The 55,405-nt window shown below is 41.0% G+C and carries 65 protein-coding genes and 1 tRNA gene (2 of these 66 cut by a window edge); 32 read left to right on the top strand and 34 right to left on the bottom strand.

The genetic code is table 11. The features are described from left to right. From ACN20O_RS01110 to ACN20O_RS01135, 6 genes are all read left to right on the top strand, one after another. Nucleotides 1–345, top strand: partial view of a hypothetical protein gene (locus tag ACN20O_RS01110; RefSeq protein ID WP_491636352.1) — the 3' portion only. Its footprint begins 219 nt before the window's first position; only the last 345 of its 564 coding nucleotides appear in the window; its start codon lies off the left edge, out of view; its stop codon occupies nt 343–345. Continuing rightward, nucleotides 345–749 carry a FixH family protein gene (locus ACN20O_RS01115; protein ID WP_491636354.1) on the top strand — a complete coding sequence of 135 codons (405 nt, stop codon included), beginning with the start codon at nt 345–347 and terminating at the stop codon, nt 747–749. The genes ACN20O_RS01110 and ACN20O_RS01115 overlap by 1 nt, the downstream gene beginning before the upstream one ends. Then, on the top strand, nt 750–2,045 hold the full coding sequence (locus tag ACN20O_RS01120) for a 4Fe-4S binding protein (protein WP_491636356.1): 1,296 nt from the start codon (nt 750–752) through the stop codon (nt 2,043–2,045). A gap of 7 nt (nt 2,046–2,052) precedes the next feature. Next, complete coding sequence (locus ACN20O_RS01125) at nt 2,053–2,562, top strand: hypothetical protein (RefSeq protein ID WP_491636358.1); 510 nt, start codon at nt 2,053–2,055, stop codon at nt 2,560–2,562. Nucleotides 2,563–2,654: 92 nt separating this feature from the next. After that, a complete protein-coding gene (ald, locus tag ACN20O_RS01130; RefSeq protein WP_491636360.1) occupies nt 2,655–3,761 on the top strand; it encodes an alanine dehydrogenase in 1,107 nt (368 codons plus the stop codon). Nucleotides 3,762–3,882: 121 nt separating this feature from the next. Further along, complete coding sequence (locus ACN20O_RS01135; protein WP_491636362.1) at nt 3,883–4,365, top strand: flagellar basal body-associated FliL family protein; 483 nt, start codon at nt 3,883–3,885, stop codon at nt 4,363–4,365. Between the two features lie 105 nt (nt 4,366–4,470). On the opposite strand, the gene ACN20O_RS01140 is transcribed toward ACN20O_RS01135, so the two are convergent. The 7 genes from ACN20O_RS01140 to ACN20O_RS01170 form a co-directional block, all read right to left on the bottom strand. Next, a complete protein-coding gene (locus ACN20O_RS01140) occupies nt 4,471–4,644 on the bottom strand; it encodes a hypothetical protein (RefSeq protein WP_491636364.1) in 174 nt (57 codons plus the stop codon). Between the two features lie 62 nt (nt 4,645–4,706). Continuing rightward, nucleotides 4,707–5,447: a rhomboid family intramembrane serine protease gene (locus tag ACN20O_RS01145; RefSeq protein WP_491636366.1), complete on the bottom strand. Its 741-nt coding sequence runs from the start codon at nt 5,445–5,447 to the stop codon at nt 4,707–4,709. A gap of 12 nt (nt 5,448–5,459) precedes the next feature. Beyond that, the gene (mce, locus tag ACN20O_RS01150) at nt 5,460–5,876 is read right to left on the bottom strand and encodes a methylmalonyl-CoA epimerase (protein ID WP_491636368.1); all 417 of its coding nucleotides are present in this window, start codon (nt 5,874–5,876) and stop codon (nt 5,460–5,462) included. A 51-nt stretch (nt 5,877–5,927) separates the two neighbouring features. Beyond that, entirely contained in the window at nt 5,928–7,763 is a 1,836-nt protein-coding gene (locus ACN20O_RS01155; protein ID WP_491636370.1) for a hypothetical protein, read from the bottom strand. Nucleotides 7,764–7,930: 167 nt separating this feature from the next. After that, entirely contained in the window at nt 7,931–8,638 is a 708-nt protein-coding gene (locus ACN20O_RS01160; RefSeq protein WP_491636372.1) for a hypothetical protein, read from the bottom strand. A 54-nt stretch (nt 8,639–8,692) separates the two neighbouring features. Then, nucleotides 8,693–9,412 (bottom strand): hypothetical protein, encoded by a 720-nt coding sequence (locus ACN20O_RS01165; protein WP_491636374.1) that lies wholly within the window; start codon nt 9,410–9,412, stop codon nt 8,693–8,695. 11 nt (nt 9,413–9,423) lie between these two features. Then, a complete protein-coding gene (locus ACN20O_RS01170; protein WP_491636376.1) occupies nt 9,424–9,960 on the bottom strand; it encodes an asparaginase domain-containing protein in 537 nt (178 codons plus the stop codon). A gap of 74 nt (nt 9,961–10,034) precedes the next feature. Here ACN20O_RS01170 and htpG point away from each other — a divergent pair, with 74 nt between their 5' ends. The 4 genes from htpG (at nt 10,035) to ACN20O_RS01190 (ending at nt 14,791) form a co-directional block, all read left to right on the top strand. Next, nucleotides 10,035–11,945: a molecular chaperone HtpG gene (gene htpG / locus ACN20O_RS01175; RefSeq protein WP_491636378.1), complete on the top strand. Its 1,911-nt coding sequence runs from the start codon at nt 10,035–10,037 to the stop codon at nt 11,943–11,945. A gap of 172 nt (nt 11,946–12,117) precedes the next feature. After that, nucleotides 12,118–13,707, top strand: coding sequence for a hypothetical protein (locus tag ACN20O_RS01180; protein WP_491636380.1), 1,590 nt, complete (start codon nt 12,118–12,120; stop codon nt 13,705–13,707). 22 nt (nt 13,708–13,729) lie between these two features. Further along, on the top strand, nt 13,730–13,876 hold the full coding sequence (locus ACN20O_RS01185; protein WP_491636382.1) for a hypothetical protein: 147 nt from the start codon (nt 13,730–13,732) through the stop codon (nt 13,874–13,876). Nucleotides 13,877–13,975: 99 nt separating this feature from the next. Then, nucleotides 13,976–14,791, top strand: a complete 816-nt coding sequence (locus ACN20O_RS01190; protein WP_491636384.1) for a hypothetical protein — start codon at nt 13,976–13,978, stop codon at nt 14,789–14,791. Here ACN20O_RS01190 and ACN20O_RS01195 read toward each other — a convergent pair. The 3 genes from ACN20O_RS01195 to ACN20O_RS01205 all read right to left on the bottom strand — a co-directional run bounded on the left by ACN20O_RS01195 (nt 14,788) and on the right by ACN20O_RS01205 (nt 16,442). Beyond that, nucleotides 14,788–15,138: an FHA domain-containing protein gene (locus ACN20O_RS01195; RefSeq protein WP_491636386.1), complete on the bottom strand. Its 351-nt coding sequence runs from the start codon at nt 15,136–15,138 to the stop codon at nt 14,788–14,790. The two genes, ACN20O_RS01190 and ACN20O_RS01195, sit on opposite strands and share 4 nt — an antisense overlap. 204 nt (nt 15,139–15,342) lie before the next feature. Further along, entirely contained in the window at nt 15,343–15,795 is a 453-nt protein-coding gene (locus ACN20O_RS01200) for a TraR/DksA family transcriptional regulator (protein WP_102244043.1), read from the bottom strand. 197 nt (nt 15,796–15,992) lie between these two features. After that, a complete protein-coding gene (locus ACN20O_RS01205) occupies nt 15,993–16,442 on the bottom strand; it encodes a hypothetical protein (RefSeq protein ID WP_491636388.1) in 450 nt (149 codons plus the stop codon). A 637-nt stretch (nt 16,443–17,079) separates the two neighbouring features. On the opposite strand from ACN20O_RS01205, the gene ACN20O_RS01210 reads away from it, so the two are divergent. Further along, nucleotides 17,080–17,751, top strand: coding sequence for a hypothetical protein (locus ACN20O_RS01210; RefSeq protein WP_491636390.1), 672 nt, complete (start codon nt 17,080–17,082; stop codon nt 17,749–17,751). Between the two features lie 39 nt (nt 17,752–17,790). Here the strand turns inward: ACN20O_RS01210 and ACN20O_RS01215 are convergent, their stop codons facing one another. The 4 genes from ACN20O_RS01215 to tatC are packed head-to-tail and all read right to left on the bottom strand — an operon-like array spanning nt 17,791 to nt 20,441. Beyond that, nucleotides 17,791–18,222: a FliG C-terminal domain-containing protein gene (locus tag ACN20O_RS01215; protein ID WP_491636392.1), complete on the bottom strand. Its 432-nt coding sequence runs from the start codon at nt 18,220–18,222 to the stop codon at nt 17,791–17,793. Nucleotides 18,223–18,232: 10 nt separating this feature from the next. After that, on the bottom strand, nt 18,233–19,210 hold the full coding sequence (gene rfaD, locus ACN20O_RS01220) for an ADP-glyceromanno-heptose 6-epimerase (RefSeq protein WP_491636394.1): 978 nt from the start codon (nt 19,208–19,210) through the stop codon (nt 18,233–18,235). Next, entirely contained in the window at nt 19,207–19,704 is a 498-nt protein-coding gene (locus tag ACN20O_RS01225) for a hypothetical protein (protein WP_102244048.1), read from the bottom strand. The genes rfaD and ACN20O_RS01225 overlap by 4 nt, the downstream gene beginning before the upstream one ends. After that, nucleotides 19,701–20,441 (bottom strand): twin-arginine translocase subunit TatC, encoded by a 741-nt coding sequence (tatC, locus tag ACN20O_RS01230; protein WP_491636396.1) that lies wholly within the window; start codon nt 20,439–20,441, stop codon nt 19,701–19,703. Before tatC ends, ACN20O_RS01225 begins: the two co-directional genes overlap by 4 nt. A gap of 173 nt (nt 20,442–20,614) precedes the next feature. Here tatC and ACN20O_RS01235 point away from each other — a divergent pair, with 173 nt between their 5' ends. After that, a complete protein-coding gene (locus ACN20O_RS01235; protein WP_491636398.1) occupies nt 20,615–21,184 on the top strand; it encodes a hypothetical protein in 570 nt (189 codons plus the stop codon). On the opposite strand, the gene ACN20O_RS01240 is transcribed toward ACN20O_RS01235, so the two are convergent. Together ACN20O_RS01240 and map are read right to left on the bottom strand one after the other, a co-directional pair. Then, the gene (locus ACN20O_RS01240; RefSeq protein WP_491636400.1) at nt 21,146–21,943 is read right to left on the bottom strand and encodes a (2Fe-2S)-binding protein; all 798 of its coding nucleotides are present in this window, start codon (nt 21,941–21,943) and stop codon (nt 21,146–21,148) included. The genes ACN20O_RS01235 and ACN20O_RS01240 overlap by 39 nt on opposite strands. Next, nucleotides 21,940–22,719, bottom strand: coding sequence for a type I methionyl aminopeptidase (gene map, locus ACN20O_RS01245; RefSeq protein ID WP_491639250.1), 780 nt, complete (start codon nt 22,717–22,719; stop codon nt 21,940–21,942). Before map ends, ACN20O_RS01240 begins: the two co-directional genes overlap by 4 nt. 118 nt (nt 22,720–22,837) lie before the next feature. On the opposite strand from map, the gene ACN20O_RS01250 reads away from it, so the two are divergent. The 6 genes from ACN20O_RS01250 to ACN20O_RS01275 all read left to right on the top strand — a co-directional run bounded on the left by ACN20O_RS01250 (nt 22,838) and on the right by ACN20O_RS01275 (nt 29,419). Further along, nucleotides 22,838–24,619: a YiiX/YebB-like N1pC/P60 family cysteine hydrolase gene (locus ACN20O_RS01250; RefSeq protein ID WP_491636402.1), complete on the top strand. Its 1,782-nt coding sequence runs from the start codon at nt 22,838–22,840 to the stop codon at nt 24,617–24,619. Next, nucleotides 24,600–25,547 carry an NAD(P)-dependent oxidoreductase gene (locus ACN20O_RS01255; protein ID WP_491636404.1) on the top strand — a complete coding sequence of 316 codons (948 nt, stop codon included), beginning with the start codon at nt 24,600–24,602 and terminating at the stop codon, nt 25,545–25,547. The genes ACN20O_RS01250 and ACN20O_RS01255 overlap by 20 nt, the downstream gene beginning before the upstream one ends. Then, nucleotides 25,544–26,668, top strand: coding sequence for an arginase family protein (locus ACN20O_RS01260; protein ID WP_491636406.1), 1,125 nt, complete (start codon nt 25,544–25,546; stop codon nt 26,666–26,668). Before ACN20O_RS01255 ends, ACN20O_RS01260 begins: the two co-directional genes overlap by 4 nt. A gap of 2 nt (nt 26,669–26,670) precedes the next feature. After that, nucleotides 26,671–27,309: a leucyl/phenylalanyl-tRNA--protein transferase gene (gene aat, locus ACN20O_RS01265; protein ID WP_491636408.1), complete on the top strand. Its 639-nt coding sequence runs from the start codon at nt 26,671–26,673 to the stop codon at nt 27,307–27,309. Between the two features lie 97 nt (nt 27,310–27,406). After that, complete coding sequence (locus tag ACN20O_RS01270; protein WP_491636411.1) at nt 27,407–28,822, top strand: YiiX/YebB-like N1pC/P60 family cysteine hydrolase; 1,416 nt, start codon at nt 27,407–27,409, stop codon at nt 28,820–28,822. 87 nt (nt 28,823–28,909) lie between these two features. Beyond that, on the top strand, nt 28,910–29,419 hold the full coding sequence (locus tag ACN20O_RS01275; RefSeq protein ID WP_491636414.1) for a hypothetical protein: 510 nt from the start codon (nt 28,910–28,912) through the stop codon (nt 29,417–29,419). A 48-nt stretch (nt 29,420–29,467) separates the two neighbouring features. Here ACN20O_RS01275 and ACN20O_RS01280 read toward each other — a convergent pair whose 3' ends face one another. The 7 genes from ACN20O_RS01280 to ACN20O_RS01310 form a co-directional block, all read right to left on the bottom strand. Then, on the bottom strand, nt 29,468–29,995 hold the full coding sequence (locus ACN20O_RS01280) for a NuoI/complex I 23 kDa subunit family protein (protein WP_491636417.1): 528 nt from the start codon (nt 29,993–29,995) through the stop codon (nt 29,468–29,470). Next, nucleotides 29,992–31,425, bottom strand: coding sequence for an NADH-quinone oxidoreductase subunit G (locus ACN20O_RS01285; protein WP_491636419.1), 1,434 nt, complete (start codon nt 31,423–31,425; stop codon nt 29,992–29,994). The genes ACN20O_RS01280 and ACN20O_RS01285 overlap by 4 nt, the downstream gene beginning before the upstream one ends. Before the next feature lie 2 nt (nt 31,426–31,427). Further along, complete coding sequence (gene nuoF, locus ACN20O_RS01290; protein WP_491636421.1) at nt 31,428–32,729, bottom strand: NADH-quinone oxidoreductase subunit NuoF; 1,302 nt, start codon at nt 32,727–32,729, stop codon at nt 31,428–31,430. Next, complete coding sequence (locus tag ACN20O_RS01295; RefSeq protein WP_491636423.1) at nt 32,729–33,241, bottom strand: NADH-quinone oxidoreductase subunit NuoE family protein; 513 nt, start codon at nt 33,239–33,241, stop codon at nt 32,729–32,731. Before ACN20O_RS01295 ends, nuoF begins: the two co-directional genes overlap by 1 nt. Continuing rightward, the gene (gene nuoD / locus ACN20O_RS01300) at nt 33,238–34,944 is read right to left on the bottom strand and encodes an NADH dehydrogenase (quinone) subunit D (RefSeq protein WP_142409310.1); all 1,707 of its coding nucleotides are present in this window, start codon (nt 34,942–34,944) and stop codon (nt 33,238–33,240) included. The genes ACN20O_RS01295 and nuoD overlap by 4 nt, the downstream gene beginning before the upstream one ends. A gap of 18 nt (nt 34,945–34,962) precedes the next feature. Then, nucleotides 34,963–35,550, bottom strand: a complete 588-nt coding sequence (locus tag ACN20O_RS01305) for an NADH-quinone oxidoreductase subunit B (protein WP_102244063.1) — start codon at nt 35,548–35,550, stop codon at nt 34,963–34,965. Nucleotides 35,551–35,666: 116 nt separating this feature from the next. Further along, nucleotides 35,667–37,061, bottom strand: a complete 1,395-nt coding sequence (locus ACN20O_RS01310) for a hypothetical protein (protein ID WP_491636431.1) — start codon at nt 37,059–37,061, stop codon at nt 35,667–35,669. Nucleotides 37,062–37,163: 102 nt separating this feature from the next. Between ACN20O_RS01310 and ACN20O_RS01315 the strand changes: the two genes are divergently transcribed. Further along, a tRNA-Leu gene (locus ACN20O_RS01315) sits at nt 37,164–37,252 on the top strand. 587 nt (nt 37,253–37,839) lie between these two features. Here the strand turns inward: ACN20O_RS01315 and ACN20O_RS01320 are convergent. Then, nucleotides 37,840–38,229: a hypothetical protein gene (locus ACN20O_RS01320; protein WP_491636434.1), complete on the bottom strand. Its 390-nt coding sequence runs from the start codon at nt 38,227–38,229 to the stop codon at nt 37,840–37,842. A 636-nt stretch (nt 38,230–38,865) separates the two neighbouring features. Continuing rightward, nucleotides 38,866–39,786, bottom strand: coding sequence for a ribosome biogenesis GTPase YlqF (ylqF, locus tag ACN20O_RS01325; RefSeq protein ID WP_491636436.1), 921 nt, complete (start codon nt 39,784–39,786; stop codon nt 38,866–38,868). Between the two features lie 57 nt (nt 39,787–39,843). Between ylqF and ACN20O_RS01330 the strand changes: the two genes are divergently transcribed. After that, the gene (locus ACN20O_RS01330) at nt 39,844–40,494 is read left to right on the top strand and encodes a hypothetical protein (protein WP_491636439.1); all 651 of its coding nucleotides are present in this window, start codon (nt 39,844–39,846) and stop codon (nt 40,492–40,494) included. Between the two features lie 205 nt (nt 40,495–40,699). Here ACN20O_RS01330 and ACN20O_RS01335 read toward each other — a convergent pair whose 3' ends face one another. Together ACN20O_RS01335 and ACN20O_RS01340 are read right to left on the bottom strand one after the other, a co-directional pair. Continuing rightward, nucleotides 40,700–40,999 (bottom strand): TIGR03643 family protein, encoded by a 300-nt coding sequence (locus ACN20O_RS01335; RefSeq protein WP_491636441.1) that lies wholly within the window; start codon nt 40,997–40,999, stop codon nt 40,700–40,702. Continuing rightward, nucleotides 40,989–41,945, bottom strand: a complete 957-nt coding sequence (locus tag ACN20O_RS01340) for an NAD(P)/FAD-dependent oxidoreductase (RefSeq protein WP_491636443.1) — start codon at nt 41,943–41,945, stop codon at nt 40,989–40,991. Before ACN20O_RS01340 ends, ACN20O_RS01335 begins: the two co-directional genes overlap by 11 nt. Nucleotides 41,946–42,065: 120 nt before the next feature. Between ACN20O_RS01340 and ACN20O_RS01345 the strand changes: the two genes are divergently transcribed. Both ACN20O_RS01345 and ACN20O_RS01350 read left to right on the top strand, forming a co-directional pair. Next, nucleotides 42,066–42,299, top strand: a complete 234-nt coding sequence (locus ACN20O_RS01345; protein ID WP_491636444.1) for a hypothetical protein — start codon at nt 42,066–42,068, stop codon at nt 42,297–42,299. 7 nt (nt 42,300–42,306) lie between these two features. Next, nucleotides 42,307–42,612, top strand: coding sequence for a helix-turn-helix domain-containing protein (locus ACN20O_RS01350; protein ID WP_491636446.1), 306 nt, complete (start codon nt 42,307–42,309; stop codon nt 42,610–42,612). Here the strand turns inward: ACN20O_RS01350 and ACN20O_RS01355 are convergent, their stop codons facing one another. Next, on the bottom strand, nt 42,613–43,494 hold the full coding sequence (locus tag ACN20O_RS01355; RefSeq protein ID WP_491636449.1) for a phospholipase A: 882 nt from the start codon (nt 43,492–43,494) through the stop codon (nt 42,613–42,615). Between the two features lie 188 nt (nt 43,495–43,682). Between ACN20O_RS01355 and ACN20O_RS01360 the strand changes: the two genes are divergently transcribed. Then, entirely contained in the window at nt 43,683–44,288 is a 606-nt protein-coding gene (locus ACN20O_RS01360; RefSeq protein WP_491636451.1) for a flavodoxin family protein, read from the top strand. A gap of 31 nt (nt 44,289–44,319) precedes the next feature. Beyond that, the gene (locus ACN20O_RS01365) at nt 44,320–44,679 is read left to right on the top strand and encodes a lipocalin-like domain-containing protein (protein WP_491636454.1); all 360 of its coding nucleotides are present in this window, start codon (nt 44,320–44,322) and stop codon (nt 44,677–44,679) included. A gap of 2 nt (nt 44,680–44,681) precedes the next feature. On the opposite strand, the gene ACN20O_RS01370 is transcribed toward ACN20O_RS01365, so the two are convergent. The 3 genes from ACN20O_RS01370 to ACN20O_RS01380 all read right to left on the bottom strand — a co-directional run bounded on the left by ACN20O_RS01370 (nt 44,682) and on the right by ACN20O_RS01380 (nt 47,092). Beyond that, a complete protein-coding gene (locus ACN20O_RS01370; protein WP_491636457.1) occupies nt 44,682–45,839 on the bottom strand; it encodes a DnaA/Hda family protein in 1,158 nt (385 codons plus the stop codon). 143 nt (nt 45,840–45,982) lie between these two features. Continuing rightward, the gene (locus ACN20O_RS01375) at nt 45,983–46,384 is read right to left on the bottom strand and encodes a hypothetical protein (RefSeq protein ID WP_491636459.1); all 402 of its coding nucleotides are present in this window, start codon (nt 46,382–46,384) and stop codon (nt 45,983–45,985) included. Between the two features lie 9 nt (nt 46,385–46,393). Beyond that, complete coding sequence (locus tag ACN20O_RS01380; RefSeq protein WP_491636461.1) at nt 46,394–47,092, bottom strand: pirin family protein; 699 nt, start codon at nt 47,090–47,092, stop codon at nt 46,394–46,396. 127 nt (nt 47,093–47,219) lie between these two features. Here ACN20O_RS01380 and ACN20O_RS01385 point away from each other — a divergent pair, with 127 nt between their 5' ends. The 4 genes from ACN20O_RS01385 (at nt 47,220) to ACN20O_RS01400 (ending at nt 50,662) form a co-directional block, all read left to right on the top strand. Then, complete coding sequence (locus tag ACN20O_RS01385) at nt 47,220–48,110, top strand: LysR family transcriptional regulator (RefSeq protein ID WP_491636463.1); 891 nt, start codon at nt 47,220–47,222, stop codon at nt 48,108–48,110. A 111-nt stretch (nt 48,111–48,221) separates the two neighbouring features. Further along, nucleotides 48,222–48,770, top strand: a complete 549-nt coding sequence (locus ACN20O_RS01390) for a hypothetical protein (protein WP_491636465.1) — start codon at nt 48,222–48,224, stop codon at nt 48,768–48,770. Nucleotides 48,771–48,825: 55 nt separating this feature from the next. Then, nucleotides 48,826–49,728, top strand: a complete 903-nt coding sequence (locus ACN20O_RS01395; protein ID WP_491636467.1) for an MGMT family protein — start codon at nt 48,826–48,828, stop codon at nt 49,726–49,728. A 67-nt stretch (nt 49,729–49,795) separates the two neighbouring features. Beyond that, complete coding sequence (locus ACN20O_RS01400) at nt 49,796–50,662, top strand: hypothetical protein (protein WP_491636469.1); 867 nt, start codon at nt 49,796–49,798, stop codon at nt 50,660–50,662. Here ACN20O_RS01400 and ACN20O_RS01405 read toward each other — a convergent pair whose 3' ends face one another. Further along, nucleotides 50,663–51,496: a hypothetical protein gene (locus tag ACN20O_RS01405; RefSeq protein ID WP_491636471.1), complete on the bottom strand. Its 834-nt coding sequence runs from the start codon at nt 51,494–51,496 to the stop codon at nt 50,663–50,665. Between the two features lie 35 nt (nt 51,497–51,531). Further along, on the bottom strand, nt 51,532–51,744 hold the full coding sequence (locus ACN20O_RS01410) for a hypothetical protein (RefSeq protein WP_491636473.1): 213 nt from the start codon (nt 51,742–51,744) through the stop codon (nt 51,532–51,534). A 66-nt stretch (nt 51,745–51,810) separates the two neighbouring features. On the opposite strand from ACN20O_RS01410, the gene ACN20O_RS01415 reads away from it, so the two are divergent. Both ACN20O_RS01415 and ACN20O_RS01420 read left to right on the top strand, forming a co-directional pair. Continuing rightward, nucleotides 51,811–52,110, top strand: coding sequence for a hypothetical protein (locus tag ACN20O_RS01415; protein WP_491636475.1), 300 nt, complete (start codon nt 51,811–51,813; stop codon nt 52,108–52,110). Between the two features lie 102 nt (nt 52,111–52,212). After that, nucleotides 52,213–53,109, top strand: coding sequence for a S1 family peptidase (locus ACN20O_RS01420; RefSeq protein WP_491636477.1), 897 nt, complete (start codon nt 52,213–52,215; stop codon nt 53,107–53,109). On the opposite strand, the gene ACN20O_RS01425 is transcribed toward ACN20O_RS01420, so the two are convergent. Further along, nucleotides 53,102–54,058 carry a hypothetical protein gene (locus tag ACN20O_RS01425; protein WP_491636479.1) on the bottom strand — a complete coding sequence of 319 codons (957 nt, stop codon included), beginning with the start codon at nt 54,056–54,058 and terminating at the stop codon, nt 53,102–53,104. The two genes, ACN20O_RS01420 and ACN20O_RS01425, sit on opposite strands and share 8 nt — an antisense overlap. Nucleotides 54,059–54,417: 359 nt before the next feature. Between ACN20O_RS01425 and ACN20O_RS01430 the strand changes: the two genes are divergently transcribed. After that, nucleotides 54,418–54,660, top strand: coding sequence for a hypothetical protein (locus ACN20O_RS01430; RefSeq protein WP_491636481.1), 243 nt, complete (start codon nt 54,418–54,420; stop codon nt 54,658–54,660). 35 nt (nt 54,661–54,695) lie between these two features. After that, nucleotides 54,696–55,405, top strand: partial view of a class I SAM-dependent methyltransferase gene (locus tag ACN20O_RS01435; protein ID WP_491636483.1) — the 5' portion only. 142 nt of this gene lie beyond the right edge of the window; 710 of the gene's 852 nt are visible here — the first part of the coding sequence; its start codon is at nt 54,696–54,698; the stop codon falls past the right edge of the window.

A 55,405-nucleotide genomic window follows, 5' to 3' on the forward strand; every position in this document is an offset into this window, starting at 1 on the left:
TCAGAACTGATGCATTATCTCTATGCTCTTTTTATGCTGGTGGGATTGTGGATTTTAAGAAAAGGATTTGTGGGAAGAAGTTATAAGTGGTGGATGGCCTCTTTTGCCATTCAGTTCTGGCACCACATCGAACACTTTTTACTCCAGTTGCAGGCCATCTTACACACAAACTTCTGGGGCTCACCGGTTCCAGTTAGTATTCTGCAACTTTTCTACCCTCGTGTAGAATTGCATCTTTTTTACAATACGATCGTTTTTATTCCGATGGCCGTCGCGATGTATATGCACCTTTTTCCAACAAAAGAAGAAGAGGCCCATCAACAGTGCACATGCGCAGTTAAATAATGAAAAAAATCGCCGTCGTCTTTTTATTCCTGGCCGTTGCTCTTGGACTTTTCTTTTTAAAAGAAAATTTCAACCTGAAATCAAAAACAGAAGCTAAAAAGGCCGACGTTGTTTTAACCTGGGATTATAACCCTAAGAGTATCGATCTGCAGACCCCGGTTAACTTCACTTTTACACTCAAAGATAAAGATGGAAAAAATATCGAAAACGCTAAAATAGATATTGAGGCCACGATGAATCACGGTGGAATGATTCCTATTTTCACTGAAGCTGTCTATATCAAAGAGGCCGTTTATAGCACCCGTTTCAAGCTCACGATGATGGGCGAATGGATTATTTTCTTAACCATCACTCTTCCCGACGGTTCGGTGGCGAGCAAAGAAATCGTGCTGCAAACCAATTAAATGAAATCCCAGAGAAAAATCCTTTTAACGACAAAAACCATTTTTCAGTTTCTTCTGCTTGTGGCCACTGTGCTCTTAATTGCTGAAGGGCTTTGGGGAAATCCTTTTGCACCCAAAAACCTGGCGACTCAATTTGTCTGGGTTCACTACCGCGGTATTTTGGTTTTTATCCTTCTTCTCTTGGGCAATTATTTTTGCATGAGCTGCCCGTTTATTTTCGTCCGCAATGCTTTGCGAGTTTTTCACTCTCCCAAAAGACTGTGGCCTAAAAAATTACAAAATAAGTGGTTGGGGACTTTCCTTCTGGTGGCCTTTCTTTTTGCTTACGAGTATTTCCATCTCTGGTCGAGCCCCGCGCTTACGGCCTGGATTATTATTATCTATTTTTTAGTGGCGGTGTTTGTCGACCTCACTTTTAAAAAAGCAAGCTTTTGCAAATACCTCTGCCCAATCGGCCAGTTTAATTTCATCTCAAGCACGATGAGTCCAGCAACAGTGAAAGCAAAAAATCTATCTGTCTGCGAGAGCTGTACGACCTATGAATGTTTAAAAGGTGTCGAAAAAGACGGCGAGATTTTAAAGCGCGGATGCGAAACCTTTTTATTTATCCCCAAAAAAAATGGAAACCTCGACTGCACTTTCTGTATGGATTGTGTGGCCGCTTGCCCTTATGACAACGTTAAAGTTGAAATGGTGATTAACGGAGAAGAACTTCAAGAAGACTCTCCCCGTGCCGGAATTGGCTCCTTAACAAAACGTTTGGATTTTCTCCTACTCATTGTTGTTTTTACTTTTGGGGCCCTCTTAAATGCCTTTGCCATGACTGGCCCAGCCTACGATTTAACGACGACTCTCTCTGATGTGACCGGCATCCAGAATAATTTCTTCCTGCTTTTGTTACTCTTTGTAACTGTTTTAATTTTTCTTCCTCTCTTGCTTATTTCTAAAAAAGATTACAAATTGATCCCGACACTTTTACCCATTGGTTTTTTTATCTGGGTCTCTCACTACAGTTTCCATTTACTCACCGGACTTTTTGCCTTCGTTCCCCTTTTATTTAAAATCCAGTTGTCTAATTCCATGATGGGAGTGCCTACTCATATCGTGACACCTATACAATACGGCTTTTTACTTTTAGGATTTCTAGGATCAATGACTTTGGTCTGGATGGGAAAAAATGAAAAACGCGCGCAGCTTAAGTGGAGTGCTACTCACCTGGCGATTTTTCTCTTCGCCCTTTGGGTCATGTCACTTCCGATGGAGATGCGCGGGACTTTTGTAGGTATTGCCCCGTAAAAGACTTATGAAATATTTTTTTATCCTGTTTTTTTCTTTTTTCACTTCGACTCTTTTTGCCCACGAAGGCCCCCCCTTTCCCATTTTAGTCGATCATAAATTTGGCGAGTACAAACTCTCTGTCTGGGCAGACCCGGATACAGAAAACGGAACTTTTACTTTTTATCCAGAAGGGGAAAATCTTAAAAAAGACGATCTCTACTTTGAAATCAAGGCCCATCCTCAAGGGCACCCTGAACCCATTTTAAAGAGCACGGCCCTGATTCCGACCGAGGATAAGGGCAGATATTCTTATACTGCGACACTTCCTTTTCCCACCAATGAAGTATGGGACATTATTGTCGTCGTCAAAAATAAACAAAATGGTGATACTCTAACCAGTACGACTATCCCTGTAGAGGTCACTCCTCCGGGCCCAAATAAGACCGAATTTGTGGTTTATACGCTGCCTTTTCTCCTGGTCGCCTTCATCTGGGTCAGAGTGATGATCCACAAGCGCCGAAAAAAGACCCCCTGAAACCATTACCACCCCCTTCCTTTTCTCCTCATTTTGTGGAATTCTCATGGGATATTTTTACAAGACCTTAAAAACCTATGAAGGAGATAACTATGATTATCGGAGTACCTAAGGAAATTAAAAACAATGAAAACCGTGTTGGTATGGTTCCAGGTGGAGTTCGCGCTCTAGTTGCTGACGGCCACACTGTATACGTTCAAAAAAATGCTGGTGTTGGTATCGGCATCGAAGACGCAGAATTCGTAAAAGCTGGAGCAAAGATCCTGGATACAGCTGCTGAAGTTTTCGAAAAATCAACAATGATCATTAAAGTAAAAGAGCCTCAAGCAGTAGAGATCGCCATGCTTAAGCCTCACCACATCCTATACACATACCTTCACCTTGCACCAGATCCAGAGCAAACAAAAGGTCTGATGAAATCAGGATGTACAGCAATCGCATATGAGACAATTCAAAACCTGGATGGATCACTTCCTCTTCTAGTTCCTATGTCAGAAGTTGCCGGCCGTATGTCAGTTCAAATCGGAGCTGCTTACCTTCAACTAGATAAAGGCGGAAAAGGTGTTCTACTTGGTGGTGTTCCAGGTGTTAAACGTGGAAAAGTAACTGTTATCGGAGCTGGGATTGCTGGAACAAACGCAATTCAAATGGCAATGGGAATGGGAGCATCTGTAACGGCTATCGATCTTTCAACTAAGAGATTAGCTGAACTAGACGGTCTATACGGATCACACATCACAACTCTTTACTCTAACCCAGACAACATTGAAAAAGCTGTTCTTGAATCAGACCTTGTTATCGGTGCTGTTCTAGTTCCAGGTGCTAAAGCTCCTAAGCTAGTAACTCGCGAGATGATCTCTAAAATGCAAAAAGGATCTGTAGTTGTAGATATCGCTGTTGACCAAGGTGGATGTATTGAAACTTGTAAGCCAACAACTCACGAAAATCCAACTTTCGTAGTAGACGGTGTAGTTCACTACTGTGTAGCGAACATGCCAGGTGCTGTAGCTCGTACATCAACATTCGCACTTACAAACGTAACTCTCAAGTACGCTAGAATGATTGCAAACATGGGTGTTGAAGAAGCTGCTCAGAAAGATAAAACTTTCCGTCCAGGGATCAACATTTACAAAGGGACTCTTGCTTACGAACAAGTAGCAACTGACCTAGGACTTCCTTACACAAAACTTCCTTTCTAGTAAGTTTAAAATAAAGGGGTCGCCTCGTGCGGCCCTTTTTTTTGCCCATTTTCCGATCAAGACACTCCAGTTTCTTTTTCCATGTTTTTATTTTTTCCAAACGTGTTAAAATCATTTGTATATGACCGGTAAAAAATTAGTCGACATGATTCTTTTGGGCGTAATGGTTCTGGCAACTCTCGCTGTTGTTGGTCTCTTCTATTACACCGAGAAAGTCTACAAGAAGCCACCCATTGATGAAGCTGCGATGAAAGCGGAAATGCTACACACTGTGGACTCTAAAGCGATTCCAACCTTCTTTAAAGTCGACAAGATGACCATCAGTCTGATTCCTAAAAACGAAGCTGCTAACTCGCGCATGAGATGGTTAGAAGTGGAAATGCATTTAGTTCTTTTTGAAGCAAAAGATTTAGATGAAGTAAAAGCTTACCTACCAATGGTTCAAGACCGCATTATCGACATCACTTCAAAAATGGGAGCTGATGAACTCAACTCTCTGACAGGAAAAATTCTTTTGGAAGACAGGCTGAAGAAAGAAATTAACAAGTCGATGAAGAGACCTGTTGTCAAAAACATATTCTTTGCAAGTTTCATTGTTCAGTAGATTGAAAAACTGATGAGACTTACACCTTCTTCAAGAGTTTGAGCTAAAGGAAATAAAAAAGGCCCTCTTTCGAGGGCCTTCTTATATATAATTTTTTATTAAAAATTACTCTTCGTCGTTAGCTGAATCTTCTTCAGTCCAAGTAGCGTTCTTAGCATCGTCTGCCATTCCATCAAGATATTTCTTAACTTCTTCTTTCGTTACTTTACCTTCAGCAATTAGTTTATCTCTTAAACGAACGTCCATTAATTTTTCTTGTAATGCTCTACTTAATCTCATGTATGCCTCATTTATGGTCTTATAAAAATTTTTTAGTTTACAGAAGGTAGCATCAAATCGGCCTATTGCCAATACTTAGGCGGCTTCTCAGAATCATCTTTCACAATTGTGAGCTTTGCCTTGCTCTTAGGCCTAGATCTCACCTGCGTCATTTGGCTCATTTTATCTGAAAGGGTTCTGAAATTGCGATGAGAGATCACAATCATAAACACATAGGCCGAAGCAATCGCCCCTAATTGACCCCATGCTCCAACGCCCGTCGGGCTGGCGATTCCTTGATAAAGAGAGATCACAACCAGGATCATGCAGAAGTATTTAGCTTTAACCGGGATGAGCATAAGGAAAGAAAAAATGCGATCCGGGTAAATTACAGCGTAGGCCAAACACAGGGCCCCTACGATTCCTGAAAGACCTGTCAGTGGGAAAGAAAAAATCACACTGCTTTGGAAAAAGATTCCAACGACTAAAAGATAAAGAAGAGCTCCACCTAAAATCGTTGTTAAAATAAAACTTAAATAGCGTTTTGTTCCCCAGTTGGATTCAAACTCTGAACCCATTAACCAAAGCATCAAGCAATTTAAAATCACTTCGATGATTGAGTTAGACAAAAAAGGATATGTCAAAAGGCTATAGATGTGTCCGTGAAAAACTCTTTCAGCTGAAAGACCAAGCATACTTCCTAGTCCAATTCCACCTGCTCTTGCCAGGATAAAATCCAGGATGAAAAGCACACTTGATAAAATGATCAAGGCCTTATTGACCAGAGAAAGTTTGGGAAGATAGATTTGAGACTGCATATTCATAAATCAAAAATCCTAAGATTGTTTTGTGGCAATTTCAATTAAAACGCCACCAGTTGATTTCGGGTGAATAAAATTCACCAGGCAATTATTGGCCCCTGGAACTGGTTTTTCATAAATCATTTTGTATCCGTTAGCTATCATCTCTTCGGTTTTTTTCGCGACATCAGGAACCATAAAACTCATATGGTGAATTCCTTCCCCATTTTTTTCGATGAATTTCTGAATTGGTCCTTCGCCGTTAATCGGACACACCAACTCGATATGAGCGTGTTCGTCGACGTGAGCAAACGCAGTTGTCACTTGCTGAGAAGGAACTTCTTCTCTGACAGGATTGAAAGTAAGGCCCAGGTCTTCCCACACTTTTTGAGCGCGGTCTAAATTAGAGACAGCAATGGCCACGTGATCTAGATAACAGTCTTTATTAAACATTTTTTATGCCTTTTCATTGTTTACGACTGCTCTATTTTAGAGAGTGAATCCCTATGGGTCAACTGCTTGTGAACAGTCGGTAGGGTCAAAGGCCGGAATCGCCGGAACTGCAGGCGGAATACAGTAACCCGCAGTACACTCACCGTATGTTTCCACTGCTGGACAACGAAGTGTACAGGCCTGTGTTCCATCGGCATTTGTTCCGTTCTTCACGATTTTACAAGTTGCAACATACTCAGGTTTACAAAACTCGCGAGACACGCAACGCTGACCTGCTGTTTTGCTACAAAGAACCGGAGTTGTTCCGTTTGGATTGTGAGGCTGGCAAGAACCAGTTGATTGGTTACAACATAAACTTGAACACTCAAAGTCAGACGAACATACATCACCCACTGGACGGTTTCCGTTAACCGGAGTCTGGTCCACACATTGAGTGACAAGTTCTTTAGACCAACAACGAGAGTTGAAACAACACTCATCAGATCCACATGTTGAAGAAGATTCACAACGCTTGAAGTTTGAAGTTAAAACTTCTTTTCCTTCGCTATCAACTGTTGAAGCTTTTACTAGCTGAAGCTTGATTGTTCTATCCGTTGTAATATTAACTTCCGCTCCATCTTTCATATAAAAGACTTCAATTGACCCGTTAACATTACAAGAGCCAACGTTCTCAGCAGTTGTCACATCATATTGCATAACACGAAGGTTACACCCGTCGACATACTTTGATGTCCCCGTTGAATCGGCCACTGATGTACTTCTTAAACCAAAACGAGATGATGATCCAAAATAACGAACATCCTGATTGAGTTTAACTTTCCCGGCGCGCGGGAATAATAAAGACCTGAATCCGGTGTATGGATCAAGTGTAGAGTTTGCCGTTTCAAAGAGACCTTTTGAGCTGTTGAAAATCGCGTTCCCGGTAATCTTCCATGCCGATGGGTTGATTGCGCGGTATGGACCTCTATATCTCATTCCTAAAATAAGGTCATTGTAGTTAAGACCTGTCAGCGTTTGAGCAAAAAGATCATTGAATCCAAGGTAGTCTTCATAATCTGGAAGACACATTGATTTTGCAGAAGTCGCTAGTGTCGGGCTTCTTGTCCCACTTCCCACTGTCCAGATTTGCGGACGAGTTGGAATGGTTGTCAGTCCAGTTGAAGAGTCATACATCGTTGCATCTGTCACTTTGGCATAAGCGTATAGACACTTATCACCTGCTTGTGAACATGTTGCGTTTGTCGATGTTGATGAATCAAATGTCGGGTCATCTTCCAGAGTCAGACCACGGCAGTACAGACCGCCATCGCGGTTATTTTGAACGACTTCCTTTTCAGTTCCATCACTATTGAGAACTGTGTAATCGTTGTAGTCAAACAGGTCATAACCCAAACGCATTTTACTAAACGGTTTTGAGTTCATATCAACAACTAGAACTTGAATGTCTGTTTGTGGGACGATCCCCGGCGCACGCGCAATCGTGGCATCAAGAACGACAGATTGTTTATCAAGACCAAAGTTGAAGCGCACCTTTACCAGTTTATTTTGAAGGGCCCCGACGTTTAGTCCGGCCAGGTAAAGATTCCCTTTATAGTTTTTTGGGATTGTTAGTTTCTTTTTGTATGTACCTTCAAATGGGTCAACTAAGTGTGAGAGCTCAACCTTCACTGATTGCAGAGTTGTATCACTAGATCCAACACCTGATCCGTTTGGCAGAGAGCCTGAACCACTTCCCGATCCCCCTGTCCCAGTCAGACCTGAGCCTGTAAGAGTTTTTTTGGCCCTTACACCAGAGTTTTCAATACATGATGTAAGCAGGAGCCCCCCTAACATCACGAGGAGTGGAAAACGTTTAATTAAATTGTGAGAGAAAGTCTTAGTTCCCATACTTAACTTCTCGGTTCTAGATACTAATATTTTAATTTTAAACGACTCCGTATTGGAGGTTTTGACCGACAAGTTCACTCAAGAAGTGATATTTCCAAAGCTTAGCTTAAATTATGGAAAATTGTGGAAAGGACCTCTAGGCAAAAAAGTGCAACTGATAGTGGGCACTAAACATATTCTTCACTGGCAACCATTGCGGCCAACTGCTCTTCTCGCAAATATTGGTAGAGATTGATCATCAAAAAAGAAGAGAAAATGATGTTGAGTGGAAAAAAAATCGCCTTAAAAACTCCAATGAAAAATGTGAGATAAAGATTTTCAGAATACTGGATACTCGCCGGGATCAGCTGAATCAGCGATAAAAATATAAGACCTCCAAAGACCATCAGGAATTTCTCTCTTCCAATTAAGTCAATGCTTCGGCGAATCGGGTACCAGCCCTCACCTTCTTCATAAACGGCAATAAAAGGGGCCATGGAAAGAATCACAAAAAGCACGATTCCCGGCAAAACCAAAAACAATGAACCAAGCCCGGCAAGGAGCATAGTCACAATTGATGTCAGCATAAACGTCAATGTGTTATTGAAGAGATTTTCTTTCGGCACGCTGAGATCACGCGACTTTCTAACCAGTATAATGTCAGCGATGACCATAGAAGAAAAAGGCAGAAGCAACAAAGAAGAGCTGATTTCAAAAATCACTTTCTGCGCATTCGTGGCCATGGGAAAAAATTTAATGCGAGTGATATCAATAATGAAATACATCGCTAAAAGAAAATAGAACGAGAAATCCGCAGGAGAAAAATACTCCCGGAAATCGGCGAATGAGCGCCCGATAATGCTCTTTAAGTGATGAAAACTTGTCATTACTTTCATTCTACTTTGAATAAACAAAATTGATTGCGGTTTTTTTACGCTCCAGTAAATCTTTTACTGGCTTTGATCATTGAGCTGATGCTTTAGGTAATAGAAGATTCTCACAGAAGTCACAGTCAGAGCGATCATGGCAGCGGCATCAAAAAAAGCATACAGCAGGTTAAAGCTTACCACAAAACGCCAGTCAGGTATTTGGTCAAATGCAAACGACGGCAACTCCACCAGAAGAGAAAGAACCCCAAAACAAATGATTAAGAGCATATCCTGGCGGGCCATGCGGTAACTTAGTTTAAAATAATTTATACTGTCATTGTCGATTAACACCGACGCCAGCGCCACCATTGCCACAAAAATGGCAACTATTAGACCCACTAAAACCGCAAGTCCTAAAATCACTGACTGAGGAAGATGAATCATTCCTCCAATTAAAAGAACTAAACCCGGCCCGATAAGAATCGTCAACACTGAATACAGTGAGTAAACCAGATAAGTTGGGACTGAATAAAGAAGCTGCTCTTTTTCACGGTGCTTATAGCGGGATTTTTCAATCAAGATCACGTTGACAATAATCACCAGACTGGCAATTCCCACACAAAGTGAAAAAACAATTTCCGGCGCACTCTGTTCCGGGAATCCAAAGGCCTGCCACGGAATTGAGGCCATCACATCGACAAAGAAAAAAGCAATGTAGCTCGCGAGGTAGACGCGAAAATTTTTTAAAACCAGCTGCCATGACTCTTTAAGAAATTTAAAAAAGCGCGCAATTGATCCCATGATCCTCTTCCCTATTTTTCTTCAAATGTTCTTTTTTCTTTATTCTTTTGCACGTAAGGCACTTTAAAAATCTGGTTGTGAAAAGAAATATAAAAGCCAGGCGATAAAAGTCTCGCCGCAAGTAATGCTTCAGTTACATTTTGAGTGGCATCTGTATCGTCAAACCCCATCGGAATCATCGCTCCGGTAAATACCACAGGAACAGAGAGATTCTTGATTCTTTCAAAACAATACTCTGCCGTCAGCGCCATCGTATCCGTCCCATGAAGAACAACGATCGGAGCTTCTTTTTTTAGGTCTTCCTGAATGGTTTCACAGATCAGCTTTCTGTCAGCATCATCCATATAAAGAGAATCTTTTGATAACAGCGGGTGAACTAAAATATTTGTGTACGGTAAACGCAGCTTGGAAAGGATGCGGTTTTTAATAGAGGTCCCTCTATTTTCTAGGGATCCGTCGAATTCATCATATGTTTTCTCAATAGTGCCGCCCGTTGTAATAAGCAGAACATCTTTAGGAGCATTTTTTTCATTATTTTTTTGTGGCATAACCTTGACTCGTGTTCATTCAAAACCATATTGTAATCAAAACATTTTAAGGATACTTACAGGAGATTGCAATCATGACATCACGCAAAGGAACGATTAGCGTTAACACAAACGACATTTTTCCTATCATTAAAAAGTGGCTTTACTCTGAACACGATATTTTCCTAAGAGAGCTAGTGGCCAACGCGACTGACGCAATTACCAAAAGAGGCACTCTGGCGCGCACTCAAAACCAAGAGATCCCAACAGGCAAGATCACGGTTAGCGTTGATAAGGCCGCTAAAACAATTTCAATTGAAGACAACGGTCTGGGAATGACCGAAGCTGAAGTTGAAAAATACATCGCTCAACTGGCCTTTTCAGGCGCAGAAGAGTTCGTTCAAAAAATGAAGTCGGAAGGAAACACTCCTGGAAACGACATTATCGGAAAATTTGGTCTGGGCTTCTACTCTGCTTTCATGGTTTCAAATCGTGTTGAGGTAGAATCTCTGTCGATGAACGCTGGCAGCACTCCGACGAAATGGGTTTGTGAAGGTGAAACAGATTATACTTTCGAATCAAGCACAAAATCTGAAGTTGGGACAAAAATCACTCTGCACATCAATGCAGAATCGGAAGAGTTCCTCAATGCATGGAAAGTTTCTTCAACGCTAAAAAAATTCTGTGATTTCATGCCTTATGAAATCTTCGTTAAAGACGCAGAAGCAAAAGAAGAGTCTGCTCATCCTGGAGTGGTTAACGAAACTCAGCCAATCTGGAAAAAGGACCCGAGCACTTTAAAAGATGAAGACTACAAAGAGTTCTATCGCAAGCAATTCCCAATGGACGGAGAGCCTCTGTTTTGGATTCACTTAAAAGTGGATCACCCGTTCACATTAGACGGAGTTCTTTTCTTCCCTAAGCTAAACCCAAATAAGCCTTTCAACGAATCAAACATCAAGCTTTATAACAAGCAGGTGTTCGTTTCTAACAACGTTAAAGACATCGTTCCTGAATTCCTTTCTCTTCTAAAGGGATCAATTGATTCAAGCGACATCCCACTTAACGTTTCTCGCTCATCTCTTCAAGGTGACCCGAACATTAAAAAGATTTCAAACTACGTGATTAAAAAAGTTGCTGAGAGCTTAAAGAAACTCTTTAACAATGATCGCGCGCGCTTTGAAACAATCTGGGAAGACATTCAACTCTTCATTAAGTACGGAGCGATCTCTGATAATAAGTTTGATGAAATGATGAGAGACTTCGTTATCTTCAAAAACTCTGAAGATAAATACGTCACTCTAAAAGAGTACACAGCTTCAATTCCTGAGGCCTATAAGACAAAGATGGAAGGAAAAGTCCTTTACTTTGAAAAAGGAAAATCTGACCACGCCCTAAGACGCGAACTTCTAGCTCAAGGTCTTCAGGCCCTTGAAACAGAATCTCATATCGATCCACACTTCACTCAGCACGTAGAGTTCACAAAACTAGGCGACGCTGCTTATAAGTTCGTTTCAGTTGATTCTGAAATCGCTTCTCTTCTTGAGCAGGATGCAACAACTGATTCAGACATTAAAGTGAAAGACCTTTTCACTGATATCCTGATCGGTAAAACAGATAATAAAACAGAAGAGGAAGAAGACCTGGATTCACTTAACCACGGTGGGTTAAAAGATATTGAGATCGTTAAAATTAAAAACTCAAAGGCCCCTGCTTTCTTTAAAGTTGATGAGCAAATGAAGCGCATGAACCAGATGGCAAAACAAATGGGTAACGATTCAATGTTCCCGGTAAAGAAAACTCTGGTTATCAACCCGGGAAGCCCGTTAATCCAGAACGCACTAAAGCTGCATGAAAAAGGCAACGATGCTCTGGTTAAAAAAATCGCCCACCACGTAGAAGACCTTGCTCATATTTCAAGTGAAGGTCTAAAACATGAAGACCGCGAAGCCTTCGTTAACCGCACTCAAGAGTTAATGCAGGAACTGACTAATCTGGCGCTTTAAAAATAAAAATTCTCTTATCTACGATCCCTTTTCATGGCCCGAAATCTTTCGGGCCTTCTTTTATCAGCCTCTTGTCCTGTCTAAAAATCAGACACTAAAATTGAATTAAATATTTGAGAGTTTTAATCCGACAAGACCTGTGGACTATTCCCTATCCCAACGAGGTTATGCCGTGAGATCAATGTCATTTCTTTTAATCCTGGCGTTTTTTGTTTCGTCGTGTTCGACGTATTTTCCTGAAACCCAGGCCGACAGGTACATCGCTAATGATGTCAATCCACCATTAAACGCTGATCAGCTCTTTACAATTAAGAGTACAACTCAGACCAAAAATGGACAGGACTTTGTCAAGGCCATCAAAGGCTCATTTTCCTATCAAGGTGTTGAAGTCAATTTCATTGAAGATGCTAAAATGGCAAGCTCAGACGCTTATAAGATTGTTCCCACTGTTGAAGGACAGGCCTATAAGTTGCAAATCTTCTACTCTGCTCAGGCAAAGATCGACCAGGATGCGGCCAATGAATTAAAGGCCGTCATGGATCAGATCATGAATAAAAAATTCATCAGCCAGTTTTCGGTCTTTGAACTTTATTACAATGCAAAAGTTCAAGACTTCCAGACTCTGCAAGTTATGGCAAAGATTAGACAAGCTGCACTAGTTGAAGATTCATATGGCGTAGATGCTAATTACAAAGCGCGCTCTCAAGAGCGCGCGGAATACTGGAAACAAATCAACGAAAAATTTAATTCTGAAGAGCGCGTTTACAACAAACAAGTCAAAGCTCAAGACAATGCCAGAAGAGCAGTCATGGATGCTTTAGATAAAGCTTCTGATGACCAGCAATTCAGAGCGCTGATTGCTAAAAACGACCGCAAAGGTGCTACTGAACTTTTAAGAAAGTACCTTCCATGGGAGCAGATGCCTCCATTTGAAAAGCTATTCTGGGAAAACCATCTCTCTATTATGGCGGACCCTCTTCCTTACGAAGACCGCGTGCTTGTCTACCGCGGGATCAACGACGATATCGTTCAGGTCGCTGAGGTCGGTGGAAAAGAGCTCGCACGTGCTGAGGCAATCAAAGATCAAAAAATCTTTTTAATGTCGACGATGATGACAAAAAACCAGGGAACGTGGAACAGACGCTTGCGTTCACTGACGGCCATGTATGAAAAATTTATGGGAACTGATAACAATGGTTCCAGCGAATATACGAGGTCCACTCGTATCACGACAATGTTTGTAAAACATTCAAAAGAGCCAAAAGGAAGTCCATACCTTTCTTACACTCCAAAATTTTCAGTAGCGAGCTCCTTTGGTAACAAAAGAAACACTGCTTATTTCATCGATCCTCGCATGATGTATTTTAACTACGCTTCTAAGTACGCTCACGAGATTGAATTTCTTCTTCCTATCATGAGTTTCCCGGATGACCTGGCCGCTGTATGGGACATGGAGCTTCACCCGGAAGGAAATGGAAACGTTGAGAAATTTTTAAAACAAAAGGCGATCGAAAAACTCGACCATGAAATGGGTGCTGGAAAAGGTGCCGCCACTTTTGACAGAATTGTGTTAAACTCAGAGAAATACTTTAAACCAGTACTAGGTGGGAAAACAGGTGCAGTTGTAGCACCAAAGCCGGATGGAAAGTTTATTGCTTTTTTTAAGAATCTTTTTGGAATGCCGACCAAGAAAGCGGCCGAAGAGATTACTGAGAAAAGTGATATGGCCTGTCTGGATTTAATCCAGCTATTCTGGAAATAATTAACCGAAGGAAAAAATAACTATGATCTCGAAGTCACTCGTTTTAACTTTATTAACTTTACTACTAGTGGCTTCGTGCTCATTTAACGACTTCAACTCATACCCCTACTCGCAAACGAAACAATCTTCTCAAGAAGACTCTCCTCGCACTCCTGCCAGCGACAAGTAAGTTTTTAATAGCTTTTTAGCTCCTAAGCTCAGGAAATCAGGGCTCTCCTGACCCAATCTTAATTTGACGGTGTCTTCACCTTTTTGGCATTCTTTTGCCATGAAGACTTTTGCCCTTTTTTGCGCCTTATTCACTCTCTCTTTTTCTGCCATGGCCGCAGTGACTCCCGCTCCAATTAAGGGCGAAATTAAGCGCGAGGTTGAGCTTAAAATTAACCTCACTAAAGAAGGCTTTCGCAATTTAGAAACTCAATTCTTAAAAGACTTCAAAGGCGAGCGCACCAAAAGAAGCGACTACTACTTTGAAATCTTCGATGAAGGCCAGTACCTGCTTAAAAAATCTGAACCGGCCATCAAGCTGCGCTTTATGTGGGATGGCCTGGATTTAAAATGGCAGACTCAGCAGATAGAAAAAAGCTGGGCCCACTCTATCTTCACTTTCAAAGAAACCCTGGCCGAATCGACAGTGGTAAAAGCTGATCATCTCCTCAAAGACATCGAACACTACCATGAGCTTTTGGCAAAGCTTGAACCTAAAGCTTTAGAAGAGGCCCACGATATCCAGAAAGAACTGGAAGACAATGGCATCATCGCTTCTCTTCCTGCCCTATGCTCTCTATGCACAGGTGAAAAAAAATTCTTCTCCTCGCACATGAACCAAAAGGTGCGCACTAAAATTAAGCTCATTGTTGATGGTGACCAGTTCACTCTCCAGGTTGGAGAAACGGCCAATAATGGAGTGACAACTTATGAACTGGAAGCTGAAGTAAAAAAAAGCACAGACCTGAAGCTCTCAGCTGAACGTTTACAAAAGTGGCTGGCAAAAAAAGGATTTGTGGTCGCCCATATCGAAACGCAGGAATCAGTAGACCCTGCCCGCACCAGCGAAGCCTTGCTGCAAAAACTCATCTATTAAACGAATTCTTCGTATTCAGTGCTGATGATCGCCAGCTCTTCAGGTGTGAGTTTGGTTGGATCTATCTTCAAAACAAAAGGTCCGATCTTTAACGTATCATCGAGCTTTAGGGCCGAGCGCTTTAAGCGCAGTTGATTGAGGTGCACTTCTTTTTTCAAGTCCAAGTTTTTAGCAACAATGTGTCCCGTCTTCACCGGAAGGATTTCACACTGCATGCTTGCAATCGTTTTATCTTCAAGCACGACATCACAGTAAAGAGAATTCCCCAGGACAAGTTTTCTGTCCACTGTGATTTCTTTTTTTACTTCCGGCATGTCCGGGCGTGAGATGACAAGAATGAAGGCCATGGTTTCTACCTACTAAAAAAGAGCTTGGCTCACAAACAATTATAGTAAAAGATAAGGCAAAGGGCCGAAAGTTCCTACTCTTAAAGTATATCCACGACTTAGATAAAATCAAAAAAAAGACTGATGAAAAAAGTGCCAATTTAGCTTGTGGGAAATAAAAAATGCAGTCCTAAGACTGCATTTTTATTTATGATGTTTTTATGTTTAGAACTCTGAGTTGCCTGCTAAAACAGTCTCTAAATCCTGAGCGTGAGAGCGCATTTGAATCACGTTTCCACCAAGAGTTTTTCCATGAGTGTGAGAACGTTTTTCATAAAGCATCTGACCTTCGTTTCTTTCTTCCTCTTCCTTACAAGCAATACATTGAGTTGCTACTGGACGGGCACGAAGTCTATTCATTTCAATTTCACCGTCACACTCTTCACAAATTCCAAATGTGCCGTTTTTAATTTTAAATAAAGCATTGTCGATTTTTTTAAGCATGAAGTTTTGTCTTCCTAGAAGTTTTAGTTCTAGTGCTCTTTGACGATCCTCTGAAGAAAGATCCACTTCATCACCTTTTTCAAGGACAGGATCGATCATTTTCATTTCATTAAGTGTGTTCTTCTTAAGTTCAATGAAAAGGTTTTCAAATTGTTTCATCATTTCAGCGTTCATAAAAACTCCTTATAAAGACAATTTTTTTCAATCCCTGAGAACGTTACGAAAATTCCTCTCTCGTAAAACCACTCTTCCTGAGCGATTCGCAATTTAATAGTGCACTGTTTGTGCCAACTTTTATGTGAGGGTAAAAACGAAAAAAGGGCCCAAAGTGGCCCTTTATTAGAAAAACTTATGGATGATTGTAGTCAAAATTACTCTGCCGTAAGGAGCACATTGTCCACACGTAAATGAATCTTATCGCTTGCATCTACATAATATGTGCTAAGCACTTTTGATTGTGCATTCTTTTTTTCAAACTTACACTTCTTGAATTTTGCGTGGTCTAGATAATCTTCAAGATCAACGATGGCCTGCTCAAAAGGAACGTCCTCATCTGGGTAGTAACGAAGAACCTTCTTAATAGATGATTCAACATCATCAAGAACAGCGTCCGCATCAACCGTTGTACACTTTGAGAAGTCTTTAATATTAATTTTTTTATCCGTTAGTTTATATGACGAAGGCATGTCCTCAGAAACGTCGTACATGAACTGTGCGATTCCTGTGATGGCGTCTGAGTCTCTGAATGAATTGATGGTACGTGCAGAAGCTAGAGAGCTTAACGAGAAAACTGCGATAAATGCAAAAAGGGCGTACTTCATAACCACTCCAAAAAAAGATGGTTATTAGTACGCCCTGGTGTTCAAAAGGTTAAATAATATTTTTTCATAGCAGGTATCTAATATTTAGATGGCCATGAGAGTTATTATTTTCTGAGTTCTTTTCTCTGTACCGCGACTCTGACGGGAACTCGCTCTAAGCGCCTGAGTGGCGGGTTTAAGTTGATGAGCATTTCATTGAGCCAATTGGTAATTGTAGAGAGTGTGAAAAATCCTTTTTTACCCATGTGATTGTCTCCTACTAACAAAAGGGTTTAGATCCACTTTTTTAGCCATCCATGCTTTTGTAACCATCCCCTCCATCCTAGAAGAGACCAATTGATAAAAAACCCATCCTAGATTTCCCATCTTTCTTAATATTTACTAAAGCTAGGATCGTGCCAAAAGTCCGCATAAGTGGTCCTACGGAATATCTGCTACTTGGTCCTATGGAGTAAACTAAACAACGCGAGGAAAGATGTGAAATGACACTGCCAAATTGTCTCCACCACTATTTTCAGGGCTTAGATGACACTGTCAGTTTTTTAACACCCCCCTTGTAATAATTTCTAAAGGCCGAGCTCTCGCCTCATTCACTGCTACCATCGAGAAAATTTGTTATCTCACACAGGAGCATATTATGAAGAAGACACTTCTACTTTCTCTAATGACTATTTCTTTCATATCACAAGTACAAGCTAAGGCGTTTTTTGGACGCGTAGAAAAATACATCATCCCAGCAACTAGTCAGATTATTGAAATCGCTTCTAATGAGATTGAAGATGATGGTCAGACAGCAGAATTTTATGACTATAGAGATGGGAAAAGAAAAAATATCGATATGAGCACAGTTTCTAAATCAACAAGAGAAGAAATCGCTGGAGTAAAAGCTGGTGAAGCTATTCTAGTAACAACCCAAGCTGGTAACGATAAAACAAAAACTGTAAGCCGTTACTGTGCAGTCTTCAACGTATTTGAAAATAAACAAGCGTTCGTTGGATGTAACACAACTGTAGAAGCAGACAGTATCCCAGGATACACCCTTCCAACTCGTATGGATTTTATTGTGAACAACGTAGAAAACGTAATCGCTCAAGTTGAGAGCCTCGATGGAGTTAAAAAAGGCGACATCATGGAATTGAGAATCAATACAGCTAACGCTAAGGCCGGAAGAAACATGAGAGTCCTGGCGGTATTTGCTAACGGTGAAGTCCTGGTAGAAAAAGCAGGTCTTGGATTCCTTGATACAAACAGCATCGTTTATAGAGGTGGTGTTGATAGAGTGACGACTTCTGATTTAAGCAAACTATAAGATAAAAAACAAAGGCCCGGGAAACCGGGCCTTTGTTTTTTAAACTAATGTCTCTGACGAATCCTTATTAATGATCAATTGTCCCTTATCAATCTTCTCGCGGACAATCGCCATAATTCTCTCCTGGGCCTCTTCCACTTTACTTGTCAGCTGTGGCGGCCCCATCAGGATTTCCTCAATTTCTTGTCTCATCACTCGCGGGGTATTCTTTAAAACGTGATCTTTAAGTTCAGGAGCTGCAATCCTCAGCGCTAATCCCATATCCGCCACTTTAACTGAACGAAGAAGTTCAATTAGCATCATCGGCGTGAGGTACTGAAGATCATCAAAAGTGTACATGCTTTTATGAAGAGCTTCGGCCATCTGCGGGTCTTTTTTAGAAATCGTTTCTAAAACTTTTTCTCTCGCGGCCTTAGAAAGACCTGCCAGCATTTTAGCAGCAGCTTTGATTCCACCTTGAAACATTGCCATCCTTCTCTCCTTAGCAGTGAGGATTTGCCTTCATCAGATAATTTTGAACGTAATCGCGCACTCCATCTTCAAGCGAAGTGAACTGGAATTCCGGAATGGCCTTCATCAGTTTGCTCACGTCTGCTTGAGTGTAGTACTGGTATTGATGGCGGATTGACTCAGGCATATCAATAAACTCGATATTCACCGGAACACTCATCGCTGAGAAAGTAGCTTTCACCAAATCGTGGAAGCTTCTCGCCTTCCCTGCTCCCAGGTTATAAATTCCTGAGAACTCGGCCTTATCCGGGTCTGCTAGTTCAATCATCGCACGGACAACATCTTTAACGTAAATGAAGTCTCTTAGTTGTTCCCCGTCTTTGAAATCCGGACGGTGAGACTTAAAGAGTTTTACTTTTCCATTGGACTTAATTTGTTCGTGGGCCTTGCACACTAACGATTTCATATCGTCTTTATGATACTCGTTTGGCCCATAGACGTTAAAAAACTTTAGACCAAACCAGTGATCTGGTTTTTGTTCTTCTTTTAAAACCCACTCGTCCACTAATTGTTTTGAGTAACCGTATGGGTTTAGTGGCATAAGTTTTGGAATCATGCCATGGTCATCACTGTAACCTAATTCTCCTTCACCATAAGTCGCAGCAGAGCTCGCGTAGATGAAAGGAATATTTTTAGTAGCAGCAAAACGCCACAGGGCCTGAGTGTAGGCCACATTGTTTTTCATCAGGAAGTCCATGTTCTTTTCAGTTGTCGCTGAACAGGCCCCCATGTGGAAAATCAAATCTGTCTCGGCGATTAAATCGTCATAGTCGCCACCAAAGAGTTCATCGGCATGGATGTACTCAAGGTATTTGATCCCACGAAGGTTTTTCCATTTAATGCTGTCTTCAAGTTTATCGACGATCACAAGGTCTGTGTGACCCAGTTGATTTAATTGTTTTGCCAGCACACTTCCAATGAAGCCTGCGCCTCCGGTAATTAAAATCATGCGATCTCCTTATTGTTTCTCACGCGATCGACAAGGACAGCTCCTCCTAGACCCAAGAGAAGAAGTAATTTTACGTATTCAAGTTTTCTATATGAGTTGTGATAGAAAGCATGCTTTTCCTGAAGAACAGCGTACTGAGGATCACTGGTTTGCGTCTGATGAATTTCATACGTTGTATTAGTAATCATCGGAGTCATATAGAATTTGTAAATCAGTGAAAGCGCCACAAGTGGAATCGCTAGAAACATCCAGATCTTGTGTTTTAAGTCTCTGTATTTAACCCACGCTCCAGAAATCACAACGAGAGCGAAGATGATTTCAAAAATATTGAAGCGTCCAAAAACCGTCATCCCGATTTTTCCGGCATCGACGATACTTGATGAGTTTCTAAAGACTGTCGGGATGGTGATGATGTCGACTAAAACCGACATAAAAAACCAGGCGAAAACAACAGGTAGAACTAACTCGAGTCTTACTTTTTTAAACGTGCTCATTTGTAATCCTTCATGTGGTGGCGGTGTAAATATGGATGGACAACCCACGCCACTAAAAGCACTCCGATTTCAAACAAAGCACAACATGGAATCCATACGGCAAGCATTGAGATAACATCTGGCGGAGAAGCGATCGCTGCAAATACAGCTAGCCCTACGTAGATATAGCGGCGAAGCGCGCGCAGAGATTGTTTGGTTACAATCCCCATAAATCCTAAAATAAGAAGAATGTTTGGAACCTGGAAGATAAATCCTAAGAACACCAGGATCTGGCTTGATGTCGAAACATAATCGCGCAGGTTGATGTTGGCCTGAATGTCTCCGACTCCAACACTTGATAAGAAATTAAAAACGGCCGGGAAAGCAACGTAATAACCAAAGGCCATCCCGCAAACAAAGAGAATCCATCCGATAATCATAAAAGGCTTAACGGCGCGGACTTCGTGCTCATGTAGACCTGGTCTAATAAAACTCCAGACTTGGTAAAACCAAAACGGAGAAGAAAACATAATGGCCCACCAGATAGCTACGTCTACCTGTACCCACGCTTTCTCAAAAATGCTGTGATAAACCAGAGTTCCCGAGTGGGTTTCTGCCAGAGAGTGACGAATTGGTTTTAAAAGCCACTCGGTGATATCGTCGACAAAATAAGTCGTGACAACGAACGATGCCACTAAAATATAAACAATCCGCATAATAACTTTGCGGAGCTCTTCCACGTGTTCCCAAAAACTCATTTCTTTCAAAGTAATCTCACCAGTGTTTCTTGCAATCTATTGATAGAACTATATACTTAGAGAGGATAATTGTAAAAAAATGGTTGGGACTATCTATGATCAGACATTCGTTTATGGCACTACTTTTGACCTTATTTGCAGGCCATACTGCGGAGGTTTATGCTGCCCCAAATATGCTTTTACAATGCCTAGCAAAAGAAGAAGAACGCCTTCACAAAAAAGAGCAACAAAACGCCCTATTTCGCCTGAATCAGGAGTTCGTCAACGAACTAGCGAGCTCCAACGACATCAATCTTAAAAAGAATTATGTGGATCAGATTTGTTCTTCAAGGGACTTCACACCTTCGGTCGGTCTTTTGCGCCTGCTTTTAATTAAAGAACACGAACTCTATGATTTAAGTTTAAGCGGGGTCGACGCCAGTATGCGACCTTTTAAGATGGGCTATATTAACGAATTCCAAAAACAAGTCCCGCGCATATTTATCCAGTACCTGGCCGGATTGCAAAGTGAGCTGGCGACTCCTGACTGTTTGGAAAAGGCCATCCCTGAGCTTTCTGGCTTCAGCGAAAAAATCAAATACCTGGAAGAGGAACTCTCTACTCACCAGTTGATCACACAGAAAAATAAAATTGAGACGGTTTTTAATAAACTTAAGAATTTTGATTCGATCAAAAAGAACTGCGCGATCATCGCTAAAAAAAGATTAAACGCTCTGAAGAAAAAACAAAATTCCCAACTTTGATTTCCAAAAGTCAGTTAGTGCAGTCAGAAGCCCACTGACTGTTTTTTCATTGGTAGAATTGATTTTCACACTGACATGAAAACCCTCGATGTTGACGAGCTCAATGCTGAATTGATCTACGATCCCCTCGCGCTTCATCCATTCATCTTTTAGCTCATCCAGCTTAATTAAAAGTGGCCCCGGATAGTGGCCTGCAATTTTAATCCATTTGCCGTCTTTATCAAAACGAGACCTCGAGTGATCGAGACCTTTGATCATCCCATGGGCATTTCTGGTTTCTTCAATCAACGACAGAATCGGCCCTCTACAACTGCCACAAGCACTCGTGGCCATCGTTTCTTGTAATAGAGTTTTTAACTCAAAGTCGCGGTTGTTAAGAACTTTCTGAACGATGTCTCTTTTAGTGACAGAAAAGCATAGGCATAAAAGATCGCGGTCTTCCTTAAAGAAGCGCGACTCTCCCATATAAGAAGCAATGGCCTCACGTAAAAGCCATAGCCCTGTAGAAGTCACGGCCCTATGGTCATTATTCAACCTGGTCTCAAACATAAGCGACGCACGATTAATATCTTTGGCCTCTTCCAGGGTTTTTCCTAAGACGAGTGCCTTGAGCTCTTCCATTTCTGCTTTATATAAAGAAGCGCGAGGTCCATCGAAATGGAACTCTTTGATGATATCGCGTTTAGAATCGATATCTAAAAAAAGGGTAATGTCTTTAGTGGTGGCCTTCGCATTAAAGAAAGCCGTCGATTCCATCATGGCCAGTTTTTCGGCTCATCAGATCTGAGAGTCAGAATCTCAAATCCGTCTGGTGTCACCAGAATTGTATGTTCAAACTGTGCTGACCATTTTTTATCTCTAGTCACAACAGTCCACCCATCTTTTAGTACGCGACCTTCTTTTTTCCCGAGATTGATCATGGGTTCAATGGTGAAAGTCATCCCCGGTTTCATTTCCGGACCTGTTCCTTTTTTACCAACGTGAACAACTTGAGGAGCCTCGTGGAAGTCGCGACCGATTCCATGCCCACAGTAGTCTTCAACCACTGAGTAGCCGTGGGAGTGAGCGATCTCTTGGATAACCGCTCCAATATCACCGATGCGTCCGCCTGGGCGAACGGTCTTGATCCCTTCTCTCGTACACTCATAAGTCACGTCGACTAGCTTTTTAACTTCCGGAGAAACATTTCCAACTAAGAACGTCTTGTTCGTGTCCCCGTGAAATTTATTAAGGTAAGTTGTGACGTCGATATTTAAGATGTCCCCATCTTTAAGGATTTCGTCTTTTCTCGGAATTCCGTGACAGATCACTTCATTGATTGAAGTACAAACGGACTTAGGAAAGCCATGGTAGTTAAGGCAAGATGGGTAGGCCCCATTATTAACGATAAAATCATGACAAAGCTTATCTAATTCCTCGGTGCTGACCCCTGGAACCACGAATGGCCTAATATACTCAAGGGTTTGTGCCGCTAAGCGACCAGTGGCCCTCATTAGTTCAATTTCTCGTGAAGATTTAATAGTAATCATAGCAATATCCAAAAAAATAAGCTTACATAGTAAAGAGTCTAAAGAATTTACACTCTCACCTGTTTTGCATTGTGTCAACATTTGTAGGTGATACACTTTTACCCGAAATCCCAATGGAGTGAGAATGAGGGCAATCAGCTTAGTTATACTAACAGTCGCTATGCTTTACAATGTTAAAGTACAGGCTTCCACTGATGAATTTAACATCAGACCTGCTCCCATGTCTGAAATCGACAAGGCGGCCCATCTGGATGATGGTCACCTGGAAATTTCCGGCATTCATCAACTGGAAAACTTTGATCTGGAAATAGATCATATTGAGCTTAAGAAGAAAAACCCGCTTAAGGATATTGATGAGAACCTGATTCATTATACAGAACTGATGCATATCTTTGACCGCTTCAGAGTCTACAATGTTGAGTTATCACTCAAGTTTTTAGAAAAGATTCAAAAGAACAACACTTTCTCAGGCGATGACCTTTATTTAATCAAACGCACATTTGATGTCTTTTATAAGATCAATTCCAAGATGATGGAGTTCGGCGATCTTTACCAATTTAAAGCGTCGACCATGTCTAAAACTTTTTCTTCACCTGAAGTCAAAATTCCAATGGTGAAAGCGCATCTAATCTGGCTTTCTTCAAACCTGATGGTCATCGATAATATGCAGGAAGTTCACAAAATTCTTTATCAGGAAGACGGCAGCCTAAGACGCATTATCAAGAATACCATCGGCGACAAAAAAATCGATGCTGAGGGTGAAAAGAAATTAAAGAGCTTAACTGAGCAGATTAACCGCGCAGTGGAAACTGTAGAAAACATCAAGTTCTCCCAGCAAGTCAACTTAGTGCGATCAATCGTGGGCGATCTTAGAATTGCCCTGGAAAAAGACAATAATGCCCTTAGTTTATTAGATGAAATCATGAGCAACCGTGCCTCTATTGAAATCTCTCAAGGAAGACGTGAGTTTAAACTTTCGGCCTTTGGATTAAACGATGCTATTATCGGCTTCTTTAATAAGATCACTAATTTTTTAAGTGGGTTCTTCGGCAACATTGCCGGCAGTATTCATTGGAGAAAGGGATACCTTTACGAAAATCAAAGTGCTCTTGAGATTGCAACGAAATCTCTAAAACCGATGGACATCATCTTAGAAAAAAGCCCGTTTGTCTTAACTGATAAACTGATCCCGGGACACTACGGCCACGTTGCGCTTTACCTCGGCACAAAAGCTCAGCTGGATGAAATCGGAATGTGGAATCACCCATCGATTGTTCCTTACCAGGAAGATATTGAAAAAGGAAAAACGATCCTGGAAGCTGTTCGCCCGGGTGTTCGCTTAAACACAATTAAAGAATTTATGAATATCGATGAGTTCACAGTCGTGAGAAAACTCGATGGCCTAATGTCGCCGATTCAAATCTCGGAGCAGATTACTCGCGGTCTGGACCAGATGGGAAAAAGTTACGACTTCAACTTCGATATCTCGACTCTCGATAAAATCGTTTGTTCCGAGCTTATTTACATAGTTTTTGGCCACGTAAACTGGCCTACACGCTACCGTATTGGAAGACCGACGATCACTCCTGACGATATTGGAGAAGTGCTTTTTCAAAAGAATACCCGATTCAAGATGACTGATTACATGCTTTCGACTCAGCGTCATAGAATTGAAATGGAAAACATCAGTCACCTGGCCGATATCTACGAATACGAAATGAGAGCTTCTAACGGTGAAGAAATCAAGGATCCTCAAGATCCTACGAATAGCTTCTGGAAAAAAGAGACAAAGTGCTATATGGTTTCAGAGTCAAATGAACCAGGCCCTATGCGTGAAGAGGCTGCTAAAGTTCGTCAGTGTAAGACGACCTATAAAGAATATTATTATGAAGAAGTGGGAATCTAAATTAACGATTAAAAGAACAAGTACATCGCCCTACTTTTCGAGTGCCTTTAACCAACACGAAATTGAATCTCTAAATCCATACGTCGACATGCTCCCGAGTGATTCGGAAGCTGCCACGGACATGCTTATCACTAACACGCATACAAATTTTGATCTTCTAAGTGGCGAGCAAGTCGACAAACTCAAACTTGTCCTGCATCCGAATTCTGGTTATGACAATATCCCGGTGGATTTTGTCAAAGGTTCAAAGGCCCCGATCATTATCGGTAGCACCATCCGTGCCCAGGCCGTCTCGCAATACATCTTAAGCGCCCTTTTAAATCACTTTTCTCCTATTCCTCATCAACCGTTCTGGGATGTGGATAGAAAATGGCCCAGACGCCTTATTTCTGATTTAAAAGTGACATTGATTGGTTATGGCCATATCGGAAAAATCTTAAATGCAACTCTTACTCCCATGGTAAAAGAGCTCTCAATATATGACCCGTTTGAGAACTTCACTCAACTCAATAATAAAAACTCCGATGTTGTCATCCTGGCCTGTGGACTAAATGTTAAAAGCCGCCACATGATCGACAAGAACTTCTTAAACGCTATCCGCGAAGACGCTCTTATCATCAATGCTGCCCGCGGAGAGCTGGTTAAGACTCAGGACTTAGTGAACTTTCTTTCGGCCAACGTTGAAGCCTTTGCCGTTTTAGATGTTTTTGAAAAAGAGCCTGCCGACTTTGGTCTTTTTAGAAATTTAAAAAACATCAAGCACACTTCGCACATTGCCGGTGTCTTTAAAAATATCGACCAGCACACTATTAACTTTGAAGTCGAAGTGATTAAAAACTTTTTTGAACTGACCGACTTCGATTTTAAAAATAAATACCAAAAGATGATTTTACAAAACAGGCTTTCCCCTTCCATAGGACTGATATGAGTACGCCATCAAGAGCTGAATTCCTTGCCAAAACCAAACACTACCTGGTGCCACCGGGAGAAGGTGTCTTCACCGTTCACACGGCAAGTGACAAAAGAGAAAACCTGCAGAGAAAACTCTTTGGACCCGACGCTGTTAAAGACAAGCGCGTGCGCGAATTATGGGAAAAAAGTTTAGAGACAACACTTCCGCAAGCAAAATGCGTCATCTTCGGGATCGCTTCTGACGCTGGAGGTGGAATTCAAAGAGGTGCCAACTGGGGTCCACTTTTTCTGCGCGAAACATTGATTAATTCAAAAGATGATTTAAGGGCCTATGATGTGGGAGACGTCCGTGTCATCCCTCACCTGCTTCACGATAAATACCTAAACGATGAAACAATTAAAAAATGCCGTCAGGCGCTTTATGGAAGCGAAAGCATTGCCCTTCCAGTTTCTCCCCTTTCTATCGCTTACGATTTTGCTAAAGGCTTCCACGAGCAGTTTCCTGCTAAATCAATGTTCATGATTGGTGGCGACCACTCGGTTAGTTACCCGGTCGTGCGCGCTTATCTTGAGGCCAAAAAAGCTCAAGGTAAAAAAGTGGCCCTGGTTCACTTTGATGCCCACACTGATCTTTTAGAAGAAAGACTGGGAATTGATATTTGTTTCGGCACATGGACTTCACAAGTGATTCCTTTCCTTGAATCACCAAAGCACTTAGTGCAGATTGGAATTAGGGCCTCAGGAAAAGAGCGCATGCACTGGGAAAATAAATTTCATCATACGCAAATATGGGCAAAAGAAGTTTTTGACCGCGGAGCGAATGCAGTGGCCGACGACATCGTCGCTCAGTTAAAAAAATTAGACGTTGAAGAAATCTATATCAGTTTTGATATCGACGTTCTCGATCAGGAATACGCCGGAGCAACTGGAACGCCAGAACCAGGTGGACTTTCTCCGCACGAACCAATGCTCATCATGCAGACGCTTTTTGAAAACTTCAAAATCGGCGGAGCTGATATGGTGGAGATTGCCCCTCAAGTGAAGTCTTCTGCGGTTAAACAAATTGAACCGGAAACCACTTTAATGGTGGCTTCTTCTTTATCTACGTTTTTAATTCAGGCAATGGGAAGCAAGTAACCATGGCGATTGCGCAATTTCCTCCCATTGAAACGGCCGATGAGCATGGCCTTCTTGCTTTAGGCGGAGACCTGGAGCTTGAATCACTTCTACTTGCTTACTCAAAGGGAATTTTCCCCTGGCCGATTTCTAGCGAGTATCCCCTGGCCTGGTTTTCACCGGACCCGCGTGGGATCTTAGCTTTTGAAAAACTGCACATGAGTAAGAGTCTCAGAAAGTTTCTAAGAAAGAGCCCGTATGAGGTGAAGTTTAATACTAACTTTGAAGCCGTCATCATGAACTGTGCCCAAGTCCCTCGTTCAGACAATCAGGGAACATGGATCACCCAGGACATTATTAATGCCTATATCAACCTCTTTAAAAATGGGTTTGCCTACTCTGTCGAGACTTACCTTGATGAACGCCTGGTAGGCGGGATTTACGGGGTCTGTATCAATAAATTCTATTCCGGCGAGAGTATGTTCCACATTGAAGATAACGCCTCTAAAGTGGCGCTTATTTCGCTCTTATACCAGCTTCACCAACAAGGGATCGGATGGATCGACACTCAGATGGTCACTCCGGTGGTCGAGAGCCTGGGAGGGGTTTCTATTCCACGAGAAACCTATTTAAAAATGCTGCATAAGTCGCTTTATTCATAGGGCCCTTAGAAATCCTTAGTGTCTAACAAATAGACACCCGTTTATAAAAAATGCCCCCTTCCCCCAATCTGGTAAAAACCCTCATAAAATGATGGGGATGAAAACACTATTTTTTACATTATTTGTGGCGGCACAGGCCTTTACTACACTTTTTGCAGCTGAGGACCTATGCCAGGAAAAACTCAGAGAGCACATGGAGATTGTCACTTCATCTGATGATTATTTTAAATCTCTCAGAGACCATTCAAATACGATTTCTTCTTATGAGATCACTCAGTTGCAGAAACTTTTAACCAAGAGATACTCAAACTTATTAAATTTTCAATCATATTACCAGGGAGAAATGGCCAGATGTAAGCCTCTTGCCTTGAGCAATGCTGTATCCATTTATGATTTTTCGACAATCAGGGAACTCCTTATTAGTGACACTAATTTAAGACGTGTTGTGAAAGGCCTTACGAAATTTGATGGCTTTGAGTTAGAGGATTTTTTTAATGATTACAAAAAATATAATTCCAATGAATTTATCTCTGGTGTTTTGAGTGCTGTCTCTGATGAAGGAGTCGATCTTCCTCAAAACGTAAAATCAATCCATCTTTACCAAAAACAGTATGACCCGAATATGTATCGCATTTCAGATAAGGCCATCCAAGGCACAACTGCTGTTGTGGCCGGAGTTGCGCGCTTGTGGGGATTTATCTCTGACCATATGAAATGGAGACAAGGCCGTTTAAATAATAATGAAGAGGCCAAGAGTCTTATGCGCTCAAAATTAAAACCGTTTGATTTAATTTATGAAAAAAGAACTTTCGTTCTTTCAAACTACACGATCCCGGGACATTGGGGACACGTGGGAGTATGGCTTGGAACAAAAGAAGAACTCATTGAGCTTGGAGTTTGGGATCAGGAGTACTTTGCATTTTTTAGAAAGCAAGTTGAAGCAGGAAACCAGATCATGGAAATTAGAAAACCAGGTTTAGGTTTCCAGAGTCTTGATACTTTTATCAACCTAGACGAAATCGCAGTGACTCGCGTTCTCGGAGTTGCAGACCGCGCGGCCAACGTCTTCCAGGATCTCATGGCCCAAGCTGGAAAGGCCTATGACTTTAAATTTGATGCCAGAACAGCTGATAAAATCACATGTGCCGAACTCATCACCTTCAGCTACGGTGATATTAAATGGAATGAAACGAAAACACTTTTCCAAATTAGCCTTCGTCCAGATGACCTGGCCCTTCTTTCAGTGACGAACCCGGAACAATCTGAGTTTGTATTGTACTTAAAAGGAAATAAAAAAGGTGGCGACTTTCAAAATCTTGATAAAGACGAGTGGACTAAATTATTTAAACTCAAAAAAGAACTGACTCCAGAAGAGCTTGAAGAAGAGGCTCACCTGGCACGCGAAAAAGAGGAAACAAAAAACTCGAGGAACTTTATAGAGGAGCGTAGAAATACGCTCCTTTTCGGTGTCTTTTTGGCCCCAAAAATCTCACATTTCCCAATGAAATTGTAATTTTCACCCTAGTGCCCAACTCTTATTTGCACGAAAAAAAAGAGATGATACCCCTTAAGTTCAAATTGATTATCTTAGGGAGTGATCATGAAAAATGTATTCTTCGCTTTAAGCGTGCTCGCACTATGTGCTTCATGCGGAAATTCTAGCAACAAAGTAAACTCAGGAAGTGTCTCAGGAACAAACGCCTTGACTCCTTCGGCCTTGGTTAATTTTGAAGGAAACTACGACCTCATTGATATGAGAAGTGACGACTGCGGTGCTGCCCTAACGATCACCCGCGCGTGCAATGGTTACCGTCTTCAAAGCAACAACCACATGGGCGCTGAAGACTTCTGTAACGTAAACCTTGGTGGTGAAACTGACCGCAATCCACCGAACCCTGATCGCAACCCGCCTAACCCGGATAGAAATCCACCTAATCCAGATAGAACTAAACCGGAAGTGACTCAGAAAGGAAATGTGCTGACTTCTGTTGTTCGTATTAGCAGCAACCTTGCTTTCACTAATACGCTGACACTTGCTGATAATGGAGTTCTGACAAAAGTGTCGAACTTAAAGAGTAGAACCAGCCGCTGTATGTATCAAAAGAGATAAAAAAGGCCTCCATTTTGGAGGCCTTTTTTTGGTGGCATTTTTGGTCCACTATAAACGAAGTTTTAATCTGTCTTTATCATCAACTGTCGACTGAATCCCACGCCCACCGTTTAGAGATTTTCTAAACGCTAGTTCGTACTGATCAGCAACCCATTCCTTCTCTGCGTGTCCGGCCATTTCGTATTCGCTTGATAAGCGGATCGCATCTACTGGACAAGCTTCTTCACAGAAACCACAGAATACACAACGAAGCATCTCGATTTCGAAAGATACTGGTGCCTTCTCTACTTCTTTATCCGAGTCATCAGCTGCCACAATGTGGATACACTGGGCCGGGCAGTAAGTTGAACAAAGCATACAAGATGTACATCTTAGTGTTCCGTCTTCCTTTACTGTCAGGATGTGCTTTCCTTTGAAACGATCAGAATAGAAATATTTCTCTTCCGGATAGTTTAAAGTCATAACTTTATCGATACCGAAAAGGGCCTTCACAAGCTTAATGATTGTGATCTTTAGTCCAAGGACTGTCCCTTTGATATATCCGTGTGCTTTGTATAGATCAGAGTTGATAATCATAGGTTCACCCATTTCCCGTAGTAGCTTACGTCTTTAGTTGTTTCACCGTAGCTTAATCCAGCTGCTAGTTTGCGGTTTACTCCCTGGAAGTTCACGATCTCGCCTTCTTTTTCAAGGAAGCTTGGAACTGGCAGAAGGTAGTTGAACGCCTTCATTGTTGAAAGTGTCTCACCTGGAGTAAGTGCAATTCTCGTAGAAGCTTTTTCAATTTTAGTTAGAAGTGTATTGAAGTGGTCTTCATTGTACAGGATTTCAGGAACCACAACGTATGCTACGTCGTTTCCGCTGATTGATCCAAGAAGTTTATCAAGACCTGCTTGAGTGTGGTCAAAACCAGCTGCTTCGAATGCTTTTTGAGCACCACGAAGGTTAGCGTTTTTATCCCCACGTCTTAGGATTCCATCGAACTCTGGCCCAACAGTTGGAAGTGTATAAAGGGCCACTTCTGCTTTTGATCCTTTGATTGAAGCAAAGAATTTAGCGTATTCTTCATTTGTAAGCGACGTAGAAAGAATGAACTTCGCCTTTCTTCCTTTTACCAGTTCGATCACTGCGTTTTCATCAGCTGGAACAAACAGACCGTTTAGGTTTTCAGAAGCATTCTGAAGACGTGTCGGGCTTGATACGTGTTTGTAGATTGAGCGACCATCGTCACACATCCAGTGCTTGTTAACCGCTTCGTCGTATACTGGTTTTACACGGTATGATCCGTTTTTGTTTTGAGAAACTTTTACTGAACATCCAGTTTCACAACCAATACAAGTTGTGTGAACTTCTTCCAGGAACCATACACGTTGCTTAAAACGGAAGTCTTTAGATGTAAGCGCTCCCACCGGACAGATGTCTACCAGGTTTTGAGCGTAGTCGTTTTTAAGGTTTTCATTAACGTTGATTTCAGCGTGGTCACCACGGTTTAGAATCCCTAATTCATTTGTCTTCGTCACTTCAGCAGTGAATCTCGTACAACGTGAACAAAGAATACATCTCTCAGCATCCAGCATAACGTTTTTACCGATATCCTGAACTTTATCCTTGTGAACTTTCTTGTCGATCATTTGCGAATCGTACTGTCCGTACTTCATGTAATAATCTTGAAGCCCACACTCTCCGGCCTGGTCACAAACCGGGCAATCAAGCGGGTGGTTTACAAGGTGAAATTGTAGAGTTGCTTCAACAGCAGCTTTAATTTTTGGAGTGTCGTTACGAACAACCATTCCATCGCCACAAGTAGCATTACATGCTGGGAAAGGACGAGGAACCCCGTCTTGCTCAACCATGCACATACGGCATACACCGGCAATTGAAAGACCTGCGTGGTAGCAGTAGTGAGCAACTTGCTCACCGTTGTCTAGGGCAGCTTGCAGGAGGTTTGATCCTTTGACTGCTTCGATTTGTTTTCCGTTCCAGGTAATTTTTACTTTTTCAGTCATGACTATCTCTTATTAGAATTTACGTTTGTCGTTACATAGGTTTCAAGTTCTGGTCTAAAGAACTTGATCATCCCCTGAGTCGGCATCGCCGCTGCATCTGCAAGAGCACAAATAGTTTGTCCTCTCATTGAAGCTGCTGTCTTATCCAGAAGTTCGATATCTGATTTTTGAGCTTTACCAGACTCTCTTCTCTTAAAGATGCTCTCCATCCAACCGGTTCCTTCGCGGCATGGAGTACATTGTCCGCAAGACTCGTGGTGGTAGAATTCAAGTGTGTACTTTAGGATGTCACCCATGTTTCTTGTTTCATCGATAACCACTATGGCACCAGAACCAAGCATTGATCCTTTTGAAGCAACATCTTCGTAGTCCATTTTTACAGCGTATGAATCATCAGCATTTAAAACCGGAGACGACGATCCACCAGGGATAACCGCTTTAAGTTTGTTGCCGTTTCTCATTCCACCGCAGTGAACTTCAATAATTTCTTTTAGTGTTGTCCCAAGTGGTACTTCAATTACACCTGGCTTATTAACGTCTCCAGAGATTGAAAACAGTTTCGTTCCTGCTGACTTCTCTGTTCCGAATTTTTTATATTCAGCCGCTCCAAATCTCATAATCCAAGGAACTGCCGCAAGAGACTCAACGTTGTTAACCATCGTTGGAAGCCCACGGTATCCTTTGATAGCTGGGAATGGTGGCTTAAGTTTTGGCTGACCTTTTTTACCTTCAAGAGATGAAATCATTCCAGTTTCCTCTCCACAGATATAAGCTCCAGCTCCACGGTGAACGTATAGGTCAAAGTCGAAACCTTTGCCCATGATGTTCTTTCCTAGGTATCCTTTTGCATATGCTTCTTTTAGAGCTTTCTCTAAAATCATTGCTTGCTGATAGAACTCTCCACGAATGTAGATATAACCTTTTTGAGTTCCCAGTGCCCATGCAGAGATGATCATCCCTTCAATTAAGATGTGTGGGTTTTTCTCAACAAGGAATCTATCCTTGAACGTTCCCGGCTCTGATTCATCGGCATTACATAAAAGGTATTTTTGAGCGGCACGGTCCTTAGTGAAGAATCCCCACTTTACACCAGTTGGGAATCCAGCTCCTCCGCGTCCACGAAGTCCTGATTGCTTTACTTCTTCTTTAATTGTTTCAGGTTCAGCTCCAACCCATTTTTTCATCATTTCATATCCACCGGCACGTTCGAAAACGTCGATGTTATGAACACCTGGGATATGGTGGTAGCTTAGAAGAGTGTAATCTTTGTAATTAGCAGTGTCTTTTTCCATGATCTTATCCATTATGGAAGCTCCTCTAATTTTTGAATCGCAGCTACCAGGTCAACTGGCCCTACGTAATCATTATTAATACGCATACAAGGTGCCATTTCACAGGCCCCTAAACACTCCATTTTCTGAAGTGAGATTCTTCCATCGCGTGTTGGAGTTAAGTAATCTGTATCAAAGTGCTTTAAAAGGCCTTGATAGATTTCGCGTCCACCGAACATTGAACAAGTGATGTTCGTACAAACGTGAACCATGTTTCTTGCTACTGGTACATCGTAGAACATATCGTAGAAAGAAATAACTTCTTTGATTTTGATTTCAGGGATCTTCATTAGTGAGCTTACGTATTCGATCGCTTCAGTTGGAAGCCATCTGTTTTGCTCTTGAACTAAGTGAAGAACCGGAAGAAGTGCCGACTCAACATCGTCGTAACGAGTCAGTAGCTCTTCGTACTTTGCTAAGTTTTCAGCCGTGAACTTAAAAGGTGCCCCTTGGCTGTGTGATTTTTCTACTCCGTGAGAACTCATCGGTCTAACTCCCCTGCAATAATGTTCATTGAGCTCAGCTGTGCAACCGCATCGGCAAGCATGTGGTTATTAACCACTTCGCCGTATGACTGATAGATTGCAAAACATGGTGGACGAACCTTTACTCTGAATGGGTTTGGACCACCGTCAGAGATAACGTAGAACCCAAGTTCTCCGTTGGCCGCTTCAGTTGCTGAGTAAATTTCACCGACAGGTGGACGAACACCTTTCATGATAAGCATGAAGTGGTTCATTAGACCTTCGATATTTGTATAAACTTCTTTTTTAGGTGGGATACAAACTCTCTTATCAAGAGATTGAACTCCGCCAGCTGGAAGGTTTGCCAGAACCTGGTTGATGATTCGGCAAGACTGTCTCATCTCTTCCATACGAACAACGTATCTATCAAATGGAGTTCCGTCGTACCCTACTGGGATTTCGAACTCTACATCTTTATAGAAGTAGTATGGATTAGTTTTTCTGATGTCGTAGTTAACACCAGCAGCTCTTAGACATGGACCTGTGTATCCCCAATCGATTGCATTTTTAGCAGTGATTGGAGTGACTTTAGTTCTATCAACGTAAATTTTGTTTTTTGTTAAAAGAGCGTCTACTTCATCAACTCTCTTTTCGATTTGTTTTACTACATCAAGACAGTCCGTAACCCATCCAACTGGAAGCTCTTGAGCTTGGCCTCCGATACGAGTAAGTGAAACTGTAAGACGAGCACCACAAAGTTTTTCGAAAAGTTCGTAAACTTTTTCTCTCATTTCAAAGCAGTACCAGAAAGATGTAAGGGCACCAAGGTCAACCCCTGCAGCTCCAATACAAACCATGTGGTCGATGATACGAGAAAGTTCAGCAAGAACCATTCTGATTGCTTTTGCACGATCAGGAATTTCAATCCCCATCATGTCTTCGATCGCTTTACACCATCCGATGTTGTTCATTGGCGATGAACAGTAGTTCAGACGGTCAGTATAAGGAACAACCTGGTTGTACAGGTGGTTTTCAGTCATTTTTTCGAAACATCTGTGAAGGTATCCGATCTCTAGTTTTGATCTCTTGATTACCTCTCCTTCAATCTCGGCCATGATACGAAGTGTACCGTGAGTTGCCGGGTGAGAAGGCCCGATGTTGATCCATTCACGCTTTAATGATTCTTCGTGAGTGATAGTTGGATCTGGATCAAAGTGGATATCGATTGATTCAGAAAGCGGTTGGTTGTGATCCGCTCTGTAGTCTTTTCTAAGCGGGTGACCTACGAACTCGTGGTGAGTTAGAAGACGCTCTTTTTTACGTCCTTCGTAGTTGATCCCGAACATGTCCCAAGCTTCGCGCTCAAACCAGTCCGCACCTTTCCATACAGACATAACAGATGGAACCATTTCTCCACCATCAGCATCAACTGGAACACGAACGCGGACGCGCTCATGGTTTTCCATATTAAGTAGGTGGTAAACAGATTCAAATCTTTTTCCGTGAGTCCATTCAGACTTTGGTCTTCCAGTATTGTCGACACCGCAAACATCAAGGATCATGTTGAATCCAAGTTCATCTCTAAACTTAGTCATGACACTTACAAGGTTTTCAGTTGTCGCCCATACAACGTGGTTGCCGAAGGCGTATGAGTAATTTTTCTCACCGAACTTTTCAATAAGAACGGCTGAGTAATTAGATGTTGGTGTTGTCGATTCAGTCATTGATTATACCTTTGCCAATTACGCGTTTGCGCTCAGTGCTTGTTTTTGATCGTCTTGTTTTAGTTTTTCATCAAAAGCAGAAACACCGTTTTTAATACGGTCTTGAATCTGCATGATCCCCTGGATAACCGCTTCCGGAGTCGGAGGACATCCTGGGATGTAAACGTCTACTGGAATGTCACGAGAGACACCTTGAACAACGTGGTAAGCGCGGTAGAATCCACCAGAAGAAGCACAAGCACCCATTGCAATAACCCATTTAGGCTCTGCCATTTGCTCATAAATTCTTCTTAGAACCGGCGCTTGTTTCTCAGTGATTGTACCAGCGATGATCATAAGGTCAGATTGGCGTGGAGAGAAGCGAACAACCTCTGCACCAAAACGTGATGAATCGTATTTTGGACCTACTACGGCCATGAACTCAATCGCACAACAAGCAGTCCCAAATGGAAACGGCCAAAGCGAGTTTGCTTGCCCCCATCTCTTGGCCCACTCTAAGAATGTTCCAGCTTTAGTTGTTACAATTAAACGATCTAAGGCAAAGTCCTCTTCGCTTGTGCTAGTGACTTTGTTGATCGGGCTCACGAGTCTCTTATTAGTCGACATAACGTCTCCTATTCAAAAAAAATTAATGTCGGGTTCGAAGTCATATTTTAGGGATAACACCTAGAAATGTAAATCAATTACTTACATTGAAGACGTGAGATTCTCTGTGCGTAAATTTACCTGACCAGACCGGCCTCATCCTGCTTGAAGTTTTCCCATACAACGTCCTGCGGAAAAACATCAAAAGGAATTTGGTTTGGTGTCTTAGACTCGTATTTACAAGCGAAATTCTGGATCTTATCAAAAACCCAGCCGTAGATTTTTTGGTGGCTCCCTCCTCTGACGTTATCGTATTCTACGAAACGGTACTGAGAGTTGATCTGATTTTTCATTAAACTCAATCCATTGATAGCTTGGTCGAAGGCCCCTTCAAAATTCTTGGCGCGGCAACGCTCAAGTTCTTTACTCTGACTTACATAAAAGTGCCCTTCATCCACGCGTGGATTGTAGGCCCATGAGTTGTCCGTACAACTATAATAAAAGCCACTCTTCTCTAATAAAGTGAAGGCCTGGATATAAGTAAAAAACCAAAATCTTCTGGTGTTGTCGGTGATGCTCGCCGGGCGAACGAGCTTCTGGCATTCATAGAATTCATTGGAACTTTTCGAGTAAAATTCTTTAAAATACTTAAGGAAGCTGTCGGCCTGACCACTTTTCTGCGCTCTGATTTTCTCGGCTTCATCCCAAACAGTGTCGTACATCTTCATACACTGAGCACGCCAATTGTTGAGTTCTACGAACTTCTGCGTGTTCACGACTTGCGCTGTCTTTTGGAAATAGTTGTAGGTATCTTTTAAGTTCAGTTCCTTTGAAATCCTGAAGGCCGGAAACATCTTTCCACCGACTCGGTGGTATCCATGCATATTGGTCAACATCCCTTTTGCATAGCTCCAATCAATCTTTCTTTTTAAATCAGCAAATGAACTAACTGAATTGTATTGAGGATCGCGACTGTTGACCCCGAATAAAATCTGCGACGACTTCCACTTCTCTTTTAAGTCACACGGATAGTTCGAACACTCATCAATCACTACCGACCCTAAAATTCGCGCCTGGTCAAAATGCGTTGGGCTCTCTTTAAAAGCTTCAATTTTATCTTTATTAGAAATCACCACGATCTTCATCGGCTGCTTCATTTCATCATACACACGCGGAATAATCCCCTGAGTGAAGTTTGGAGTCATTAAGTCAGCTCGATAGCTCTCCCAAATATCATCCTGCGGACAAAAGGCGCGCTCGCGATAAAGCTTCCCTGAATAAAGATCCAGGTCATAAAGGTAGTTGCTCTCTTCCGGAGTAGTGACGACATAGTTGATACTAAAGTTATTGGCCTCAACCGGTGCTAGGTTTTTTATGTTCGGGTCTACATCAAAGAATGGATTGGTAACGACTGATTCATCGTCTTCTCTTTCTGCGAATCTCGGAGGTAACTTATTCCATTGTCCCAAGATTTTTCTCTCGTCCCTTTTTTCATCAACAGGTGCACTTCCACATCCAACTAGTGAGGACATCAAAAAACTTGCAATAAGGACCTTTTGTAATTGACAGATAGTCATAAATTTCTCACAATCTCAGTTCTTCCGATCAATGTTTTAAGAACTTACCTAATATGTGCCTGGGTGGTGGAATCGGTAGACACAGCAGATTTAAAATCTGCCGACCTTTACCGGTCGTACGAGTTCAAGTCTCGTCTCGGGCACCATTTTTTATATCATCTTAACATCATTAATTTTTTTTTGCTAATACATCCTCCAAGGGTTAATACGGGGCTAAAAAAGCAATTCAAAACCTCAAGTCGAAAACTTGACACCATTTCAGTGAACTATCTTTTGAATCGATTGGAAATTTTATTAAAAGCTGAAGTTAAATTGTAAAAAACGACAGTGAAACTGCAAATAATTAAGGTCCAATGAACAAAAAATGCAATCACTGAATTGCTAAAATCCCACCAGTCTAATGACATTTGTAATTTGAGTTTACCTATTAGATCTTTGACCTGCCCCCAAAAAACTGAACTATTCATAATCTCCCTTTTGTTATTAATAACACAGAGTGATTCATTTAGATTTTGGAGGCAATTACAGGGGGAAGGTCACTATTAGGTTCTTTACCCCAGGAACTGGACAAGCATCTCATCCTGAATCAGAAGAAAAAGTAGGCCTTATTTTTATTTGCTCTAAATGGATTGCTACGAAATGGATGAGGCAGGGAAATATAGTGGCTAATTGGGCATAAAATACGCGAGAGAGCACGTTTATCATGGTCTCTCGCTTATAAAAAAACTAGGTTCTATTTTGCGACGTTAACGTCACATAGAAATAAAGTATTTTGATCTAATTTTTCAGATGATTTTGAAAAATAAACATTTACTTCAGCAATTTGCCCCGGAACCAATTCATTGTTTTTAACTTCTACAACGATTGTGTTCTTGTCTGCATTTTTGCCTTCAAATATAGAGATTGCTGAACCAGACTCTCCTTCATTGTATCTTAGCGTTGCTACACTTGAAGAAAGTGTAGAAGAGTCTCTTAAAATTGGTGAGAAAACCATTTTTCCTGAATCGCTACTAATCTCTAGTTTATAAACTGAATGTGAGTTTTGGTCATTACACACTAAAGATGTGTTTGCCATTGCACTAAAAGACAAAATTGCTGTTAAAACAAAAAGAAACTTCTTCATAATTCACCTCGTTTTTTTGTCCTTAATACGAAGAAATACACACTTACTCAAGGGCCAAATTTTAAGCAGGTAAAATTGTTATGCTTGAATCTTAAGCACTTGCCCCAAAACACGTATTTTCAAGCAGATGCCCTATCGCTTTCGATTCTCAAAACTAACTAAATCGCATTAGAAATCTATGCTAAAATTTTTAAAGACAGTTCCTAGTCCTCAAGAGATGGCCTATTCATGAATAGGAAATCACAATAATTACTCTGTCATTTATACTAGAAATATAATGGATTATTTTTCAGTTAAGAGTAACTGGGTCTGCTCTTCATCTCAAAATCACTTTCAATGATTTTTTTTGTTCGAGCGACGGCATAGATAACTTCACTATGATCGCGATTTAAAATTTCAGCAAATTTAATGATAAAAAACTGAATATCATCAGAGCGGTAAAGAACTTACTTGTCTTTTATTACGTCTAAGGCCAAATCACTACTCATCTCATCGATTTAATGAACTAGGCCAGAAGATAATTCCCCTTTAAATCTCTCATCGCAATCAATGAAATCATATGCAAATCATGAACCCTATAATCAAAATTCAAAAACCGATCAGAGTTTAAAGACAAAAGATGAAAGTTCAATTGAATTACTCCTTCGGAGGAATTCCAAATGAGCATTTACCTAAATCACCTTTTCTGAAATCTTGAAGAATGATTTTATAAACTCGTTCTAAATCAAGAACACCTTTTTGTTTTAAGCACCCACGAAGAACTGCTATTTTTTCAATCACCTCTTCTACACTCATTTCAAGACTTGTGAGTTTGTAGCGTTCCTTAAATTCTTTTGAGTTTAAAGATTTAAAGTGCTCTACTAAAAATTTAGCAGGTAACTCGCCCCCTACGACATCATCGGGAATGGCATTAAGAGCACTCAACCAAAGTCCATGCTCTTCTTTAGCAAATGAAGGCGGCATAACTCCTGGAGTGTCGAGCAGATCGAGATCTTTGTCGATAACAATTAACTGTTGAACTTGAGTCTGGCCTGGTTTATCCGCTACTTTTACAGCAGCTCTTCCGGCCAATTGATTAATGATGGTCGATTTACCAGTGTTCGGAAGACCAATAATCATTAAGCGCATTTTTTGTTTTGGATTAATTTCTTCTGGATTACTTTGCCTGCGCTTTTCCATGACAATACTTTTGGCCATCGTCATAACTTTTTTCATTTGTCCGCGATCAAAACAATCGATGAAAATAAATGGGACTTCCTGTTTTTTAAACCAGGCCTCCCATTGATTCATCATGTTTGGATGAGCAAGGTTTGCTTTATTAAGAATAATTAATCGGCTCTTCTGTCTAAGAGTGCTTTCTAAGTTTTGATTTCCCGACGCTAAAGGCGCTCTCGCGTCTCTAACTTCAAAAACAATATCCACCGTCTGAAGATTCTCTCTAATTTCTCTAATTGCTCGGGCCATGTGACCTGGGTACCAGTTAAAGCCGCGCGGCTTTACCTCATCAGGAGTAAGCTCTATTTCATCAGTAAGTTTTGTTGGTTTATTGTTTTTCACAAGTAATTCTTTTATCATTTATAAATCGCTTTTCAAATATCAGGATGCACTTTCAAAATGACTAATTTATGCCTAGATGCCTGTAATGAGTTCCATGCCCATGGCTTCAAAAAAGACATTGATCCAACTTCTTTAAAGGAAAGCTTCAATATCGTAAAACAGCCTGATGGAAAATGGTTTAAAAGTACAAAACCAAGCCTACACGAACAGGCCGTTCTTACTTTGCTAGACCTAGGTCTCATGCCAGCTCTCAAAAAACTCACAGACCAAATCGACGAACTCGATAAGGAAATGAGAAAAGAAGGCGGTAGGATTTTTATCAGCGAATACCTGGTTTATAAAATAAAAAAAGGAGCTCAAACTCCCCTAATCGTTTTTGAAAATACTGAAAAGATTGATGGAAAATACCGCAAGCTTTGTGATGAAATCATTGAGCAAGGAATTGAAAGAGACCGCTATAGAACTGAAGAGACTTATCTGCTCACAAAGTCTCCCGGGAATGAATGGTCAGTGACTACCAGTCATGAAAACCACAGTGGAGAAAAAATTGTTTTAGATTTTAAAAAAATGCCCCTGTTAAAAACGATGGCCTCAAAAATCGGCAAAATAGATCCTAAGTTCCAAACGAATGGTGGCCGAATTTTCATCACACCTACTCGCATTTATCGCTTAAATAACAAAATCGAAGTCCTCTTAAAAATTGTCTAATACATAAACACCTGTATTCTTCCGAGCTACCTAATCAGCTGATTTCCCACCTGATTCTGTTGCCATTTTCCGTGCTATATCATCTCCAATTTAAACCTTTAAAGGGTATATTTATGAAAAAAAATGAAGCGCCACTTTTCATTCCTTCTTATCGTTGGATTTGTCATTTCAGGTCCTGCCCATAATGGACCGCTAAAAGACTATTTTACTTATGGCCTTTAGTGCTTCCATCCATATTTTGCCGTGAGCATTTAAAACGCGTGATCCCCTCAGGTCTGGTCTTGAGGTGCTTGAGGTGCCCTAAGTTATTGGCACGCACTCGCCAACGCTTAAAATCCTTCAGAGAAAGCATCTTTCTCATGCATTTGACGGCTTCATTTGGTGTGAGATTATACTGATGAAAGATCGCCTCAAAAGGCGTTCTATCTTCCCAGCACATACGGATAAGCCTGTCACGCTCTTCGATACTCAATGAATCTAAGACACTCTCAATTTTATTTCTCATTAGGCCCTCCAAAAAGATGGCGGCATAAAGCTTCAGAAGACCTGACGGCGCCGCCAAGACTGCTTCCACCAAAAGCATCTCCAACGAGATAAAGTTTAGGAGCAATTTCAAAAAAATAATCTTTGAGTTGTTTTTCAGGGCGGCAGTATCGCCATTTTTTGAGCTCGGCATTTTTTATTTTTGCATCAGGATAACTCGCCTTTAAAAGAGTCAGTATTTTTTCGAGAATTAGGGCTTCTTCATTTTCAAATTCTTTTTCTGAAAATAAGGCCGACATCGTTACAGTGAGCGCAGGTATAGGACTTACTCCTTTTTGATATTGATCACTAATAGAGAAGAAATCTCCTTCCTGAAATTCAGCATAACCATTTTTCAATAAAAAGGACTCTTCAAGAGTCACCAAGGCAATGAGAGCTTTTTCATAAGTAATGCCCTGAAGTTCGCTCCACTGATGAGTATTGAGTAATTTTTCTTTTTCTAAGTGCCCTAAAAGTTTTATGGTTTGTGGAATAGGTGAAGTGATAATCAAATGACGGGAAAACCACTCCTCGTTTTTGTTTGATAAAAGTTTCCAAAGCCCATTTTCGAAGCGGATACTTTGAACTTCTTTTTCCAGGGAAATATTCAAGCCTTCACCTAGTGTTTTTGCAAGAGAGGTCATTCCTGCTTTCCCACACCAGTGATCCCCTTCAACTGATAAAAACCAGTGTTGGTTGACGTTATGATCTCTCCAATAGTCATGGAGGGAGAGAAGATCAACTTTTTTTCTATAAAATTGGGCCCCATGATCAAATCGGGCATCCAGGGTTCTTCTCGTGGCCATTCGGCCGCCTAAACCGCGGGACTTTTCAAGAATAAGTACGTCTCCCTGGTTTTGGCTCACAAGTTTTTTTGCAGTATTTAGGCCACTTAGACCGGCCCCGATAATAATATAGTCTTTTTTCATACACTAAATATAAAACAAAAAGGCAAAAGGACAATTAGACAACGCTTAGAGGTTCAAGGGTGTCAAACCATACATCCTATGTTATAAAGCCCCTCTCAATCACTATTAAAGGTAAAAAAGATGAGTAACAGAGACATTTACAAAGACGAATTTGGCCAATACCACGAGGTCGAAGAAGAACAAGAAGAAACTCTTGATGGGCCGGAAGATGATGAACAGGATTACTACGAAGAAGACGCAGAAGAGTCAGATGACTTTTTTGATTCGGCCGAAGATGAAGATAGCGATTATTATGATGAAGACGAAGAGTATGCCAACGGCAGTGGTAATGACTACGACGTCGACGAAGATTAGGATTTAAATGAAACATCACAACCCAATGATAGGCAAACATGTCCATAACAACCGCGAAAGTAAAGAAGGACAAATCCTGCGTTTCGTACGCGAGGTCCGCAAACTTTCTCTCACAGATGTAGCGGTTAAAATTCAATTGAAGGCCATGGACATTGATCATTACGAGAACGGAAGAAGATTCTACTCTCCAGAAGAAATTGATATGTTCTTAAACCTCTATCAATTCAAGAAGGAAGACTTTGAGTATCTCATGAGCTTAAAAGTCGTGACTAAGCAGATTGTTAATCATTATATGATCAATCACAAATCTTAGTTATTCGATCACTTTATCGATAAAACTATCTAAAACGACTCCGGCCCCATATCTTTGCGTGTAACGATTATATTCAATTAACGAGTGTCCATAACCTGACTGGACACTCACATACCACCTCAAGTTATCTTTCCATGGGTAAGAGTATTTTAAATCTGTACTAAGATAACGAGCGGCCAGGGGGACTTTTAGTGAAAGTGTATGCTTTCCTAAATTCTTAATAATTTCGAGCCTGCCGTATCCCATGAACTCCTGGATCTTTCTATTTTCGTCTTCATTTCTTTTTTCTGGAATGCGATACCATCCAGTCGCAATAAATTTTAAACCATATCCTTGCATAAACATGCGTCCATAAAGTCTATTCCAGCTACGCGAGATGATTTGAATCTGACCATTAGACTGATGGACAAAGCCAATATCAGCGGCCATTAAGTCAACACCGGCAAATTCACTCGTCGAAGGATCTATATAGCGCAGGAAAATTTCCGGCATGTAATTGGTTTCTCTAAAAGGTCTCGAATACTCTTTGTTATAAAGCTGCCACCAGGCATGATGGGTATAAGCGACATTCAAATCAAAATTAGATTTAAAAATCCTATTTTGAATGGGAATCATAAAACTTATTTGAAATTCTGTTTCTTCCTTCTTATAAAAATTTGCGTTTTTCTGATTCATTGTCCCCTTGATTCCTGAGTAGAGATCTTCGTGGGGCTTCGTATTGTAGACAATAGGTAAAAGAAAGGTGCCGTTATGAGGCAAGAGTACATACTTTGTCGCCAGAAGCTTAAAGTAGCCTTCTTTCTCCTTCGCCAATGGATCAGGAAGCTCCTGCGAAAAAGCAGAAGCGCTAAGCAAAAAAATCAAAAAGAATATCGTTTTCATATGCTATTTATTATCCATACTAATTTATTTTTATCAAAACTATTCATCACCCAAAGGCATCCTTTTTCTGATACGATGAACAGACACTCAATCATACTTAGGACCTTTGCCAATGAATCAAGAAAATACATCTTCAGAATGGACTTTAATCGGGAAAACCGAAGACCTGATTCGCGAACTTGAAACTCATGGATAAAAACCATCCGCGCTTTTCGACTTCAGAAGAACTTTTAAACTCAGCTTTAAAGACGGCTGCGGAAAATCTTGATGTTGAAACAAAGCTCATTAAATTATCTGATTTGAACTTCAGGCACTGCGAAGGATTTAACTCAAAATCAGAAAAGGCCTGCACATGGCCTTGCTCTATTACGAAAATGGACCCGACAGATGAGATGAGTCAAATCTATGAGGGCATGGTTCACTGGGCAGATGTCGTTATCGTGGCCTCACCTATTCCTTGGGGAAATGCCAGTTCACTTTATTACAAAATGGCCGAGCGACTCAGCAGTGTTCAAAACCAAATTACACTCAAAGACCGCGTCTTGATTCAAAACAAAGTTGTGGGCATGATCATTACAGGCGGACAGGACAACATTCAATCTGTGGCCGGACAGATGCTTAACTTTTTTGGAGAGCTTGGTTTTATGGCCCCTCCATTTCCTTATGTCGGTCATTCTCTAGGGTGGTCTTCGGAAGCGATGGAATACAACACGGATTATGTAAGAGACAGTGAGTACCTGCATACTCAGTCTTATGAGTTGATTGAAAGAGCTGTGAGCTTTCTAAAAAATTGATTCAAGCATAAGATTAGTTTAAACTCTAATTATGAATATTTTAGCCGGCAGATATAAACTCATCAGTCATGGAACTTATAGTCCCGAAGGAATCTTTCAACCTACATCTTCATACTTAAAAGGTGAGTTGATTTATTCCAGCGACGAATTTCTCTCTGTTCAGATTTTTCTCAAAGAAGATATCGAAACTTCGCGAGATTTATTAACGTATTCAGGAAAGTATAAAGTCCTAAATAACAGTGAGGTCAATCACCTCATCAATATTTGCTCTCAGGGAAAAAGGGACAATTCTATAGAAAAAAGAAATTATAGAGTTGAGGGAGCTTATTTATTTTTATCAGTGGATTTTGAAAACAAATCTAAATTTGAAGCTAAATGGGAAAAATTATGACATCAAACTGGATTTGAGAGAAAATTTTCAATCTTCATCCTGATCTTAGGATCCTCATTCAATTGTTTTTTAATTCTCGCGACAGCATAAATCACCGACGTATGATCTCGATTAAAAAGCTCTCCAACCTTCATCAGACTCATTTGCATTTTCTCTTTTAAAACATACATCGCCACATGTCGAGCCTCTGCAATGACCATTGTTCTTTTTCCAGAAAGTAAGTCTTTGCGGGCGACGCCAAAACTCTCCCCCACTGAATCCAGAATAAAATCAAAATCACAAGACTGCTGAGTCGCCTTCTTATCCTTGATTTCTTCTAAGGCCATCTCCATCGTCATCCTTTGGCCCTTAATCTCATCAGTACTTTTAAACTTATAAAGTAGACTTTCAATACCGTAAACATTAGTGCCTGTTTGCTGAGAGACGAGCTTTTTGACATTTTCAGGAAGTGCAAGATTGAGTTCGCGGCTTCTTTGATTAACAATCTCTAAAGCTAGTTCGCTGTCAAGTTCGTCGATATGATGAATCAGTGCCGAAGATAGCTTTCTTTTTAAACGTTCTTCACAGTTCATTAGATTTTTAGGAAGTTTCGATCCGGTAATGATCATTTTGATCTTTTTTGCCTGGACGTAATCAATCAACTGGCAAAAAGACTTCTGATGCTCAGGCTTTCCTTCCAGGTCTTCGATATCATCAATAAAAAAGGCCTCGACATTTTTTCCAGAAACATCTGAGGGCAGTGCAAGGGCCGAGCTAAAATAAAATGATTTCTTTAAATCAATCATCTCATTTGCACAGGCATGCAGGAGATGTGTTTTCCCCAGTCCACTCTCGGCCTTAAGAAAGACCATCCCAAAATCATTTCGTTCATTCCGAATGAATCTTTTAATGGCCTCAAAAGCAAACTGATTAGACTTCCCTGCATAAAAGCGTGAGAAGTTCTTTTCTTTGCTAATATTGCCATGGAAATAAACGGAAGTCGCGACTTTGGGAGGATTCAGAACAGGCTTAGGAACTTTAACGTCTTTCACCTTTGACTTCGCTTCAATCTCAGGAAGAGCAAACTCAGAAATAAAACTTAAGAGATCAAGCTGCTGTGGATCTTCCGCTGCTGCTGATAATATCTGTAGTTTTCTTCCGGTAGCTCTATTTGAAGTCATGTGATCCCAATGTCATTTTAAAATTCGCTTGTGAGTTTAAAGACAAAACTCAAAAGGTCAAACGAATTTAAAACAACAACGGAATCTCAAAAGAAATGAAAGAGATTATTTAATCACAGTCTCAATCTTAATCTGACTCTCCATCAGCTTGTGGATTGTACACTTTCTTTTAAAAACACATTCAACTCATTTTTTAGGTTTGAATGGAACATAATAAACGCCGGGTCATGGCGCAGGTGATGGTTGTATCTACTCACCACATTTGAGGCCGGGTCTTTTAATAAAAACTCTACCTTTTCGGCAATTGTTTTCATCTCTGCCTCGCTCATTTCTTCTTCTGAATCCGCCAAAGCATCAATCTCGGCAATTAAAGCAGAAAATGGCTGAAGCCAGGCAAATCCCTTATTTTGAGTTAGCATCATCACAAACTCAAACGAAGAAATCTTTTTTTCAAAATACATTTCTGCTTGGTTTTTTTCATTTTCCAGGAAACGCTTATGGACATCCATAAGCGCCTGAGTAAGATTTTTTAATTTAATTTTCATATCTATTCCTTATGGTAGATCGAAGACGATAAACTCTGAGTCTTTTGACCATTCAAGCTTCATCACGTCTACATTATCGATAGCTGCTCCATCTCCATTTGTTAAAGTTGCCCCTTCAACTTTCACCTCTCCCTTGATTACTTGTACCCATGTGTGGCGGTGAGGGTAAGTTTTAAAAACCTTCTCACCTATATCCTGGGCCTTCACCACGTACATATCTACGTCTTGGTTAATAGAGATCGAGCCATTTCTCCCATTTTTAGAAGCAACAAGAACCATATCACTACAACCAAAGTCGTTAGCAAAAGACTTTTGAGCATACTCAGGCTCTACTCCTGCTTTCTCTGGAAGAATCCAGATTTGCAGGAAGTGAGTTTGTTTATCTTGAAGGTGGTTATACTCCGAGTGTCTCACCCCGGTTCCAGCACTCATTCTTTGCACTTCACCTGGCTTGATGATCGCTTTTGTCCCCATTGAGTCTTGGTGCTCAAGGGCCCCATCAATAACATAAGAGATAATTTCCATATCTCTGTGCCCGTGAGTATCAAAGCCTGTTCCCCCCTCAATGCGGTCTTCGTTAATAACTCTTAGAGCGCTATAGCCCATATGCTTAGGATCGTAGTATCCTGCAAATGAGAATGTGTGGTTTGAATGAAGCCATCCGTGTTCTGCGTTTCCTCTTTCGTTTGCTTTTCTAAGTGTGATCATATGTTTCTCCTTTTTTTAAAAGTTGTTTGCCTTCTTACACCCTAAGAATACTCCTAACTCATGATAATTAATAATATTCATTCACTATCAACTTGATCTGATTTTTGGATCATGTTATAAGAATATTATGAACTTAGAACAACTTGAGACTGTCCTGGCCATTATCGATAAAGGAAGCTTTAGGGCAGCCGCTGAGCACTTGCATCGCTCTCAACCTGCTTTGAGTGCAAGTATTAAAAACCTGGAAGAAGAGTTTGGAATTCAAATTTTTGATCGCAGTGAGTACCGGCCGAAGTTAACAGAGGTCGGATCAGTATTCATTAACTCTGCCAGAAAAACACTTGAAGCTTCTTACGAGACAGCAAAGATTGCTAAAGAGCTTGGCCAAAATAAAGCAGAGACAAAACTAAAGGTAGCCCTTGATCCTCTCGTTCCAATTGAGGACATTGAAATTATCGCCCATGAATGTTCACGCCCGGTAATTCCTGTTGTTCTGATTATGGAAAAAACAGTTCTTCATGGAAGTCATAGTCTGGTAATCGAAGGAAAAGTCGACCTGGCACTAGCTCCTTGTCCTTTTGATGAAGAGAGGATTGAAAAGATCACGATCGAAACGGTATCTCTCGTTGGAGCTGTGTCGAGAAAACTGCTTCAGGAAAAAAGAAAACCTGATGCCGAATTTTTAAGAACTCATCCACAAATCTTCGTCTACAACAAAGACACTGATGAAAGAAAAGATGAACTCACGCCCGATCCTTTATACGATGGTGGTGGCCCAAAAATCTACGTGCCCGATCACTCCACTAAACTTCGCCTGATCTGTAATGGTTTAGGTTGGGGGCGCATCTCTCAGAGTGAATTCGAACAGGAAAAGGATTTACTCTTAATTGATAAAAAAATCTGCAGACCCTATGAATTAGAACTTTGTTTAATGAAGCCAAGGCTTCGTCCGATTGGACCTATCGCGAGAAGAATATGGACTATTTTTGAGAAAAAGCACCGTCTTCAAAATAAATAGACCAAGTTCATTAGTCGGTATTAAGGCAGAAATTGATCCATCAAATCCTCCCGTGAATCTATGTTAAAATTTTCAAAGATTTAGTATCACCAGCCCGGGAGGGGGTCGAAGATGAAAGCCACGTATAAAATTCTCGCTCTTACCTTTATCGCTCTTTCTGCCAACGACGCCTCAGCGAAACTATTCTTTGAACCACACGGAGCTTTTATCGTCAGCGGCTCAAGTGATGAATCAGGAAGCGAAAAATACACTGGCCCCATGTATGGTGCCAAATTTGGATACTATGAAAAAGAATTCGGCCTAAACTACGGAGTCGACATCACTCGCACCTCTTACACTTATGCCAGCAATACTGTGGCCTCTACAACTTTTACTCGCAATGATTTTGGTGTTTTCCTTGGGTACAATTCACAAAACTACTACAGATTATGGGTCGCTGGTTATTACACCAGTACTTCTTATGGTTCTGATTCAAGCCTAAGAGGTCAAACTTATGAATTCGGATTTGGTTATAAGGTTTCTCAAAAAGTAAGCCTTAACGCTTACTACCGTATGCCTACTTTTACCAAAGCAAAAATCAACGGCACATCATCAGAGCTCAATCCAAAGCAGGCCAATTCTGAAATTGCGCTAGGAGTGAGTTTTCCTCTCGAATTGTAGCCTTTCAGGCAAATACTCCATTGATAAAGTCCTCCTTTTATGAGGATAATGAGCAATGGATTCTCGCACCGACTTCACTAAAAATGTCATTAAAATGATCAAGGCCATTCCTGAAGGGAAGGTTGCAACTTACGCGCTTATTGCCAAACTTGCCGGCAAACCGCAAGGATCGCGCGGCGTGGGTTGGATTCTTCATTCCAGTACTCACGGTCACAGTCTTCCCTGGCAACGGGTGATTAAGTCGGGTGGAAAACTTTCATTCCCGGAAATGAGTCCTGAGTACTTGAGGCAAAAAAGACTGCTTGAGCTCGAAGGCGTAGAATTCACTAACGGTAAAGTAGATCTAAAAGTCTATCTTTGGAGTAAAAAACCAAAAGAATCCAATCGTTTTACACCTCAATCCAAAAAGAAAAAAATTGTCATGAGAGTCTTCTGTCACCTTCTTTTACTCTCTTTTCTTTTTATCTCTTCTCTTGCGCGCTCTGAGGAACTCAGTGACATGGAGATGCCAAAGGGGACGCTCATAATGTTCGCCCCTCCTGGTGTGAATAAAAAGTATTTCGACCTCGAGTTTGGTTTTTTAACTGAGAAAAATTTTAAATCCTGGAATTATGATTACAACGCCTACGTTACGGCCACTCTTTTTCAAGACTCATATAAACGCAATGATAACTTAAAAACAGCAGGACTTGGTTTTAAAGGAGGAGTTTTTCTTCCCACACAAAAATGGGTTCCTCTCCTTGCAACATTGAGTCTAGGCTATGCTAAAACGGCCCTACATAAAAAACCAATATTTGGAAAAGAAGAATCGAGCAAAGATAAAAAGAATATGTTTCTTCTGGAAGCTGGAGCTCTATACTACATTGATAAAAAATACTTCATCCGTTACGCCTATCAGCTCAGTAATGTGAAATACATTAAAACCCACTCCATCATTATGTTGGGGGTGGATTATTAAATTTTTTCTTTTATGCCTTTTTTTTGTTTCATCTGCTTGGGCACAAAAACCTGAATATTATAAAGAGGTGGACGCAACGAATGCCTATATTGCGACGAAATGGGATCAAATCAATCGCAGTGTGGATATGTTCTTTACCAATCTGCCTGTAAAAAAAGAGGACCAAAAAAGCAGTATTTTTGTCTATCTTAGCTCATACAAAAAAGAAGGTCAGAAAATTGAAAACGATGTAGATTTTAAATTTAAGATAAGTCTTCCCAATACTTCTAAAAATCTAAAGATCGTTGTTGAAAAGCAACAGGATGAAATCACCAATGCACTGTCCGACTCATCAGTTTCAAACAACCGCAGTATCTCTAAAAATGGGAGTTTAACAAAGCGACAAGACGACAACCGTTATACGGCAGGCGCTAGCTTCCTGATAAAACAAACCCAGGATTTTTTAAGCTCACTTAATTTTGGGATAAGAATCAACATGCCTCTTAATCCCTATGTTAAGGCCGATTTGCAAAAAACATATAAAACAAGCTGGGTCAATATTGGTCTGTCACAGAAACTGATTCTTTACCGCCAGGAAGGGTTTGAAGAAGTCTCTCAGTTGTCTTTTACTAAAAAATGGAATCAAACATTTCAAACAGATTTCACACATGCCATCGTGTGGACCAATGAAACTGGAAAATTCGCTCTTCGCCACGCTCTTGTTCTCACTCAAACAATTAATTCCAGAAAAGGGCTCGCTTATTCTGTAGGTGCTAACGCCAAGTTTACCCCAACCTATTATTACAATAGCTATGACACCTCTATCAGTTATCGCCAACTGCTACACAAAGACTGGCTCTTTGGCACATGGACTATTGGTGCTGACTTCATAAAAGAAAATCATTTTAATGATGATAAGTTTGTTCAAGTTAGAGCAGATATTTTCTTTAAATAACTACTTCTGTGAACTCTTTGAATCCAAATTCTTAATCAGTGAGTCCAACTCATCGACCTGCGGTTTTCTTTCGCGCTTCGAATCGTTTTCTACTCCCGAAAAATCTTTTGATGGCGCCTGACCTAGCTGAGCTGGCGCTTTAACCACTTTGAGATCCTGGGCCATCGGTTTGATTAAATCCGAAAGATCAAGACCTGGGCATTTTTTAGATAGAAAGCCGTGAAGGGCATCATTGTTTTTATAAATCAGCTCTGCTTCTCCGCCTACAAAACGGTGAAGATCTGAGTTTATCATCGTACATTTCTTTTTATTTTTATCTGTGACTGTGACCACTCCATCTTTTTTTGTAAGAGGTGTGCTTCCCATACGGTAACCGATATCAATAACAATTCCTTTTGAATAACTTTCAATTTCAATACCACTCTTATTTTGTGAGTTGATATCATTGGCCACTTTTATCGCCATATCCGGAGAGCTCACTCTCCCATTTTTATCGAATTTAAAGGTGGCCCCACTAGAATGAGTTAAGCTCAATCCAGATTCATCAGAACTTGAAATTGCTTTTTTAGTGCGTTTTGGGAAAAGATAAAAAACTCTAGCACCTGTTGAATTGGAATTCGTCGTTCCCGGAAAATTGCTAAAAACCTGAATCGCTCCCGAATCAGTAAAAGTTAAGTTGCGGTAGGATTGTGAATCCTTGCGATCAGCACCAACCATGATACGACAAAACATATCTTGATACTGAATGCCGTTTCCATATTTCCCAATCTGCTCCGGGCAGTTTTGAGCAAAGGCCGTCGATGTTGTCGCAATAAAAAAGAGTAGTGCTTTCATAGAGTCCTTATCGGACTATTGTACTCTAAACTTTATTAGACCTTGGCCCATAAATGCAGGCGCTTAAAAAGGCGCTCTCTAAACTCTTGTAAAAACTCCTGGTAATACTCTTCTGTGAGGTTTTGCCTGAAGAATGAAAGCATTGAGCCCTTCACCCATTCCACCACCTCTTCGCGAGAGCCAAGAACATGGAGGTACGCTTTTAAGCTGCTCTTGTTGCTTTTAATATCGAATGCTCTCTCTTTCAAAAAATCAGGCAACTGGTTTTGAAATACAGGTGGAGCTTCTTGACTACAATCCTGGTGATAACTTCAATGACATCAATGTCCCAACTTGTTGGCAACTCAGTCGGTTTTGATCTCCATGCAACACTTACTGGAATCTTCATCGTTAAGCTTGAAGCCTTAGATGAACTCTCATTCGGTATTTTTAATCACTCTGAACTTCTTTCAGATGTCACCTACTGGTTCTATCTACTTCACCCATGGGGAAACACTTTAGTAGAGATGATGAAGCTAAATCCATACGCTCAATTTTTTATTTGGTGGAACTATTTTGCTGATATGTGTAACGCTCTTTTGTTATACAATGAAGGAAGCTCGCCTCTCTGCTAAAGTCTCTAATCTATTCAGATAAAAGATCTTAACAATATTATATCTTGCAAATTTATCCCCTGCTTCATATATAAGCCTTCATTTTTAATGGAGCATCAAATTATGAAACTAATGGTTATTGGTCTTAGTGCGTTATTTCTACTATCTTGTGGCGTAAAAAACGATGCCTCTCATATTCAAATTAAAAAGGCCTCTGTCATCAATGGTGTCCGCGTAAAAGACGGAGAAGTTATCGCTTCAAGCATTGTTGCTCTTTACGATGTAAAGGCCAACTATATCTGTACAGGTTCATTAATCGCTCCAAACGTTGTCCTGACGGCTGCTCACTGCAAGCCTGATAGAATTTCTAATCTTAAAGTAGTTTTCGCGACAGATGTAGACTCAGTCATGAACTCACTTGAGCCAGATGTAAAAGCTGAATATGTTCTTCAAGCAACAGATTTTAAAGCTCACTCAAGCTACGATCCAAATAATGAAACAATTGAAGTGGACGTTGGCGATATCGCTCTGGTTAAATTCAAAGGAGCAATCCCTGCTGGATTTAAAACTGCTACATTCTTAAAAGACGAGTCTCTTCTAAAAATCGGCAACACTGTAACTGTAGCTGGTTTTGGTGTGAACTACGTCGACATCTCTAAAGAGATCAACCCGAAAAAAGTTAAAGACGAAGATATCGAATACGGCGAAGTTTACTGTGAAGACGACATGAGAGGAAATCATGTGAAGTGCTTTAAAGTTAAAATGGAAGGAGACGGTATCCTAAGACAAGGTGAAGCCCCTATTTCATTTATTCACCAGACTGAAGTCAGGCTCAATGAAAAGAAGGCCGGAACTTGCAGTGGGGATTCTGGCGGTCCGGCCTATATTAAAAAAGATGGCGAGCTTTTCCTCTTTGGAGTTACAAGCAGAGGTTCAGCTCTTTGTAACGAAGTTGGTGTTTACACCAATGCTCTTTATTACATTCCGTGGATCAACGACACGATGAAAATTCTTAATTAATTTCATCACAAGCGTAGATATCATTATCAATAAAATCCTGAACACTCTTTAACATCTGGTTACATTGTGTTTTGAATTCTGCTTCTTGTCTGTTTATAGGCCCGTAGTGGTTGCGACGGACACGAAGCATGACCATCGCATACTCAGCAGCAAATGACGGACACGATTTATTAAACGCCTGGTACTCGGCCCCAGCTCCACTGCCTGCGATGCTTGAGTTACCACACGAACTCACACCTTCTTTAAATGTATCTAAAAAGCATTTCGAAGTGTCTGCCTTATATTCTGCATAGAGTTTACTTAACTCTGCCGATGCACTCATTGAATCGTAACTCGTCTGGAAAATTCCGGCCTCTGCTGTACTTGCGGATGTGTTTGAAGCGGACATATCTCGACCTTCACAATATTTCCCTGAGCTCTCTCTCATCCCTAACCCAATTCCTAAAGTATAAAGAGATCTGACAGGCCCTTCGCCGGCCGTGTTCACAACTAAACCAAGATTAGAAAAAGTTGATGAATAAAGTGCTAAGGCATCTGTTGATGAACTACCCGCTGCTCTTGTCAAGATATCTACGAGCGCTGTTGGTGAGGCCTGACTTTTTTTATAGCGGCAATAGCTTCTGGCATATGTAAGGGCCATCCCTTTTATATAACCTGCAGGCGCTCTTCCACGGCTTGCCCATGAGTAACTGGCACACGTTGAAGATGAGGCCATCAATTTGATTTGATCTATGTATTCTCCGGCAACTTCCGGTGAACTTGGAGTCGTTGTTGATCCTCCTCCTGTGCCTGTTCCACTATTTGGGTCTGTACCTTGTTCTTCTGTTTGAGTCGTCTCATCGCCTGTCGCAGTTCCGTCCTGAGGAGTACAAGACACTCCTAGGGCGAACGTTAAAATTAAAAGTATCCAGACAAGCACTGAACGTGCAGGTTTTTTCGTTTGCTCCATCCTTGGGGCTCCTTTTATTTTAATGTCGTTTATTGATCGTTATGATCTATAAAAGTCTTTCAGCAGTATGCGTGCCATAATGAGAATTTTGATAAGAAACTGAAATAACAAAATACCTAAAGTAAATAATCAGAATGCTCGGTTACATTATGCTCGATTAAAAAAATATTGATTTAGTGAATTAGAGGCCCAATGACACTGACTAGAAAGTTCAGCTCTCGTACTATGAGCAAAAATGCCTTAAAGAGTAGTCAAACTATATCCCACTAAATGGATTAGTTGAGCGACTTAAGCATGTGAAAATCCATCACCTAAATAATACCAACCGCACCTCTTTCAATTCTCATTATAATGGAGCGATGATTAGCGAACGCCTCTACCTTCTTCAATTCAAACGACTTCCCTCCAAGCAGGTCAGCCCCTACAAAGATCCGTTCAGGAAGCTGCACTCGAGAAATCAAGAGGCCATAAAAAAAGCATCCAAGACAGAAAGGCGCTATTTAAAACAAGATAATCTGAAACAAGAAGCTCATCATATGCGTGAGGCCCGAGAGGCCCGTCAATACGCTAATCATCGTTTTAAACTTTTAAATGTTATCTAATTACTTCTCGCTCACAGTTGTTTAAACTAATGAGCATGAAAATCGAGACCCTGGAAATTAACGATGTCACTGACACTGCCTTGTGGGTGGCAGCTTACCGAGCAGAAGAATCTAAAAGAAAAGATGCACTTTTTAAAGACCCCTATGCTTCACTTCTTTTAGGAGATGCAGGATCAAAAGTAGCTATCAGGACTCAGGGTTCGCGGTACACTTCATGGTCTGTGGTCATCAGGACCTATATCATCGATAAATTCATCACCGATATAGTTAAAGATCAAAACATTGATACCGTTTTAAACCTGGGGGCTGGTCTTGACACCAGACCTTATCGCCTTTCGATCCCAAAAAACTTGCGTTGGATTGAAGTGGATTTCCCTAAAATCATCGACACCAAAGAAGAAAAATTAAAATCGATTGATCCTCTTTGCCGTTTAGAAAGAGTGAAACTCGACTTGTCAGTTGAAAAATTGCGTGAAGATTTTTTGGCAAAGGTGGCAGGAGAATCAAAAAAAGTCCTGGTGATGACAGAAGGAGTTGTCCCCTATCTTTCCAATGAAGATGCAGCAGCTCTGGCCTCTTCACTTCACCAGCATCCTAATTTTTGTTATTGGATCACCGAGTACTACTCACCGGAAATTTTAAAATTCTTGAGAACGCCAAAAAGGTTAAAGCAGATGAAAAATGCTCCTTTCCTTTTTTATCCGGAAAACTGGTTTGAATTTTTTAAAGGATTTGGCTGGAAACA

Source organism: Bacteriovorax sp. As-1, from assembly GCF_058446905.1.

Excerpts from the sequence above, each read along its gene's own strand:
- ACN20O_RS01115 (WP_491636354.1), top strand. The coding sequence starts at position 345 with ATGAAAAAAATCGCCGTCGTCTTTTTATTCCTGGCCGTTGCTCTTGGA.
- ACN20O_RS01120 (WP_491636356.1), top strand. The coding sequence starts at position 750 with ATGAAATCCCAGAGAAAAATCCTTTTAACGACAAAAACCATTTTTCAG.
- ACN20O_RS01125 (WP_491636358.1), top strand. The coding sequence starts at position 2,053 with ATGAAATATTTTTTTATCCTGTTTTTTTCTTTTTTCACTTCGACTCTT.
- ald (WP_491636360.1), top strand. The coding sequence starts at position 2,655 with ATGATTATCGGAGTACCTAAGGAAATTAAAAACAATGAAAACCGTGTT.
- ACN20O_RS01135 (WP_491636362.1), top strand. The coding sequence starts at position 3,883 with ATGACCGGTAAAAAATTAGTCGACATGATTCTTTTGGGCGTAATGGTT.
- ACN20O_RS01140 (WP_491636364.1), bottom strand. The coding sequence starts at position 4,644 with ATGAGATTAAGTAGAGCATTACAAGAAAAATTAATGGACGTTCGTTTA.
- ACN20O_RS01145 (WP_491636366.1), bottom strand. The coding sequence starts at position 5,447 with ATGAATATGCAGTCTCAAATCTATCTTCCCAAACTTTCTCTGGTCAAT.
- mce (WP_491636368.1), bottom strand. The coding sequence starts at position 5,876 with ATGTTTAATAAAGACTGTTATCTAGATCACGTGGCCATTGCTGTCTCT.
- ACN20O_RS01155 (WP_491636370.1), bottom strand. The coding sequence starts at position 7,763 with ATGGGAACTAAGACTTTCTCTCACAATTTAATTAAACGTTTTCCACTC.
- ACN20O_RS01160 (WP_491636372.1), bottom strand. The coding sequence starts at position 8,638 with ATGAAAGTAATGACAAGTTTTCATCACTTAAAGAGCATTATCGGGCGC.
- ACN20O_RS01165 (WP_491636374.1), bottom strand. The coding sequence starts at position 9,412 with ATGGGATCAATTGCGCGCTTTTTTAAATTTCTTAAAGAGTCATGGCAG.
- ACN20O_RS01170 (WP_491636376.1), bottom strand. The coding sequence starts at position 9,960 with ATGCCACAAAAAAATAATGAAAAAAATGCTCCTAAAGATGTTCTGCTT.
- htpG (WP_491636378.1), top strand. The coding sequence starts at position 10,035 with ATGACATCACGCAAAGGAACGATTAGCGTTAACACAAACGACATTTTT.
- ACN20O_RS01185 (WP_491636382.1), top strand. The coding sequence starts at position 13,730 with ATGATCTCGAAGTCACTCGTTTTAACTTTATTAACTTTACTACTAGTG.
- ACN20O_RS01190 (WP_491636384.1), top strand. The coding sequence starts at position 13,976 with ATGAAGACTTTTGCCCTTTTTTGCGCCTTATTCACTCTCTCTTTTTCT.
- ACN20O_RS01195 (WP_491636386.1), bottom strand. The coding sequence starts at position 15,138 with ATGGCCTTCATTCTTGTCATCTCACGCCCGGACATGCCGGAAGTAAAA.
- ACN20O_RS01200 (WP_102244043.1), bottom strand. The coding sequence starts at position 15,795 with ATGAACGCTGAAATGATGAAACAATTTGAAAACCTTTTCATTGAACTT.
- ACN20O_RS01205 (WP_491636388.1), bottom strand. The coding sequence starts at position 16,442 with ATGAAGTACGCCCTTTTTGCATTTATCGCAGTTTTCTCGTTAAGCTCT.
- ACN20O_RS01210 (WP_491636390.1), top strand. The coding sequence starts at position 17,080 with ATGAAGAAGACACTTCTACTTTCTCTAATGACTATTTCTTTCATATCA.
- ACN20O_RS01215 (WP_491636392.1), bottom strand. The coding sequence starts at position 18,222 with ATGGCAATGTTTCAAGGTGGAATCAAAGCTGCTGCTAAAATGCTGGCA.
- rfaD (WP_491636394.1), bottom strand. The coding sequence starts at position 19,210 with ATGATTTTAATTACCGGAGGCGCAGGCTTCATTGGAAGTGTGCTGGCA.
- ACN20O_RS01225 (WP_102244048.1), bottom strand. The coding sequence starts at position 19,704 with ATGAGCACGTTTAAAAAAGTAAGACTCGAGTTAGTTCTACCTGTTGTT.
- tatC (WP_491636396.1), bottom strand. The coding sequence starts at position 20,441 with ATGAGTTTTTGGGAACACGTGGAAGAGCTCCGCAAAGTTATTATGCGG.
- ACN20O_RS01235 (WP_491636398.1), top strand. The coding sequence starts at position 20,615 with ATGCTTTTACAATGCCTAGCAAAAGAAGAAGAACGCCTTCACAAAAAA.
- ACN20O_RS01240 (WP_491636400.1), bottom strand. The coding sequence starts at position 21,943 with ATGATGGAATCGACGGCTTTCTTTAATGCGAAGGCCACCACTAAAGAC.
- ACN20O_RS01250 (WP_491636402.1), top strand. The coding sequence starts at position 22,838 with ATGAGGGCAATCAGCTTAGTTATACTAACAGTCGCTATGCTTTACAAT.
- ACN20O_RS01255 (WP_491636404.1), top strand. The coding sequence starts at position 24,600 with ATGAAGAAGTGGGAATCTAAATTAACGATTAAAAGAACAAGTACATCG.
- ACN20O_RS01260 (WP_491636406.1), top strand. The coding sequence starts at position 25,544 with ATGAGTACGCCATCAAGAGCTGAATTCCTTGCCAAAACCAAACACTAC.
- aat (WP_491636408.1), top strand. The coding sequence starts at position 26,671 with ATGGCGATTGCGCAATTTCCTCCCATTGAAACGGCCGATGAGCATGGC.
- ACN20O_RS01270 (WP_491636411.1), top strand. The coding sequence starts at position 27,407 with ATGAAAACACTATTTTTTACATTATTTGTGGCGGCACAGGCCTTTACT.
- ACN20O_RS01275 (WP_491636414.1), top strand. The coding sequence starts at position 28,910 with ATGAAAAATGTATTCTTCGCTTTAAGCGTGCTCGCACTATGTGCTTCA.
- ACN20O_RS01280 (WP_491636417.1), bottom strand. The coding sequence starts at position 29,995 with ATGATTATCAACTCTGATCTATACAAAGCACACGGATATATCAAAGGG.
- ACN20O_RS01285 (WP_491636419.1), bottom strand. The coding sequence starts at position 31,425 with ATGACTGAAAAAGTAAAAATTACCTGGAACGGAAAACAAATCGAAGCA.
- nuoF (WP_491636421.1), bottom strand. The coding sequence starts at position 32,729 with ATGGATAAGATCATGGAAAAAGACACTGCTAATTACAAAGATTACACT.
- ACN20O_RS01295 (WP_491636423.1), bottom strand. The coding sequence starts at position 33,241 with ATGAGTTCTCACGGAGTAGAAAAATCACACAGCCAAGGGGCACCTTTT.
- nuoD (WP_142409310.1), bottom strand. The coding sequence starts at position 34,944 with ATGACTGAATCGACAACACCAACATCTAATTACTCAGCCGTTCTTATT.
- ACN20O_RS01305 (WP_102244063.1), bottom strand. The coding sequence starts at position 35,550 with ATGTCGACTAATAAGAGACTCGTGAGCCCGATCAACAAAGTCACTAGC.
- ACN20O_RS01310 (WP_491636431.1), bottom strand. The coding sequence starts at position 37,061 with ATGTCCTCACTAGTTGGATGTGGAAGTGCACCTGTTGATGAAAAAAGG.
- ACN20O_RS01320 (WP_491636434.1), bottom strand. The coding sequence starts at position 38,229 with ATGAAGAAGTTTCTTTTTGTTTTAACAGCAATTTTGTCTTTTAGTGCA.
- ACN20O_RS01330 (WP_491636439.1), top strand. The coding sequence starts at position 39,844 with ATGACTAATTTATGCCTAGATGCCTGTAATGAGTTCCATGCCCATGGC.
- ACN20O_RS01335 (WP_491636441.1), bottom strand. The coding sequence starts at position 40,999 with ATGAGAAATAAAATTGAGAGTGTCTTAGATTCATTGAGTATCGAAGAG.
- ACN20O_RS01340 (WP_491636443.1), bottom strand. The coding sequence starts at position 41,945 with ATGAAAAAAGACTATATTATTATCGGGGCCGGTCTAAGTGGCCTAAAT.
- ACN20O_RS01345 (WP_491636444.1), top strand. The coding sequence starts at position 42,066 with ATGAGTAACAGAGACATTTACAAAGACGAATTTGGCCAATACCACGAG.
- ACN20O_RS01350 (WP_491636446.1), top strand. The coding sequence starts at position 42,307 with ATGAAACATCACAACCCAATGATAGGCAAACATGTCCATAACAACCGC.
- ACN20O_RS01355 (WP_491636449.1), bottom strand. The coding sequence starts at position 43,494 with ATGAAAACGATATTCTTTTTGATTTTTTTGCTTAGCGCTTCTGCTTTT.
- ACN20O_RS01360 (WP_491636451.1), top strand. The coding sequence starts at position 43,683 with ATGGATAAAAACCATCCGCGCTTTTCGACTTCAGAAGAACTTTTAAAC.
- ACN20O_RS01365 (WP_491636454.1), top strand. The coding sequence starts at position 44,320 with ATGAATATTTTAGCCGGCAGATATAAACTCATCAGTCATGGAACTTAT.
- ACN20O_RS01370 (WP_491636457.1), bottom strand. The coding sequence starts at position 45,839 with ATGACTTCAAATAGAGCTACCGGAAGAAAACTACAGATATTATCAGCA.
- ACN20O_RS01375 (WP_491636459.1), bottom strand. The coding sequence starts at position 46,384 with ATGAAAATTAAATTAAAAAATCTTACTCAGGCGCTTATGGATGTCCAT.
- ACN20O_RS01380 (WP_491636461.1), bottom strand. The coding sequence starts at position 47,092 with ATGATCACACTTAGAAAAGCAAACGAAAGAGGAAACGCAGAACACGGA.
- ACN20O_RS01385 (WP_491636463.1), top strand. The coding sequence starts at position 47,220 with ATGAACTTAGAACAACTTGAGACTGTCCTGGCCATTATCGATAAAGGA.
- ACN20O_RS01390 (WP_491636465.1), top strand. The coding sequence starts at position 48,222 with ATGAAAGCCACGTATAAAATTCTCGCTCTTACCTTTATCGCTCTTTCT.
- ACN20O_RS01395 (WP_491636467.1), top strand. The coding sequence starts at position 48,826 with ATGGATTCTCGCACCGACTTCACTAAAAATGTCATTAAAATGATCAAG.
- ACN20O_RS01405 (WP_491636471.1), bottom strand. The coding sequence starts at position 51,496 with ATGAAAGCACTACTCTTTTTTATTGCGACAACATCGACGGCCTTTGCT.
- ACN20O_RS01415 (WP_491636475.1), top strand. The coding sequence starts at position 51,811 with ATGACATCAATGTCCCAACTTGTTGGCAACTCAGTCGGTTTTGATCTC.
- ACN20O_RS01420 (WP_491636477.1), top strand. The coding sequence starts at position 52,213 with ATGAAACTAATGGTTATTGGTCTTAGTGCGTTATTTCTACTATCTTGT.
- ACN20O_RS01425 (WP_491636479.1), bottom strand. The coding sequence starts at position 54,058 with ATGGAGCAAACGAAAAAACCTGCACGTTCAGTGCTTGTCTGGATACTT.
- ACN20O_RS01430 (WP_491636481.1), top strand. The coding sequence starts at position 54,418 with ATGATTAGCGAACGCCTCTACCTTCTTCAATTCAAACGACTTCCCTCC.